Source organism: Kocuria aegyptia (assembly GCF_039530085.1).
GTDB lineage: Bacteria > Actinomycetota > Actinomycetes > Actinomycetales > Micrococcaceae > Kocuria > Kocuria aegyptia.
In genome coordinates, this window is record NZ_BAAAOA010000035.1 from 1 (window position 1) to 56,489 (window position 56,489).

At 73.6% G+C, this 56,489-nt stretch carries 50 protein-coding genes and 1 tRNA gene (1 of these 51 running past the window's edge); 31 read left to right on the plus strand and 20 right to left on the minus strand.

Annotated elements, in window-relative coordinates; all coding sequences use genetic code 11:
- Positions 1–64: 64 nt before the first annotated feature.
- Genes mobA through ABD220_RS13535 form a run of 3 tightly spaced genes read left to right on the plus strand, consistent with a single transcriptional unit; the run spans position 65 to position 2,361 of the window.
- Entirely contained in the window at positions 65–658 is a 594-nt protein-coding gene (mobA, locus tag ABD220_RS13525; RefSeq protein WP_344123388.1) for a molybdenum cofactor guanylyltransferase, read from the plus strand.
- A gap of 39 nt (positions 659–697) precedes the next feature.
- On the plus strand, positions 698–994 hold the full coding sequence (locus ABD220_RS13530; protein WP_344123390.1) for a DUF6457 domain-containing protein: 297 nt from the start codon (positions 698–700) through the stop codon (positions 992–994).
- The gene (locus tag ABD220_RS13535) at positions 994–2,361 is read left to right on the plus strand and encodes a molybdopterin molybdotransferase MoeA (protein ID WP_344123392.1); all 1,368 of its coding nucleotides are present in this window, start codon (positions 994–996) and stop codon (positions 2,359–2,361) included. Before ABD220_RS13530 ends, ABD220_RS13535 begins: the two co-directional genes overlap by 1 nt.
- Positions 2,362–2,455: 94 nt before the next feature.
- Here the strand turns inward: ABD220_RS13535 and ABD220_RS13540 are convergent, their stop codons facing one another.
- On the minus strand, positions 2,456–2,956 hold the full coding sequence (locus tag ABD220_RS13540) for a DUF456 domain-containing protein (RefSeq protein ID WP_344123393.1): 501 nt from the start codon (positions 2,954–2,956) through the stop codon (positions 2,456–2,458).
- Between the two features lie 80 nt (positions 2,957–3,036).
- On the opposite strand from ABD220_RS13540, the gene ABD220_RS13545 reads away from it, so the two are divergent.
- Positions 3,037–3,660 carry a lytic transglycosylase domain-containing protein gene (locus ABD220_RS13545; RefSeq protein ID WP_344123395.1) on the plus strand — a complete coding sequence of 208 codons (624 nt, stop codon included), beginning with the start codon at positions 3,037–3,039 and terminating at the stop codon, positions 3,658–3,660.
- Positions 3,661–3,667: 7 nt separating this feature from the next.
- Here ABD220_RS13545 and ABD220_RS13550 read toward each other — a convergent pair whose 3' ends face one another.
- From ABD220_RS13550 to ABD220_RS13570, 5 genes are all read right to left on the minus strand, one after another.
- On the minus strand, positions 3,668–5,110 hold the full coding sequence (locus tag ABD220_RS13550) for a phytoene desaturase family protein (RefSeq protein ID WP_344123396.1): 1,443 nt from the start codon (positions 5,108–5,110) through the stop codon (positions 3,668–3,670).
- A gap of 8 nt (positions 5,111–5,118) precedes the next feature.
- A complete protein-coding gene (locus ABD220_RS13555; protein WP_344123398.1) occupies positions 5,119–10,041 on the minus strand; it encodes an NAD-glutamate dehydrogenase in 4,923 nt (1,640 codons plus the stop codon).
- Positions 10,042–10,175: 134 nt separating this feature from the next.
- Positions 10,176–10,754 carry a histidine phosphatase family protein gene (locus ABD220_RS13560; RefSeq protein WP_344123400.1) on the minus strand — a complete coding sequence of 193 codons (579 nt, stop codon included), beginning with the start codon at positions 10,752–10,754 and terminating at the stop codon, positions 10,176–10,178.
- 106 nt (positions 10,755–10,860) lie between these two features.
- The gene (locus ABD220_RS13565; RefSeq protein WP_344123401.1) at positions 10,861–11,067 is read right to left on the minus strand and encodes a hypothetical protein; all 207 of its coding nucleotides are present in this window, start codon (positions 11,065–11,067) and stop codon (positions 10,861–10,863) included.
- Positions 11,068–11,252: 185 nt separating this feature from the next.
- Complete coding sequence (locus ABD220_RS13570; RefSeq protein ID WP_344123403.1) at positions 11,253–11,531, minus strand: hypothetical protein; 279 nt, start codon at positions 11,529–11,531, stop codon at positions 11,253–11,255.
- 135 nt (positions 11,532–11,666) lie between these two features.
- Between ABD220_RS13570 and ABD220_RS13575 the strand changes: the two genes are divergently transcribed.
- The gene (locus ABD220_RS13575; protein ID WP_344123405.1) at positions 11,667–13,049 is read left to right on the plus strand and encodes a TIGR01777 family oxidoreductase; all 1,383 of its coding nucleotides are present in this window, start codon (positions 11,667–11,669) and stop codon (positions 13,047–13,049) included.
- Positions 13,050–13,165: 116 nt separating this feature from the next.
- On the opposite strand, the gene ABD220_RS13580 is transcribed toward ABD220_RS13575, so the two are convergent.
- Both ABD220_RS13580 and ABD220_RS13585 read right to left on the minus strand, forming a co-directional pair.
- On the minus strand, positions 13,166–15,412 hold the full coding sequence (locus ABD220_RS13580) for a catalase (protein ID WP_425552563.1): 2,247 nt from the start codon (positions 15,410–15,412) through the stop codon (positions 13,166–13,168).
- Positions 15,413–15,673: 261 nt separating this feature from the next.
- Positions 15,674–16,609 carry a YsnF/AvaK domain-containing protein gene (locus tag ABD220_RS13585; RefSeq protein ID WP_344123407.1) on the minus strand — a complete coding sequence of 312 codons (936 nt, stop codon included), beginning with the start codon at positions 16,607–16,609 and terminating at the stop codon, positions 15,674–15,676.
- Positions 16,610–16,755: 146 nt separating this feature from the next.
- On the opposite strand from ABD220_RS13585, the gene ABD220_RS13590 reads away from it, so the two are divergent.
- From ABD220_RS13590 to ABD220_RS13600, 3 genes are read left to right on the plus strand one after another with little or no spacing between them, the layout of a single operon-like run.
- Complete coding sequence (locus ABD220_RS13590; RefSeq protein WP_344123409.1) at positions 16,756–17,019, plus strand: PLDc N-terminal domain-containing protein; 264 nt, start codon at positions 16,756–16,758, stop codon at positions 17,017–17,019.
- Between the two features lie 42 nt (positions 17,020–17,061).
- Complete coding sequence (locus tag ABD220_RS13595) at positions 17,062–17,760, plus strand: tetratricopeptide repeat protein (RefSeq protein ID WP_344123410.1); 699 nt, start codon at positions 17,062–17,064, stop codon at positions 17,758–17,760.
- The gene (locus tag ABD220_RS13600) at positions 17,757–18,713 is read left to right on the plus strand and encodes an aldo/keto reductase (RefSeq protein WP_344123412.1); all 957 of its coding nucleotides are present in this window, start codon (positions 17,757–17,759) and stop codon (positions 18,711–18,713) included. Before ABD220_RS13595 ends, ABD220_RS13600 begins: the two co-directional genes overlap by 4 nt.
- A gap of 215 nt (positions 18,714–18,928) precedes the next feature.
- Here the strand turns inward: ABD220_RS13600 and ABD220_RS13605 are convergent, their stop codons facing one another.
- Positions 18,929–19,402, minus strand: coding sequence for an acyl-CoA thioesterase (locus tag ABD220_RS13605; protein WP_344123414.1), 474 nt, complete (start codon positions 19,400–19,402; stop codon positions 18,929–18,931).
- Between the two features lie 193 nt (positions 19,403–19,595).
- Here ABD220_RS13605 and ABD220_RS13610 point away from each other — a divergent pair, with 193 nt between their 5' ends.
- Entirely contained in the window at positions 19,596–20,231 is a 636-nt protein-coding gene (locus ABD220_RS13610; RefSeq protein ID WP_344123416.1) for a YdcF family protein, read from the plus strand.
- Between the two features lie 12 nt (positions 20,232–20,243).
- Here ABD220_RS13610 and ABD220_RS13615 read toward each other — a convergent pair whose 3' ends face one another.
- Positions 20,244–20,495 carry a hypothetical protein gene (locus ABD220_RS13615; protein WP_344123417.1) on the minus strand — a complete coding sequence of 84 codons (252 nt, stop codon included), beginning with the start codon at positions 20,493–20,495 and terminating at the stop codon, positions 20,244–20,246.
- 45 nt (positions 20,496–20,540) lie between these two features.
- On the opposite strand from ABD220_RS13615, the gene ABD220_RS13620 reads away from it, so the two are divergent.
- The gene (locus ABD220_RS13620; protein ID WP_344123418.1) at positions 20,541–20,828 is read left to right on the plus strand and encodes a hypothetical protein; all 288 of its coding nucleotides are present in this window, start codon (positions 20,541–20,543) and stop codon (positions 20,826–20,828) included.
- 24 nt (positions 20,829–20,852) lie between these two features.
- Here ABD220_RS13620 and ABD220_RS13625 read toward each other — a convergent pair whose 3' ends face one another.
- The gene (locus tag ABD220_RS13625; protein ID WP_344123419.1) at positions 20,853–21,608 is read right to left on the minus strand and encodes an alpha/beta fold hydrolase; all 756 of its coding nucleotides are present in this window, start codon (positions 21,606–21,608) and stop codon (positions 20,853–20,855) included.
- Positions 21,609–21,788: 180 nt separating this feature from the next.
- On the opposite strand from ABD220_RS13625, the gene ABD220_RS13630 reads away from it, so the two are divergent.
- A complete protein-coding gene (locus ABD220_RS13630; protein ID WP_344123421.1) occupies positions 21,789–22,571 on the plus strand; it encodes a metal-dependent hydrolase in 783 nt (260 codons plus the stop codon).
- Between the two features lie 15 nt (positions 22,572–22,586).
- On the opposite strand, the gene ABD220_RS13635 is transcribed toward ABD220_RS13630, so the two are convergent.
- On the minus strand, positions 22,587–23,444 hold the full coding sequence (locus ABD220_RS13635) for a formate/nitrite transporter family protein (protein WP_344123422.1): 858 nt from the start codon (positions 23,442–23,444) through the stop codon (positions 22,587–22,589).
- A 146-nt stretch (positions 23,445–23,590) separates the two neighbouring features.
- Here ABD220_RS13635 and ABD220_RS13640 point away from each other — a divergent pair.
- Positions 23,591–23,677 (plus strand) — tRNA-Leu (locus ABD220_RS13640).
- Between the two features lie 184 nt (positions 23,678–23,861).
- On the opposite strand, the gene ABD220_RS13645 is transcribed toward ABD220_RS13640, so the two are convergent.
- Positions 23,862–25,049, minus strand: coding sequence for a M14 family zinc carboxypeptidase (locus ABD220_RS13645; RefSeq protein WP_344123423.1), 1,188 nt, complete (start codon positions 25,047–25,049; stop codon positions 23,862–23,864).
- A 339-nt stretch (positions 25,050–25,388) separates the two neighbouring features.
- Between ABD220_RS13645 and serA the strand changes: the two genes are divergently transcribed.
- From serA to ABD220_RS13660, 3 genes are all read left to right on the plus strand, one after another.
- The gene (gene serA, locus ABD220_RS13650; RefSeq protein ID WP_344123425.1) at positions 25,389–26,585 is read left to right on the plus strand and encodes a phosphoglycerate dehydrogenase; all 1,197 of its coding nucleotides are present in this window, start codon (positions 25,389–25,391) and stop codon (positions 26,583–26,585) included.
- 55 nt (positions 26,586–26,640) lie between these two features.
- Positions 26,641–29,613, plus strand: a complete 2,973-nt coding sequence (locus ABD220_RS13655) for a glycosyl hydrolase family 65 domain-containing protein (protein WP_344123427.1) — start codon at positions 26,641–26,643, stop codon at positions 29,611–29,613.
- Positions 29,614–29,770: 157 nt separating this feature from the next.
- A complete protein-coding gene (locus ABD220_RS13660; RefSeq protein ID WP_344123429.1) occupies positions 29,771–30,658 on the plus strand; it encodes an endonuclease/exonuclease/phosphatase family protein in 888 nt (295 codons plus the stop codon).
- Between the two features lie 3 nt (positions 30,659–30,661).
- On the opposite strand, the gene ABD220_RS13665 is transcribed toward ABD220_RS13660, so the two are convergent.
- Positions 30,662–31,894 carry a CapA family protein gene (locus ABD220_RS13665; RefSeq protein ID WP_344123430.1) on the minus strand — a complete coding sequence of 411 codons (1,233 nt, stop codon included), beginning with the start codon at positions 31,892–31,894 and terminating at the stop codon, positions 30,662–30,664.
- Between the two features lie 30 nt (positions 31,895–31,924).
- Positions 31,925–32,650: a DUF1028 domain-containing protein gene (locus ABD220_RS13670; protein WP_344123431.1), complete on the minus strand. Its 726-nt coding sequence runs from the start codon at positions 32,648–32,650 to the stop codon at positions 31,925–31,927.
- 244 nt (positions 32,651–32,894) lie between these two features.
- Here ABD220_RS13670 and ABD220_RS13675 point away from each other — a divergent pair, with 244 nt between their 5' ends.
- From ABD220_RS13675 to ABD220_RS13700, 6 genes are read left to right on the plus strand one after another with little or no spacing between them, the layout of a single operon-like run.
- The gene (locus ABD220_RS13675; protein WP_344123433.1) at positions 32,895–34,433 is read left to right on the plus strand and encodes an ABC transporter substrate-binding protein; all 1,539 of its coding nucleotides are present in this window, start codon (positions 32,895–32,897) and stop codon (positions 34,431–34,433) included.
- Positions 34,430–35,386 carry an ABC transporter permease gene (locus ABD220_RS13680; RefSeq protein WP_344123434.1) on the plus strand — a complete coding sequence of 319 codons (957 nt, stop codon included), beginning with the start codon at positions 34,430–34,432 and terminating at the stop codon, positions 35,384–35,386. Before ABD220_RS13675 ends, ABD220_RS13680 begins: the two co-directional genes overlap by 4 nt.
- Positions 35,383–36,351 carry an ABC transporter permease gene (locus ABD220_RS13685; RefSeq protein WP_344123435.1) on the plus strand — a complete coding sequence of 323 codons (969 nt, stop codon included), beginning with the start codon at positions 35,383–35,385 and terminating at the stop codon, positions 36,349–36,351. Before ABD220_RS13680 ends, ABD220_RS13685 begins: the two co-directional genes overlap by 4 nt.
- The gene (locus tag ABD220_RS13690; RefSeq protein WP_344123437.1) at positions 36,351–37,388 is read left to right on the plus strand and encodes an ABC transporter ATP-binding protein; all 1,038 of its coding nucleotides are present in this window, start codon (positions 36,351–36,353) and stop codon (positions 37,386–37,388) included. The genes ABD220_RS13685 and ABD220_RS13690 overlap by 1 nt, the downstream gene beginning before the upstream one ends.
- Complete coding sequence (locus tag ABD220_RS13695) at positions 37,385–38,497, plus strand: ABC transporter ATP-binding protein (RefSeq protein ID WP_344123439.1); 1,113 nt, start codon at positions 37,385–37,387, stop codon at positions 38,495–38,497. The genes ABD220_RS13690 and ABD220_RS13695 overlap by 4 nt, the downstream gene beginning before the upstream one ends.
- Positions 38,498–38,536: 39 nt before the next feature.
- Positions 38,537–40,183 (plus strand): SLC13 family permease, encoded by a 1,647-nt coding sequence (locus ABD220_RS13700; protein WP_344123441.1) that lies wholly within the window; start codon positions 38,537–38,539, stop codon positions 40,181–40,183.
- 40 nt (positions 40,184–40,223) lie between these two features.
- Here the strand turns inward: ABD220_RS13700 and ABD220_RS13705 are convergent, their stop codons facing one another.
- Both ABD220_RS13705 and ABD220_RS13710 read right to left on the minus strand, forming a co-directional pair.
- The gene (locus tag ABD220_RS13705) at positions 40,224–40,991 is read right to left on the minus strand and encodes an endonuclease/exonuclease/phosphatase family protein (protein ID WP_344123442.1); all 768 of its coding nucleotides are present in this window, start codon (positions 40,989–40,991) and stop codon (positions 40,224–40,226) included.
- Positions 40,992–41,074: 83 nt separating this feature from the next.
- Positions 41,075–41,638 (minus strand): Dps family protein, encoded by a 564-nt coding sequence (locus ABD220_RS13710; RefSeq protein WP_344123444.1) that lies wholly within the window; start codon positions 41,636–41,638, stop codon positions 41,075–41,077.
- 248 nt (positions 41,639–41,886) lie between these two features.
- Here ABD220_RS13710 and ABD220_RS13715 point away from each other — a divergent pair, with 248 nt between their 5' ends.
- The 4 genes from ABD220_RS13715 to ABD220_RS13730 all read left to right on the plus strand — a co-directional run bounded on the left by ABD220_RS13715 (position 41,887) and on the right by ABD220_RS13730 (position 46,600).
- Entirely contained in the window at positions 41,887–42,111 is a 225-nt protein-coding gene (locus tag ABD220_RS13715) for a hypothetical protein (protein ID WP_344123446.1), read from the plus strand.
- 37 nt (positions 42,112–42,148) lie between these two features.
- On the plus strand, positions 42,149–42,697 hold the full coding sequence (locus ABD220_RS13720; RefSeq protein ID WP_344123448.1) for a hypothetical protein: 549 nt from the start codon (positions 42,149–42,151) through the stop codon (positions 42,695–42,697).
- 73 nt (positions 42,698–42,770) lie between these two features.
- On the plus strand, positions 42,771–44,807 hold the full coding sequence (locus tag ABD220_RS13725; protein ID WP_344123450.1) for an oxidoreductase: 2,037 nt from the start codon (positions 42,771–42,773) through the stop codon (positions 44,805–44,807).
- 164 nt (positions 44,808–44,971) lie between these two features.
- Positions 44,972–46,600 carry an amidohydrolase gene (locus ABD220_RS13730; protein ID WP_344123452.1) on the plus strand — a complete coding sequence of 543 codons (1,629 nt, stop codon included), beginning with the start codon at positions 44,972–44,974 and terminating at the stop codon, positions 46,598–46,600.
- 105 nt (positions 46,601–46,705) lie between these two features.
- On the opposite strand, the gene rraA is transcribed toward ABD220_RS13730, so the two are convergent.
- From rraA to ABD220_RS13745, 3 genes are read right to left on the minus strand one after another with little or no spacing between them, the layout of a single operon-like run.
- Positions 46,706–47,185: a ribonuclease E activity regulator RraA gene (gene rraA / locus ABD220_RS13735; RefSeq protein ID WP_344123454.1), complete on the minus strand. Its 480-nt coding sequence runs from the start codon at positions 47,183–47,185 to the stop codon at positions 46,706–46,708.
- Positions 47,186–47,226: 41 nt separating this feature from the next.
- Entirely contained in the window at positions 47,227–48,789 is a 1,563-nt protein-coding gene (locus ABD220_RS13740) for an MDR family MFS transporter (RefSeq protein WP_344123455.1), read from the minus strand.
- A 4-nt stretch (positions 48,790–48,793) separates the two neighbouring features.
- Complete coding sequence (locus tag ABD220_RS13745) at positions 48,794–49,495, minus strand: PepSY domain-containing protein (RefSeq protein ID WP_344123457.1); 702 nt, start codon at positions 49,493–49,495, stop codon at positions 48,794–48,796.
- 159 nt (positions 49,496–49,654) lie between these two features.
- Here ABD220_RS13745 and ABD220_RS13750 point away from each other — a divergent pair, with 159 nt between their 5' ends.
- The 6 genes in view from ABD220_RS13750 to ABD220_RS13775 are tightly spaced (at most 3 nt apart) and all read left to right on the plus strand, a layout consistent with a single transcriptional unit that may run on beyond the window.
- Positions 49,655–50,425, plus strand: a complete 771-nt coding sequence (locus tag ABD220_RS13750) for an FHA domain-containing protein (protein WP_344123459.1) — start codon at positions 49,655–49,657, stop codon at positions 50,423–50,425.
- Positions 50,426–50,923 carry an FHA domain-containing protein FhaB/FipA gene (locus ABD220_RS13755; RefSeq protein ID WP_344123461.1) on the plus strand — a complete coding sequence of 166 codons (498 nt, stop codon included), beginning with the start codon at positions 50,426–50,428 and terminating at the stop codon, positions 50,921–50,923. It abuts the gene before it with no gap.
- A 3-nt stretch (positions 50,924–50,926) separates the two neighbouring features.
- Positions 50,927–52,405, plus strand: a complete 1,479-nt coding sequence (locus ABD220_RS13760; protein WP_344123463.1) for a PP2C family protein-serine/threonine phosphatase — start codon at positions 50,927–50,929, stop codon at positions 52,403–52,405.
- Positions 52,402–54,177: an FtsW/RodA/SpoVE family cell cycle protein gene (locus ABD220_RS13765; protein ID WP_344123464.1), complete on the plus strand. Its 1,776-nt coding sequence runs from the start codon at positions 52,402–52,404 to the stop codon at positions 54,175–54,177. The genes ABD220_RS13760 and ABD220_RS13765 overlap by 4 nt, the downstream gene beginning before the upstream one ends.
- Positions 54,174–55,619: a peptidoglycan D,D-transpeptidase FtsI family protein gene (locus tag ABD220_RS13770; RefSeq protein WP_344123466.1), complete on the plus strand. Its 1,446-nt coding sequence runs from the start codon at positions 54,174–54,176 to the stop codon at positions 55,617–55,619. The genes ABD220_RS13765 and ABD220_RS13770 overlap by 4 nt, the downstream gene beginning before the upstream one ends.
- Positions 55,616–56,489, plus strand: the beginning of a protein-coding gene (locus ABD220_RS13775; protein ID WP_344123467.1) for a protein kinase domain-containing protein. The gene runs 875 nt beyond the window's last position; 874 of the gene's 1,749 nt are visible here — the first part of the coding sequence; the start codon lies at positions 55,616–55,618; the stop codon falls past the right edge of the window. Before ABD220_RS13770 ends, ABD220_RS13775 begins: the two co-directional genes overlap by 4 nt.

The window sequence follows — 56,489 nt, forward strand, 5'->3', positions numbered from 1 at the left end:
GACACCCCGGTCCCGGCCGGGGCGGTCCTCGACGTCCTGCCACCCTTCTCCGGCGGATGACCCGGTGAGCGCCCCGGGTCCGGACCCGGCCTTCCACGCCGTGGTCCTGGCGGGCGGCCGCTCCGCCCGCCTGGGCGGCCGGCCCAAGGCCCGGTTGCGGCAGGAGGGACGCACCCTCCTGGAGCTCACCCTGGACGCGGTCCGGGAGGCTGCGGGCGTCGTCGTCGTCGGCCCCCCGGACCCTGCCGTTCCCGAGGGCGTGCTGCGCACCCGCGAGGACCCGCCGTTCTCCGGGCCGGCCGCGGGCATCGCCGCCGGACTGCGCGCCCTCGACGGCGTGCCCGGCGCGGACTGGACCCTGACACTGGCGTGCGACATGCCCGGTGTGGCCGGTGCCGTGCCCCTCCTCCTGGAGGCCGCCCGGACCGGCCCGGACGCCGCCGGCTACATCTCCGTCCCGCCCGGCGGCCGCCGCCAGCCCCTCGCCGCCCTCTACCGCAGCGACGTGCTGCGCCGGGCGTTCGCGGGTCAGGACGCCGCCGACCGCTCCGTGTTCTCCTTCGTGCGCGATCTCCCGCTCCGGGACGTCACCGTGCCCGAGGAGGCCACCGCGGACGTCGATACGTGGGACGATGTGCACAGGCACCACCTGACCTGACCACGAGCGGGCGGCCCCACCGCCCGGGAGGAGCAGCGCATGCCCAAGGACCTGAGCCCGTCCGAGAACGAGATCCTGGAGCGGTGGGTCGAGGCCGTGCGCGGAGCCCTGGACGTGCCCGACGCCGACCTCCCCCTGGACGCCGTGCTGGGCCTCACCGGCAGGATCGCCCACGGCACCGTGCGCCCGGCCGTCCCGCCCACCGCCTACCTGCTCGGCTACCACGTGGGCCGCGCCGTGGCCGCGGGCGAGGACGAGCACAGCGTCCTGGACCGTGCCCTGCAGACCGTCGGCGGCCTCGTCCCCGCCGTCCGCCGAACCCCCGAGGAGAACTGATGTCCGGACTGCCCCTGCCCCACGACACCAACAGCCCCTACACGCACGCGCTGCCCGTCATCGAGGACGACAGCGGCGCGCCCGAGAGCGCTGCCGAAGAGGTCGAGGCCGTCCACGACGCCGAGTGGCACCAGGCCCGGCAGTTCTCCTACGAGATCGCCACCGCGCTGCCCAGCCACTGGCTGCCGCTGCAGGAGGCGCTCGGCGAGGTCCTGGCCGAGGACGTGACCGCCCCGATCCCGGTCCCCCACTACGCCTCCTCCGCCATGGACGGCTACGCCGTGGCCGGCCCCCAGCCGTGGACGGTGGTCGTTCCCGAGCCCGTGGAGACGGACCCCCGCAAGATGCTGACCATCCCGCCGAAGGAGCTCTACCGCCCGGTGCTCAACCTGGAGCCGGGCGAGGCCACCCGCATCGTCACCGGCGGACTCGTCCCGGCCGGGGCCCGGGCCGTGCTGCGCGACGAGTACGCGCAGCTGTCCGCGGAGGGGACCGTGCTCACCATCGCCGCCCACGCCCCCTCGGCCGAGGACATCCCCTACGGGCAGAACATCCGCCGCACCGGCGAGGAGGTCGCGGCCGGGGACGTCATCCTGCACGCCGAGTGCCTGCTCAATCCCGCCCACATCGCCTTCGCCGCCGTCAGCGGCCACGACATGCTCCCGGTCCGCCGCCGGCCGCGGGTGACCATCCTGCTCACGGGCAGCGAGGTGGTGGAGGACGGGATCCCCGAGCCCGGCCAGGTCCGGGACGCCTTCGGCCCGCAGCTGCCCACGTTCGTGGAGATGCTGGGCGGGTCCGTGGACCAGCTCCGGCGCGTCGAGGACACCGCCAAGGCGATGCTCTCGGCCCTGACCGAGGCGCCCTCCGGCATGGGCTCGGTCCTCGACGCCCGCACCGAGGTGGTCATCACCACCGGTGGGACCGGGCACTCCGACGCCGACCACGTCCGCTCGGCGCTCCAGGAGCTCGGGGCGGTCTTCTTGCTCGACGGCCTCGCCCAGCGCCCGGGCCACCCGACGTTCCTGGCACGGCTGCCCGAGGACGGGCCCTTCGTGGTCGGCCTGCCCGGCAACCCGCTGGCCGCGATGACCAGCGTCTTCACGGTGGCCCAGCCCCTGCTCGCCAGGCTGCACGGCGACCGGCCCCCGGCCACGCGCACCCTGCCCGCGGCCGAGGAGCTGCCGGGCCAGAAGGTCACCGCCCTGGTGCCCGGCTACCTCCGGGACGGGACGGTCCACCCCCGGGACCGGGTCGGCGCGAACATGCTGCGCGGGCTCGCCCACGCGGACGTCATCATCGTCGTCCCGCCGGGCGGTGTGGCCGCCGGCCAGGACGTCGAGGTGGTCCCCCTGCCCTGGCGCTGACGCACCGCGGGACCCCGCGGGCCCGGACACCCGAGCTGCGGTGTCCGGGCCCTGACCGTGCGGGGAGCGGTCCCGGCACGGGCAGGACCCAGGCTCAGGCCGTGGTGAAGAGGACCAGCGCGCCCAGCACGAACACCGTGGCGGCGGCGAGCGCGCACGCGAACTCCACGACGATCCCCAGGCCCGCCGCCTTGAGACCTGCCCAGCTGGAGTCCAGCGCCGCCCGCAGGTCGCGCTGGCGTGCGGTCTCGCTCAGGAGCAGACCCACGAAGAACCCCACGAAGATCCCGACCACCGGGATCAGGAACAGCCCCACCACGGCGCCGGCCGCGGCGTAGAGGAGGGACCGGTTGGGGATCTGCCGGCGCTTGAGCCGGGTCCCGGTGAGCACGGCGCTCGCGGCCATCCCGGTGATCGCCAGCGCGGAGCCGACAGCCAGCACGACCCAGCCCTCGACGGCCTGGACCGTGAACGCCCAGACGAGCAGGCCGACCACGACGAGGAACGAGCCCGGCAGCACCGGCACGATGACGCCGAGGCACCCGACGACGAGCAGGACGGCGGCGACGAGGGTCGCGATGATCTCGGCAGTCACGCCCTCATCGTAGGGGCTGGGGCGGCTGTCCCCCCAAGAGGCCGCAGACCGGGCGCGCGGGTCCTCCTAGCCTGGAACAAATGGCCACCACCGTCCTGGACCCCGCGCGTCCCGGCACCGAAGGTGCCGGGACCGGGGAACCTGCCCCGCGCGGTTCCCCGTGGTTCCTGCTGGCCTCGGTGGTGCTGCTCCTGATCGGCACCGGCGGGCTCTTCCACGCCAACACGCACGAGTGCTGCGGGCCGCCCTCCGGCGAGGAGCCGAGCCGCGCCGTCCCCGTCCCGGAGCCGTGGGGCGACGACGTCCTGGCCGCCGCCGAGCTCTCCGGGCTCCCGCCCGAGATCGTGGCCGCCCAGCTGGACGTCGAGAGCCGGTGGGACCCGCGGGCCGTCAGCCCGGCCGGGGCGCAGGGCCTCGCCCAGTTCATGCCCGACACGTGGAAGCGCTACGGCCGGGGCGACCCCTTCGACCCGCGGGCCGCGATCCGCGCCCAGGGCGTCTACCTCAAGGACCTGCGCCGCATGGTGCGGAGGCTGGCGCCCGCCTCGGCCCAGGAGGAGATCGAGCTGGTGCTCGCCGCCTACAACGCCGGGCCCACGGCGGTCCTGCGGCACGGCGGGATCCCCCCGTTCGCGGAGACCCGCGGCTACGTGGCGCAGATCCGCGAGCTCGCGGCCACGAAGTACGCCGGGATCGGCCCCTGAGCCCTCGTCAGCCGGTGCGCCGCCGGCTCCGCGCGAGGCCCCGCAGCGCCCTGCGGGCCGCGTGGTACCCGGACATGCCGTGCACCCCGCCGCCCGGCGGCGTCGACGAGGAGCACAGCCAGACCCCCGGCACGCCGGTCGCGTAGGGATCGGCCTGCACCGCCGGCCGGAACACCTGCTGCAGCCCGTCCAGGGAGCCGCCGCCGATGTCCCCGCCCACGAGGTTCGCGTTCCACGCCTCCAGCCGGGCCGGCGAGGTGTCCACGCGCTCGCGGATCCGGTCCCGGACCCCGGGGGCGAACCGCTCGAGCTGCTGGAGCACGCGCTCCCCCGCCCGCGCGTCGTCGCAGCCGTGCGGGACGTGGGCGTAGCTCCACAGCACCTGCTGCCCGGCGGGCGCCCGGGACGGGTCGGCGGCCCCCTGCTGGGCCACGAGCACGAACGGGCGCTCCGGCAGCCGACCCGCACGGGCCTGGGACTCCGCGGCCCCGATCTCGGCGAGCGTCCCGCCCACGTGCACGGTCCCGGCCTCCGCCACCCGCGGGTCCCGCCACGGCACGGGGCCGTCCAGCAGCAGGTCCACCTTGTAGGAGGCCGTGCCGTAGCGCCACCGGGCGAGCGCCCGCCGGTACCGGTCCGGCAGCTCGAGCCCGCTCAGGCCCAGCACCTGCCGGGGCGTGAGGTCCAGGAGGACGACGTCGGCGGGCCCGACCTGGGCGAGGTCCGTCACCAGGGAGTGGACGAGCACCCGCCCGCCGTGCTCGTGGAGGTCAGCCACCAGGGCGTCGACGACGGCCTGGGACCCGCCGCGCGCGACCGGCCACCCCGTGGCGTGGGCGGCGGCGCCGAACAGCGTGCCGAAGGCGGAGGTCAGCACGTGCCGCGGGGGCAGCACCGCGTGGGCGGCGGACCCGGCGAAGAGCCCCCGGGCCTGCTCGCTGCGGAACAGCGCGCGCGCCGTGGCCGCGGCGGGCCACGGCGCGCGCAGGCCGAAGGAGGCCAGGGCCAGCGGGTGCGCGGGCACGCGCACGAGCGGGGCCAGCACCGACTCGACCGTCTCCTCCCAGCGCTCCACCACGCCGCGGTGCAGCAGGGACCACGCCCGGCCGTCCGCGCCCAGCCCCGCCGCCGTGCGCTCGAGCGAGCGGTGCAGCAGGCCCGGCGGGCCGTCGTCGAGCGGGTGCGCGGCGACGACCGGTGGGTGCAGCCACTCCAGGCCGTGCCGGTGCAGGCCCAGCTGCGTGAACAGCGGGCTGGCCGCGCCGAAGGGGTGGACGGCGGAGCCGAGGTCGACCACCGTGCCGGGGCCGAGCACGGCCGCGGAGCGGGCCGCGCCCCCGGCCTCGCCCGCCGCCTCGTGGACCGTGACGTCGAGCCCCGCGCGGGCCAGCACCACGGCCGCGGCGAGCCCGTTGGGCCCCGCGCCGACGACCGCGGCCGTTCCCTGCACGAGCAGGCCTACTCGAGCAGCGCGCTGCGCATGGTCCGCAGGGCCACGGACAGGGCCGCCAGCTCGGTGGCGGGCTCGTCCGTGTCCTCGGCCTCGATCTTCTCCAGCACCTCCCGCAGCCGGCTCAGCCGGGTCTCGTTGCAGGACTCCCAGGCCTCCACCTTCTCCCGCGCGTCCTGCCCGGGCGCATCGAGCGCCTGATCGGCGAGCGCCACGAGGGTCGCGTACACGTCCTCCCGCATGGACATCCGCGCCAGGTTCTCCCAGCGCGTGGTCTGCGGCAGGCCCGTGATGCGCGTGAGCAGGCTGTCGATCCGGTAGCGGTCGTAGAGCCGGAAGTAGACCTTGGCGATGGTCTTGATCTGCTCCTCGTCGAGGCTGCCGTCCGCGGCGACCGCCTCCCCGGAGGCGTGGGCGAGGCGGGCGACGTCGAGCAGCGCGAACGCGTCCAGCAACTGCGACCACTCCGTGGCCAGCGGCCCCGGCACGCCCTGCCGCCCGGCCGCCGCCGCGTCCGAGTCGACCCGTTGCCGGGACTTCTCCCCCAGCAGCCGGTCCTCGAGGAACCGGATGTCCACCGTGGGCTTGTAGCGGTCGATGACCTCGGCGACCGGGTTGGCGGTCTCCTGCCGGTGGATGAGCCAGCGCACCACGCGGTCCAGCAGGCGGCGCATGTCCAGGAACATCCGGTCCCACATCTCGGTGGGCACGTCCGCGGGCAGCTCCCGGTGCTGGTGGGCGTAGCGGTCGATCTCGTAGATCTGCACGGCGGCCACGAAGGCCCGGGCCACCTCCACGGGCCCGCACCCGGTCTCCTCCATCACGCGGTAGACGAAGGGGATCCCGCCGTAGTTGACCATCTGGTTGGCCACCACCGTGCCGATGATCTCGGCGCGCAGCGGGTGGGTGCCGACGAGCTCGCCGAAGCGCCGGGTGATCTGCTCCGGGAAGTAGGCCTCCAGCACCTCGTCGAACCACGGGTCCTCGGCGAGGCCGCCCTCGATCAGGGCCGCCGAGAGCTGGATCTTGGCGTAGGCCGCCAGCACGGACAGCTCCGGGGACGTGAGCCCGTGACCTGTGCGGACCCGCTCGCGCAGCTGCTCGTCGGAGGGCAGGAACTCGATCTCCCGGTCGAGGTCGGCCTCCTCCTCGAGCCAGTGCATGAACCGGAGGTAGGCCTCGTTGAGGTCCCGCACCCGGGCCCGCTCCGTGGTCAGCAGCACGTTCTGCGCCACGTTCGTCTCCAGCACGAGCCCGGCGACCTCGTCGGTCATGGCCTCGATGAAGCCGGCGCGCTCCTGCGCGGAGAGCTCCCCCGCCACGACCATGCGGTCCACGAGGATCTTGATGTTCACCTCCCGGTCGGAGGACTCCACACCGCCGGAGTTGTCGATCGCGTCGGTGTTGATCAGCACCCCGTTCAGGGCGGCCTCCACGCGGCCGAGCTGGGTGCAGCCCAGGTTGCCGCCCTCGCCGACGACCTTGGCCCGCAGGTCCTGGCCGTCGACGCGGATCGCGTCGTTGGCCTTGTCCCCCACGTCCGTGGAGGACTCCTGCGCCGACTTCACGTACGTGCCGATGCCGCCGTTGTACAGCAGGTCGGCGGGCGCGGCCAGGATCGCCCGCATCAGCTCGATCGGGGAGAGCTCCTCGACGCCGTCGTCGAGGTCGAGGGCCTCGCGGACCTGCGGGGAGATCGGCACGGACTTCGCGGTGCGCGAGTACACCCCGCCGCCCGCGGAGAGCTTCTCCGGGTCGTAGTCCTGCCAGGAGGAGCGGGGGAGGCCGAACAGCCGCTCGCGCTCGGCGTAGGAGACGGCCGGGTCCGGGTCCGGGTCGAGGAAGATGTCGCGGTGGTCGAACGCGGCCAGCAGCCGGATGTGCTCGGACAGCAGCATGCCGTTGCCGAACACGTCGCCGGACATGTCCCCCACGCCCACCACGGTGAAGTCCTCCGTCTGGGTGTCGACACCCAGCTCGAAGAAGTGCCGCTTCACGGACTCCCACGCCCCGCGGGCGGTGATGCCCATGGCCTTGTGGTCGTAGCCCACCGAGCCGCCCGAGGCGAACGCGTCCCCGAGCCAGAACCCGTACTCCGCGGAGATCGCGTTGGCGGTGTCCGAGAAGGACGCCGTCCCCTTGTCCGCGGCCACCACCAGGTAGGAGTCCTGGCCGTCCCGGCGCACCACGTTCTCGGGGTGCACGACGACGTCCTGGCCGGATTCGTCCCGGACGAGGTTGTCGGTGATGTCCAGCAGCGAGGCGATGAACAGCTTGTACGCCTCCCGGCCCTCCGCCACCCAGGCGTCGCGGTCCACGGCCGGCTCGGGCAGCTGCTTCGGGTAGAACCCGCCCTTCGCCCCGTTGGGCACGATCACCGAGTTCTTCACCATCTGCGCCTTCACCAGGCCCAGGACCTCGGTGCGGAAGTCCTCGCGGCGGTCCGACCAGCGCAGTCCGCCGCGGGCCACGGGACCGAAGCGCAGGTGCGTGCCCTCGACCCGGGGGGACCACACCCAGATCTCGAACATGGGGTGCGGCAGCGGGGCCGAGCTGATCCGCCGGGGGTCCAGCTTGAACGCCATGGTGGGGCGGTGCCGGTACACGTTGGTGCGCAGGGTCGCGGCCATGATCTCGGCCAGCGCGCGCAGCAGCTTGTCGGCGTCCAGGGTGGGCACCTCGTCCAGGGCCTCGGTGAGCCGGCCCTGGGCGGCGTCGCGCTGGGAGCCGCGCACGGCGTCGTCGAGGGCCGGGTTGAAGCTCGCGTCGAAGAACTCGACCAGCGCCCGCGTGACCCGCGGGAACCCCAGGAGCGTGTCCGCGATGTAGTCGAACGAGTTGGGGTGGCCCAGCTGCAGGAGGTACCGGACGTAGGAGCGCAGCACGGCCACGGTCCGCCACGTCAGGCGCTCGGTCAGCACCAGCCGGTTCAGGGAGTCCGACTCGGAGCGGTGGGACAGCACCGCGCACAGGGTGTCCTCGATGAGGTCCTCGGTCTTGGCGTCCTCCGGGCCCGTCGCGTCCACGCCCTCCGGCAGCCGCACCCCGAAGTCGTAGAGCTGGAAGTGGCGGCCGTCGGCGGGGGTGACCTCGTACGGCTTCTGGTCCAGGACCGTCAGGCCGAGATTCTGCAGGATCGGCAGCAGCTCGGTCAGGGACATGGACCGGGTGAGGTAGATGTTCAGCCGCACGCCCCCGGGGTCGGCGACCACGCGCACCTCCGCGGGCAGGTCCGGGTCCCGCCCCCACAGCTCCTCGCAGCGCTGGAGGTCCTCGACCGCCTCCTCGATCTCGTAGTCGGCCCGGTAGGCGTCCGGGAACGCCTCCGCCCAGTTCTCGGCGTGGACCCGTGCCAGCTCCTCCGGGAACTCCCGGTGGATCGCGCGCGCCAGTGCCTCGCCCCAGGACCGCACCGCGGCCCGCAGCCGCGACTCGAGGCCCGCGCGGTCGAAGGACTGCACCTGGCCCGTGTACGGCAGCCGGATGCGGAAGAACAGGCGGGCGAGGGTCGAGGACGAGAGCCGGGCGTCGAAGTCGATGGACTCGGCGTCGAAGCTGCGCTTCAGCTCCGCCTCGATCCGCCCGCGCACCGAGGTGTTGTACCGGTCGCGGGGGAGGTAGACGACGGCGGACATGAACCGCCCGAAGTGGTCCTGGCGCAGGAACAGCCGGGTCTGCCGCCGCTCGTCCAAACCCATGACGCCGCGCATGATGTCGTAGAGCTCGTCGGCGGTCATGTGGAACAGCTCGTCGCGCGGGTAGTCCTCGATGTTGCCCATGAGGTCCCGGGCCGAGTGCGAGTCCTCGAGGAAGCCGAAGCGCTGGGCGACCTCGGCCAGCTTGTCCTTGATCAGCGGCGTCTCGCGGGCGGGCGTGTTGTAGGCGCGGCGGGTGAAGAGCCCCAGCACGAGGTACTCGCCCACGATCCGGCCCGCGTCGTCGTACTTCGCGACGCCGATGTAGTCGAGGTACTCGCGGCGGTGGATCGACGAGCGGCGGTTGGCCTTCGTGATGAACAGCGTGCCGGCCTCGCGCGCGTGCTCCCGGCCCAGCCCGGTCAGGAGCTGCCGGTGCGGCTTGCGGTCGTGCTCCACGAGCAGGCCCAGGCCGGTCCCGGGGCGGCTGACCAGGGAGAGCCCCTCGCCGGAGTCCTCGAGGTCGTACTCCTTGAAGCCCATGAGGATGAAGTTGCCCCGGACCAGCCAGCGCAGGAACTCCTGGGACGGTCCGACCATCGGCGGGTGCCCGCCCTGGGGCAGGTCCAGCTGTCGCAGCCGGTCGAGCTCGTCCGCGAGCCGTCCGACGCGCTCCTTGAGCTCCACCTGGTCGTCGTCGACCCGCTGGACGTCCTGCAGCAGGCTCGAGAGCCGGTCCACGAGCTCCTGGGCGGTCTCGTCCGAGATCTGCCGGGCGAGCTCCACGGAGATCCAGGACTCCACGACGTGCGTGGTGCTGCCGTCCGAGCGGAAGCCGGCCAGGCTGGGCAGCGCGGTGGTGTCGCCGCTGGAGGTGGCCGAGAAGTCCGGCACCTGCTGGAGCTCGCGCAGCTCGTGGGTCTCCGCGTCCCGGGCGGCGACGAGCACGGGGTGAATGAGCAGGCGGGCACCGCCCCACTTGGCGGCGATCTCCGCGGACACGGTGCTCACGAGGTAGGGGACGTCCTCGGTGACCACGAAGACCACGGAGGTCGAGTCCTCCTGGCGCACGCCCACGGCGATCTCCCGCGGCGCGCGGACCCGGCCCACCTCGTGGTGGTGGTCGGCCCGCTCCCGCAGCTGGTCCTCGGTGCGCGCGAGCAGGTCCTCCTGCGGGACGTGGCGGTAGTACTCGTTGACCCACGCCCGGTCCCCGGACCACTCGGGGGCCCGGGGGATCACCCGGAGCGCCTGGGTCCGGTCCTCGTCGGGGATCGTGTACTGGTCAGAGGCCACAGCCGCATCACGCCTTCGTCGCCGTGGGCGGCCGGGAGCGCGTGCTGTGCGCCACCGTCGCCGCCGCAGGGGGTGGACGGCACCTCGTGGGACCGTCCCTGATGACCTCAGCTTATTGAACGAAGCGGGGGCTGTCAGGGTGCGGTGGACTCCGACACGTCATCTCGCAGACACGCGGCGTCGAGGGCATCCGTGCGCACGGGGACCACCTCGCAGTTGCGGATCCTGGGATGGGCCTCCCCGTTGAGCTCGGAGACCGTCAGGCGGATGAGCGAGCCGTGCGCCACGACCAGCACGCTGCGCCCGGGGTGGGCGTCGCGGATCCGGCGCAGGGCCGTCAGGCCGCGGCGGGCGACCGCCTCCGCCGGCTCTCCGGCGGAGAGGATCCGTTCCCGCGCGGGCCCCTCCAGCCCGCCCAGGCGAGAGCCCTCGTGCGGGCCGAAGCTGCGCTCCACGAGCTCGTCGTAGGTCGCCGCGAGCTCGAGGCCCAGGGTCTCGCCGATGATCCGGGCGGTCTCCACCGCCCGGTCCAGCGGCGAGGAGACCAGCACGTCCCAGGAACGGGCCTCGGCGTGCAGGTGCCGGGCGACCGCCCGGGCCTGCTCCCGCCCGGCGTCGTTGAGGGGGACGTCCGTGGCGCCCTGGAGCCTCTCCTCGAGGTTCCAGTCGGTCTGGCCGTGGCGGATGAGCACGATGCGTCCGGGGGTGTTCACGTCCTCCACTCTGGGCGACGGCCCGCCCGGGGGCAAGCGGAGCGGAGCCCCGGCCCCCGCGGGGCCCGGGCTCCGCTGCGTCGCACGAGCCGCTGCTGCCGGTCGTCTACTGCTGGTCGTCCGGCCGCGGCGCGCGCTCGCGCTCCTCGACGGCGGAGCGGACCTCCGGGCTGTCGGTGTCGTCGACCCACGGGTCGGTCTGCCGGTGCTCCTCCACGTGGTCGGGCTGGATGCCGGCCACCTCGCCGGCGACCTCGTGCTTCATCTGGTCGTCCAGCTCCGCGCTGTGCTTGGTGTTGCCTCGCTCGGCCATGTCGATCTCCTTGCTGCGTCGGGATCCTGCTGGTGTTCGGCACTGCTGGTGTTCGGCACTGCTGGTGTTCGGCACTGCTGGTGTTCGGCACTGCTGGTGTTCGGCACTGCTGGTGTTCGGCACTGCTGGTGTTCGGCACTGCTGGAACGGGTCCTGCCGGCCGCGGGGCGGCCGGCAGGACCCGTTCAGTCCGGCTCTCCCTCGACCAGACCCCGCTGGGCCCGGTCGGCGGCCTCGGACGCCCCCTCGGGCAGCGGGTCGGTGGCCGGGGGTACCTGCCCCGGCGCCCAGTCCTGGAGACCGGCGGACACCCGTTCCTGCTCGGCGGCCGCGGCGAGGGCGTCGTCGTCGATCCGTTCCGGCACTCCCGCGTGCCCCTGGTAGATGCGAGCGGGCAGGGCGTCCCCCTCTGGCTCGATGACGTCGTCGAGGCCCGGTGCCTCGTCGTTGTCCGGGGTGGTCATGGCAGCCTCCTTCGCGAAAACGTGCGTCCACCGTAGCGAACCGGGCGGGCTCGCGGAAGAGCGCGGGCGGGGACACGGACGGCCCGCGGCCCGGGGTCCTGGACGAACCGGGGCATTGCGGGTTGAGTGGCACGCATGACCACCTTCACGTTCAGCTCCCGCGTGCCCCACTCCGTCCAGGACGTCTTCGCCTGGCACACCCGCCCGGGGGCGCTCACCCGGCTGACGCCCGCGTGGACGGGCTCCGTCGTGGAGGAGTCCTCGCCCCCGCTGCGGGACGGGACGCGCTCCCGGCTCCGGGTCGCCGTGCCGGGCTCCTACGGGCTGGCCTCGGTGCCCTGGACCGCCGAGCACCACGGCTTCGTCCCGCGCCGGGAGTTCCGGGACCGGATGGTGAAAGGGCCGCTCGCCTTGTGGGAGCACCAGCACCGGTTCGACGACGACGGCAACGGCGGCACCGTGGTCACCGACACGGTGGAGTACGCGGCGCTGCCGGGCAGCAGGGCGTTCGGGGACCGGCTGATGAGCCCGGCGCTGGGACGCCAGTTCGAGGCCCGCTCGCGGCGGCTGGCCGCCGACCTCGACCTCCACAGCCGCTACCCCGGCCGGCCCCTGACCGTCGCCGTCACGGGGGCCTCGGGCACCATCGGCGCCCAGCTGACCGCGCTGCTGAGCACCGGCGGCCACACGGTCCGGCGCCTCGTGCGCCGCGAGGCGCGCACCCCCCTCGAGATCTCATGGGACCCGGCTGCCGGGGAGCTCGACCCCGCCGCGCTGCGAGGCGTGGACGTGGTCGTGAACCTGGCCGGGCGCAGCATCGGCGGGCGGCTCACGGACTCGGCGAAGCAGCAGATCCACGACTCGCGGGTGCTCGGCACCCGGCTGCTCGTCCGGGCCCTGACCGCGCTCGGCGACGAGGCCCCCTCCGCGCTGGTCAACGGTTCCGCGATCGGGTACTACGGGGCGGACACGCACGGGGAGACCGTCACGGAGAAGTCCCCGCCCGGCGACGACTTCCTCGCCGGGGTCTGCACGGCGTGGGAGCGGGCAGCCCAGGAGGCCGAGGCCATCGGCACCCGCGTGGTCACGGTGCGCACCGGGGTGGTGCAGAGCCCGGCCGGCGGTGCCCTCAAGGCCCAGCTGCCCCTGTTCCTCGCGGGGCTGGGCGGGCGGCTCGGCTCCGGGGACCAGTGGCTGAGCTGGATCTCGCTGGACGACGCGGTGGGCCTGTTCGCCCACGCGGTGCTCTCCCCCGGCCTGCACGGGCCCGTCAACGCCGTGGCCCCGATGCCCGTGACGGGCCGCGACTACGCCCGCACCCTCGGCAAGGTCCTCGGGCGGCCGGCCCTGCTGCCCACCCCGGGGTTCGGCCCGAAGCTCGTGCTCGGCTCCGAGGGCGCCGAGCTGATGGCGCTCGCGGACCAGCGGGTCTCCGCGGACCGGGCCATCGACCGCGGCTACCGGTTCCGCCATCCCGACCTCGGCTCGGCGCTGCGGGAGGAGCTCGGGCGCTTCTGACCCGCCCCGGCCGCCCGCCACTCCCCACCACCACCGAGGTCACCGCGTCCGCCCGAGACCGCCGCAGATCTGCGCTGGGCTCGGGCGGACGCGGTGACTTCGCGGGAGGGGCCGGGTCAGAGCCGGCCGGAGACCGGGAACCGCTCCCAGGCGCGGTGGCTCTTCATGAGCGTGACCACCTGCTCGACCACGGCGGCGGCCTCCTTGCCGGAGACCACCCCGGGCGCGCCCTCGGGCAGGCCCGCCGCGGCGAGCACCCGGCCCTTGGCACCCCACGCGCCGATGGCCTTGGCCTGGCGGAACACCTCACCGAGCAGCAGGTGCACGCGTGGGTCCACGTCGCCGGCGGTGACGGCTCCGGCCTTCGCGTCGAGGCCCTGCCGGGCGTCCGGGGCCGGCGGCACGGCACCGGCCACGAGCACCGAGTCGAACTCGACCGAGCGTGCCGTCAGGTAGGTCCGGTGGGCCACGACCTTCCCACCGCGCCCGACCGGCCCGCCGTGCGGGGCGATGACCAGCGGGACCATCCCGGCGCCGTCGATCGCGGCGAGCACGGCCACGAGGTCCTTCTCGTCGGGGTCCGGGCCCACCACGATGCCCACCTGGCGGCCGTCGAGGGGCCACTGCCCGCCGACCTGGGACAGGGCCGGGCTCGGTTTGATCCTCCCGTGCTTGACGGTCGGCTTCGGCGCCGGCAGGCCCAGTCCCTGGGCGACGACGGCGCACAGCTTCTCGTCGATGTTGGCGAGGGCCTGCAGCTGGCGCTCCTTGACCGACTGCTCCCAGCACTTGCCGAGCTCGAAGGTGTAGGCCTGCGCGATGTGCTCCTTCTCGACGTCGCTCATCGACAGCCAGAACAGGCGGGGCTGGCTGTAGTGGTCCTCGAAGGTCACGGGGTTCCCGCGCTCCTTGACCGACTCGGCCACCGGGGCCGGGTGGTCGATGAAGGGCCGGGCCGGCTCGTCGGCGGGGAAGGGGTTGTTCCCGTCCAGCGTGTTCGGGTGGTAGGGGGCCACCCCGGTGTGCACGGCGGTCTGGTGCATCCCGTCCCGGAGCATGTCGTTGACCGGGGCGTGGGGACGGTTGATCGGCAGCTGGGTCCAGTTGGGCCCGCCCAGCCGGCTGAGCTGGGTGTCGAGGTAGGAGAAGAGCCGGCCCTGCAGCAGCGGGTCGTTGGTGACGTCGATGCCCCGGACCAGGTTGTTGGGGTTGAAGGCGACCTGTTCGGTCTCGGCGAAGTAGTTCGACGGATTGCGGTCGAGCGTCATCAGCCCGACCGGCTCGACGGGCGCGAGCTCCTCCGGGACGATCTTCGTGGGGTCGAGCAGGTCGATGCCCTCGAACATCTGCTCCTCGTTGTCCTCGAAGACCTGCACCCCGAGCTCCCACTGGGGGTGGGCGCCGGCCTCGATGGCGTCCGCGAGGTCCCGGCGGTGCACGTCGGGGTCCATGCCCATCGCGATCTGCGCCTCCTCCCACAGCACCGAGTGCACGCCGAGCTTCGGCTTCCAGTGGAACTTCACGAGCACGCTGCGCCCGGCGTCGTCGACGAGCCGGAACGTGTGGACGCCGAAGCCCTCCATGGTGCGGTAGGACCGGGGGATGCCGCGGTCCGACATGTTCCAGATCGTGTGGTGCTGCGCCTCGGTGTGCAGGGAGACGAAGTCCCAGAAGGTGTCGTGGGCGGACTGCGCCTGCGGGATCTCCCGGTCCGGGTGCGGCTTGGCCGCGTGGACGACGTCCGGGAACTTGATGGCGTCCTGGACGAAGAACACGGGGATGTTGTTGCCCACCAGGTCCCAGGTGCCCTCGGAGGTGTAGAACTTCGTGGCGAAGCCGCGGGTGTCCCGGGCCAGGTCGGCGGAGCCGCGCGAGCCGAGCACGGTGGAGAAGCGCACGAAGACCGGGGTCTCGACGTCTTTCTGGAACACCGCGGCGGAAGAGATCCTGCTCGCGGTGCCGTAGGAGCGGAACACGCCGTGGGCGCCGGCGCCGCGGGCGTGCACCACGCGCTCCGGGATGCGCTCGTGGTCGAAGTGGCTGATCTTCTCCCGGAAGTGGTGATCCTGCAGGAGCACGGGCCCGCGCCGGCCCGCCTTCAGGGAGTGGTCGGTGTCGCCGCGCCGGGAGCCGTGGGCGGTGGTCAGGTGCTCCCCGCCCTGGGCGTCGAGGGGCGGGTCGATCCCGGTGTGCCGGCCCGTGGGGCTCACGGGCTCGGGGGCGCCCTGGTCCGGCTTGGGCGGCAGCGGCGGGCGGGGGTCGGTGGGCTCCGCGAGCGGGGCCGTCTCGCTGCCGGGGACACCGGGAGCCATGGAGGCCTGCCCCTCGGCCTTCTGCCTCATCCTGTTCAGCCTCTTGCGCATGGTGGACCTCCCGGTCGTCGAAATGTGGTCGGCACCGGCCGCCCCCGGCCCGCACGGACCGGAACGACCAGCTCACTGACCATTGATCCACTCCCGCGAGGCGGGGCACAAGTCCCGGGCCGCGCCTCCGCGCTCGGTGAACAGGAGGGAGCGGACCGGGGCCCTCCCGACAGCGCGGCGGACCCCCTCGTCCGTGGGGTCGAGGGGGTCCGCGAGGATCGGGCGGTCAGGGACGGTCGACGGGGCCCACCGGGGACGGCCTCAGTCCTCCTCGACGTCGATCCGCTCCTGGCGCACGGTCTCCTCGACCACCTCGGTGCGCTCCGTGCGGCGCACGACCAGGCGCACCCGCTCGTAGGGCACGCGCACCGTCTGCACCACGGGCACCTCCCGGTAGAGGATCACCTCGTCCTCCCCCACCGGCAGTTCCCGGCCGGCGAGGAACGCCTCCCGCTCCTCCTCGGAGACGGGAGTGCGGACCTCCTCGACGTCCTCGGACGCCAGGGTCTGCTCCGCGCGCACCGGCTCCTCCACCACGTACTTGCGCAGCCGGGTCCGTCCGGACTCGACCCGCTCCGTCCCGACCTGCAACCGCTCCTCGTGCCGGACCACGGAGGGGCTCTCCCCCGGGTGCCCACCGGGCACGGGCCCGGCGCCCCCGAGGTCGCCGGCCTCGTCCCCCGCGACGTGGCGCCCGGCGCCGCCCTCCGCCGTGTTCCTGCCGGTGGCACCCGGACCGTTGCTGTCCCGGCCGGTCGCCTCCTGGTCGAAGGCCTGCCCGCCGGTGCCGGACGGCTCGTCACGCCGGTCGGCACGCCGGTCGTCACCGAGGCTCTCGCGGCCGTGGCCGGCCGTGGCGTCCGCCCCGGTCAGCGACTCGCCGGTCCTGCGCACGTCCGAGCCGTCGTCGCGCCCGGAGTCGTCGCCGTGACGCACGGCGTCGTCGTCCCCGGCGTCGATGTTGTAGGCGGGGGCCCCGCCGCGCGGATCGCGCGTGTCCGTGACGCCCGAGGTCGCGGAGCCGCCGATGTCGCCGTCCTCCCGCCCGTAGGCGTTGTGGTCCCAGAGCTCGGTCGCCGAGCTGGGCGGGTGGCGCTCCACCCCGGTGTCGTCCGCGTCCCGCCCGCCGGCGCGCCCGGCGGCGGACTGCTCGGGTGCGGATTCCTGGTCGTACGGACGGTCGTCGGAGGTGGACATCGTGGGCTCTCCTCGGGGTTGCAGTCGACATGCACATTTTATCAGCGTGCTGAGCGGTGGCGCAGCCCACACTACGGGGGACCGGGCGCCGGCGCGCCGCGGCCCCCGCCCTTGTCCGCCTGCCGCCGCGGTGCAAGGATCGATGCATGAGCACCTGGACCGTCCTCGCGGCCGGCGGCGCCGAGTCCGTGCGGACGGGCGCGTGGGAGAGCGGTGCGACGGTGGCCGGAGCGGTCGTCGTCGTGCTGATGGCCACCGCCTCGCTCTCCCTGCTGCGCAGCCCGGCCCTGGATCCCGTGCTGCGCCTGCTTTGGCTGCTCGTGATCCTCGCGTTCCCCGTCGCCGGCGCGGGACTGTGGTTCGCGCTGGGCCGCCGGGCCCCGCGCCCGCAGGACCCGCATCCCGCCTAGCTGCCTGTTCTCCAGCAGGACCCGGCCGAGAAAGGAATCCGCATGAGCTACACACAGGACGGGCACGGGTTCTTCACCCGGGCCCTCGACGCCGAGGACCGCGGACGGCTCGACGAGGCCGAGACCGCCTACCAGCAGGCCATCGTCCTCTTCGAGGAGGAGGGCGACTCCCTCCAGGAGCAGGCCGCCTGCCACTACAACCTGGGCCACCTCTACCTCGGGATGAACCGCCCCGGCCGGGCCGTCACCGCCTACGAGAACGCCCTCGGGCTCTTCTGCCGCATCCCCGGCAGCGGGAAGCACAGGGCCCGCACCCACCTGATCCTGGGCAGCCTGCTGCTCGAGCTGGATCGCGCCCACGACGCCGAGGAGCACCTCCTCGACGCCCTGGGGCAGTACCTCGACGCCCCGCACGAGGCGCAGGACCAGGCGCAGTGCCACGTCAACCTGGGACGGGTGTACGAACGGGGCGAACGCCACACCCAGGCGATCACCGCCTACAACCGGGCGCTGGACTTCTACCAGGAGACCGAGGCCACGACCACGGACCAGGCGGAGTGCTTCACGGCCCTGGGCCGGCTCTACGAGCACGCGGGGCGGATGAAGGAGTCCGGCGCCGCCTACGCGGCGGCCGCCCGCCTGCGCTGGGCCGCCGAGCAGCAGCGCGTGGAGCAGCAGAGCACGGAGCAGCAGAGCCCCGCCCGGGACGCGGGCGTGCCCGATGGAGAGGACCGACCTTGAGCTCGCGCCTGATCTACGGCTGCATGACCATCGGCGGGTCCTGGGACGACGCCCCGCCGAGCACCGCGACCGTGGACCGCGCCCGGGCAGCGGTGCACGCCGCGCTGGACGCGGGCATCACCGACTTCGACCACGCGGACATCTACGCCCACGGGAAGTCCGAGGCGGTCTTCGGCGAGCTCCTCGCGGAGGACCCGGTCCTGGGGCGGAGGGTGACCCTGCAGACCAAGTGCGGGGTGCGCCTGCCGGGCAACACCGCCGCGCCCGGCGTGCCCACCCACTACCGGCTGGACCGGGACACGATCCGGAGCAGTCTCGAGGGATCCCTGCGCCGGCTCCGCGTGGACTCGGTGGAGCGGTTCGTGCTGCACCGGCCGGACCCGCTGGCCGACCCCCGGGAGGTCGCGGAGACCCTGGACGAGCTGCGCAAGGAGGGGCTGATCCGTTCCGTGGGCCTGTCCAACATGTCGACCCGCCAGGTGTCCCGCTACCAGCAGGTGCTCACCGCTCCCGTCACCGCGGTGCAGCTCGAGCTGAGCCTGCGGCACCGGAGCTTCGTGGAGCAGCAGATCCTGGCCAACCACCCGGAGGGCGCGGAGCACTCGTTCCCCGAGGGGCTCCTGGAGTACTGCGCGGCCGACGGCATCGAGGTGCAGGCGTGGGGCGCCCTGGCCCGCGGCCTGTACACCGGGGCGCCGATCCCGCCGGAGGACCAGCACGCCGCGGCCACCGCCGGGACGGTCCACCGGATCGCGGCGGCGCACGGCGTCGCCGGCGAGGCGGTGGTCCTCGCGTGGCTCATGAGGCACCCCGGCGGCATCCGCCCGGTGCTGGGGACCACCGACCCGGAGCGGATCGCCGCGTGCGCGGGGGCGGAGGAGCTCGCGTCCCGGCTGGGCCACGAGGACTGGTACGCCCTGCTCACCGCGGCCCGCGGCCAGGCCGTCCCCTGAGCCGGCGACGGCCGCTCCGCCGGTGAGCCGCGCGCCCGGCCCCCCGGCCGCCCCCTGGAGGGCGGGCACCACCGGGCCGAGGAGAACGTGCAGGTGTGGGTACGGGGGACCCGTGCGGGCGGTCCTCGACGACGCGGTCCCGGACCGCTCCTCCGGCGAGGTCGCCGCGTTCGGCGCGGACGACGAGCTCGACGCCGGGGCACCGGGCGGCCGGGTCAGCGGAAGACGCGAGCGCCCCCGTGCGGGGCGAGGAGCTCCTGCTGCTCCGCCGAGATGCGCAGCACCGTCCCCGTGGCGGGCACGAAGAACGCGAGCTGGGTCTCGGCTCGCACGCACGCCCGGCGTGAGATCGCGTCGGTGATCTCGAAGCCCAGCGTCAGCGCCCCGCCGCGGGCGGAGACCACCCACACCCGGACCTCCACCGGCGTGTTGCGGTACTCGAGGGGCCGGAGGTACTTGATCCGGTTCTCGGTGATCAACGCCTGGGTGCCCTCAGGCAGCGCGGAGAAGAAGGGGATCAGCGGGGGCTCCACTTGGTCGCCGGTGCCCACGGGCACGCCCAGGGCCGCGATCCGCGCCTCCTCGAGCAGCCGAACGACCTCCACGTTGTTCACGTGCCCGTACGGGTCCATGTCGCCCCAGCGCATGGGCACCCGGCACAGCACGCCGGACTCGTCTGTCACCGTCATGCGGTCCGTCCTCCTCGGTCGTCGAACTGCCGTGCGCACAGCACGCCCGCGCCGCACGGGCGTGCTACATCGTAGGCCCGGGCCGCCCCGCCCCGGCTGCCCCGTCCCGTCACACGCGGCGCGCCCGCCGTGGCGGGTGCGACAATGTCGGCTGACCCGGACCCCGTCCGCACGACCGGCGAGGAGCCGCCCGATGCCCCGAAGTGCCCGCAGCACCCGCCGCTCCACGCGGCCGGCCTGGGTCCTCGTCCCGGCGCTCGCGCTGTGTCTGGTCTGGCTGATCGCCGGCTGGGCGGTGTTCCAGCACCCCCGGACCGACGCGCCGACGCGCTCGGACGCGCTCCTCGTGCTCGGCCCTCCCGACCGGACCCGCATGGCCGAGGCGCTGCGGCTCATGGACGCCGGGACGGCGCCCGTGCTGGTCGTGGCGAACCCCGGCACCCACGACCTCGGCGACGCCTCCGGCAGGGTGTACTACGCGCGGGCCGCGCAGACCTGCGCGGAGGGCGGCGACCAGGACTACGAGGTGATCTGCTTCCGCCCCGACCCCTCGACCACCCAGGGCGAGGCCATGGAGCTGCGCGCGCTGAGCGAGCAGCGGGGGTGGGACCACGTCAGCGTGCTCACGTACCGCCAGCACGTCGCCCGGGCCCGCCTGCTGCTGGGACGCTGCTACGCCGGGGAGCTGGACATGCTCTCCTTCGACTACCCGGCCGTGCCGCGGGGGCACCTGCGGGAGTTCCTCTACCAGTCCGGCGGCTTCGTGAAGGCCTGGCTCACCCCGGGTTGCGACCAGCAGCTGCCCTGGCAGCCCAAGTCCGTGGACTGACCGGACGGGACCTCAGCCGCCGCGGTCGGCGAGGTCGCGGATCCACTCGACGGACCGGCGGTCGCCCTCGGAGGCGGCCGTGTGGGCGTCGTCGCGCCCGGACAGGACGTCCCCCGCGGAGGGCCGGGGCGCGCCCGGCCGGTGCGGGCCGCCGGAGGCGGCGATGCCGGCGACCCACGCGTCGGTCTCCACGCCGCGGTGCGCGTCCGCTGCCATGCGGGCCCGGGCGGCGGCGACGGTGATGGGGTCCACGGGGTCGGCCATGGGACCAGTCTTCTCCCCTCGCGGCCCGGAGGGAAGACTGGGACCATGACCGACCTGCAGTGCCCGTCCACCGCCGTGCTCCTCGACGGCGCCGTCCCTCCCCCGCCGTGGACCGCACGCCTGCGCGTGGCCGAGCGGTTCACGGCCCGCGGCGCCGCCGAGCTGGTCTCGCTCGTCGAGGACTCCGCCGACCTGTTCCGCGGGGAGACCTTCGTGGTCGCCGCCCCCGCCGGTGACATCGAGGAGGCGCTGCGGCGGCGGGGCGTGGGCGGGCGGGCGCCCGTCGTCGTCGAGGTGGACTCCGCGGGGTGGCGGGCCGTGCCCGCGCCCTGACGCCCCGCTCCCCCGACGAGCTGCTCAGGCAGAGCGCTCGAGCTCGTCGGCCACCCAGCCGTGGACGATGCCCGCGAAGGTGTGCGGGTCGGTGAGCACGCCCATGTGCGCGGTGTCCGTGACGATCCGGCTGACGTGGCGCTCCTGCGGGTCGAGGGCGTCGATCGCGGGGTCGTCGTCGCCCTGGACGAGCAGCACCGGCAGCTCGGAGTGCGCCCGCAGCAGCGGCGTGCGGTCGGGCCGGTCCCGCATGGCCTCCAGGGCACGGACCACCGCGTCCTCCGGCCAGTCCCTGGCCTGCCGGAGCGCGGCCTCGACGTCCTCCTCGCGGGCGTCCTCCCGGAAGGTCCGCGGCATCTGCCGGCGCGCGTAGGCCGCGGCGCCGTGCTCCCGCACGGCGGAGATCCCCCTGTCCCGGCCGGCACGGGCCGACGCGTCGTCGGCCTCGGTGGTGCTGTAGGCCAGGACGGCGTGGCTGATCCGGTCGGCGTGGCGCTCCAGGGCGGCCGCCAGCACGTAGCCGCCCAGCGAGTGCCCCACCCACACGCAGCGCTCGATCCCCTCCGCGTCGAGCACCTCGCACACCCGGTCCGCGTACGCCGCGAGGTCCGCGGCGCCGTCCGGACGATCGCCGCCGACCCCCGGCAGGTCCACGGAGAGGACGTCGTGGAAGGTCTCGAGCAGCGGCCGAGCCCGGTCCCACAGCCGCTGGGTGCACAGCAGTCCCGGGAGCAGCAGCAGGGTGGGCGAGCCCGCACCGGAGCGGGTGGATCGGAGCACGGCGCTGTCCTTTCCGTCGGCAGGTCCTGGCGCTCAGCCTACGGATCGGGCGGCCGCGGTGTCACCGGGGCCGCCCACCGCGGCCGGCGGCGCTGTGCTGTCCGGCCCGGACCCTAGTGTTTCCGCTGGTGGGACCGACCGGTCCACCGCAACCGGGCATCCGAGGAGGACATCACCGTCATGATGGGACCGAGCCATGCGGCCTGCGGGGCGGCCGCGTGGGTGGCACTGACCGCCGACTACCAGCTGCACCTGCAGAATCTCACCGTCCCGATCGGCTGGGGGGTCCTGGACGTCGGCGACAGCGGTGTCCTCACCGGCGCGCTCGTCACCGCCGGGGCGGCGCTGCTCCCGGACCTCGACCACCCGGACGGGACCGTGGCCCGGTCCCTGCGCCCGCTGTCCACGTGGTTGGCCCGCGGGGTCTGCCGGGTCTCCGGCGGGCACCGGCGCGGCACCCACTCCGTGCTGGGCGTGGCGGTCTTCACCGGTCTGGCGGCCGCGGCCCAGAAGATCGGGATCCCGGTCGAAGGCCTGGGCTGGGTGTGGCCGCTCGCCGCGGTGATGTCCGTGCTCCTCATCGCCTTCGCGGTGCAGGTGCTGGCCTTCGTCCCGGACCGGGTCGCGAAGCTCAACTGGGTCGTGGGGATCGGGCTGGGCGTCGTCGTGGGCCTGCACCCGCCCGCCCACGAGTGGTGGTTCCCCGCGGCCGTGGCCACAGGAGTGGTCGCCCACCTCGCCGGGGACCTGGTGACCACGCGCGGGATCCACCTGCTCTATCCGCTGCGGATGCCGCTGCCCCTGCCCCGGGCGGTGTACAAGAACCGGTCCTTCCTCACGGTGCCGCTGATCGGCAACGCCGGCTCGGCCACGGAGATCGCGCTGCTCGCCCCGATCACCCTTTTCGCGCTGACGGGCCTGTGGGGGGCGTTCGCCCTGTCCACCGGGCTCGTGGTCGCCTGAGCCGTCCGGCGCTCCTCAGATCGCCCGGTGCTCCTCCGCCTGTCTGCGCCCCTGCTTCGCCCGTTCCTCCTGGATGAGCTCCAAGGTGCGGAACAGGCGGGGGATGGTGATGATCACCAGTCCGCCCACCATGTTCAGCGGAATGACCCACAGCGCCCACACCGCCCACTCGGCATAGGAGATCGGCGCGCCCATGTGCATGGCCGCGAAGAGCACGATGGAGTTCAGCGCGCCGTGCAGCATGCCCGTGCCCACGACCAGGAACCCGCTGATCAGGGAGATGAACCCGGTCACCACGTCGTTCTGCGTGCCCTGGGCCATCCGGGTGGTCAGGGTGATGGTGCTCCCGGCCAGCAGGGCCAGGCCGGCGGTCTCCAGGCTCAGGCCACCCTCCAGGTACCCCTGGGCCGTCTCCAGCAGCGTGCCCGCCAGCTCGGGGAAGGACACGGCGATCAGCCAGGTGAAGAGCCAGCCCCCCGCGAGGTTGGTCACCAGGGTGGCCGACCACAGCCGGACGAGCTGCCACCAGGTCCCGTGCTTGGCGACGACGGCCTGGATGGGCACGAGGAAGTCCTCGGTGAAGAGCTCCGAGTGCGCCAGCCGCAGCGCGAAGAGCCCGATGCCGAACGCCATGCCGGCCAGCAGGTCGGAGTCGGTCGCCTCCTTGACGGCGAGCATCGCCATGATGCCCAGTCCGACGTCGATGCCGCCGAACAGGCCGGTGATGAGCAACGCGCGCCAGGTCCTGCTGAGCCGTTCCGCGCCCTCCGTGAGCGTGCTGTGGAATGCCTCGGCGAGCTCGTCCTCCACCGGTTCGTCGCGCTCGCCGAGCTCCCGCCGCTTGTCCGCGAGTTCCTGCCGGTCGGGTTCCATGGGTGCTCCCCTGCTCGCCGTCGCATCCCCGCGCCGGGGATGCGGCAAGCTTACTGACGACCGCAGCGGCCACGATTGGCCAATGCGGGAATGTGTGGGTAGGATTGTCGTCGTTGCCCGCAGCGGTCCGCCGCTGCGATCCACGAGCGCGAGTGGCGGAATAGGCAGACGCGCACGGTTCAGGTCCGTGTGCCCGAGAGGGCGTGGGGGTTCAACTCCCCCCTCGCGCACCACGCAGGCGAAGCGGGACATCCGACGGATGTCCCGCTTCGCCTTTTTCGTTCCCCCGGATCGCCGGCCGGGACCACGCAGGCGGTCCGGCGATGGGCAGGGCTGCTGGTGCTGCCGGGCCCGGACCGGGCGGACCACCGCCGGCGCCCCGCCGAGGGCGCCGGCGGCCCGGGGCTCGGCCCGGGTTCAGCCGGCCGGAACGATGCCGGCGTAGTCGGTCTGGTAGCCGGTGACCGGCGCGTGCGGGATCTCGTCCCAGCGCTCCGGGTCCTCCTGCTGGACATCGCCCGTGGCCAGGCCGAGCAGCAGCGCCTTGAGGGCGAGCACGTTCTGCTGCACGCTCTTGCCGCGGGCCTTCTGGCCGAGACTGCCGTCCGAGGAGTTGCCCGAGGTCTCGAAGAACACGACCGGGTGGGAGTGGCCCTCGGGGTTGAGCCCGTCGTGGTCGAGGCCGAGCATCATCGCCGAGACGACGCCGCCCTTGATGTCGATCTCGTAGCTGCCGCCGACCTGGTAGCGGTCGATGTTGATGGAGCCGTACTTCGAGAGCTCGTCGTAGACGTGCACGTTCATCTGCCGGGTGAGCCGGTCGTAGGCCCCGTCCTGGAGCCCCGGCAGGGTCGGCCCGCCGGGGGCGAGCGAGATGCCGAGGGAGAGGGTGACGTCGTCCCCGGTCCCGTGCTGCTGCTTCAGGCCCTGGTGGTGGATGTCGACGCCCCAGTCCGGGTCGACGGTCGTCCAGTACTCGTAGAAGGCCCGGGACTCGTCGGCGGCGAAGCCCTCGGCCGTCCAGTCGCGGTTGAGGTCGATCCGCTGCGGCGTGCCGCCCTCCGGGGCGCCGGAGACCTGGTCCCACAGCACGGTGTGCCGGATGTTGGCCTCGGCGCCGTCCGGGTTGTACATCGGGATGACGTGGAAGGTGAACTTCTCGCGCAGCAGCTCGTACTCGGCCGAGCCGTTGCTGCCGAGGTCCTTGAGCAGGCTCAGCAGGGCGTCGGTGCCGTAGGGCTCGTTGCCGTGGATCCGTCCCTGGAGCCACACGTGCTCCGGTCCGGTGCCGACGGTCGCGACCCACAGGTCCCGGCCCTGCTCGGAGGTGCTCACCGCCATGCCGGCCTCGGCGAGGGTGAAGGCGTCCACACCGTGGCGGCTGGTCCGCTCGAGCTGCTGCAGCTCCCGCACCACGTCGTCGGGGGTCAGCAGGCTCGAGGTGCTGGTCCTCCCCTCGGTCGAGGGGAAGTTGGCGTCGGCGGCCGCCGGGGCCGCGGCGCCGAGGGGAAGGGCGACGGCGAGCGCGACCGCCGCCGCCGTGCGGCGCCGGCGCGGGCGGTCCGAGGAGCGTGCGGTCGCGGGGGCGCGGAGCTGAGGGATCACGTGCTGGTCCTCCTGGGGGTGAGGGGTGCTGCCGGCGCGCCCCTGAGGGGACCGCACCGGAAGGGGGGTGCTCGTGATGCTAATCACGATAGCACACGTCCGTCACCGAGCGGACCGCAACCGTGGAAGTACTGCTCGGTAGCACGGCATCGGCGGCCGGATCGTCCACGCCCCCCGCGCCGGGCGGGTGCGCCGCGCTCCCGTCCCGCCGCCGGCCGCGGCGGCGGCAGGACGGGAGGCCGCTCGGATCCACCCGCGTGCGGTGATCAGGGCCACATCCGCTGCGCACGCCCACCCGACGTCGTCGTTGCCCGCCCCGGAGCCATAGACTGGACCACTGTGAAAGCACTTCTGCTGGAGAACGTCCACCCCGAGGCCGAGCGCATCCTGTCCGAGAAGGGCATCGAGGTCGAGACCCGCAAGGGCGCCCTCGACACGGGAGAGCTCATCGAGGCGCTCGAGGGTGTCGAGCTGCTCGGCATCCGGTCGAAGACCCACGTGACCCGCGAGGTGTTCGAGGCCCACCCGCAGCTGCTGTCCGTGGGCGCCTTCTGCATCGGCACGAACCAGATCGACCTCGCGGCCGCCACCGAGCACGCCGTGACGTGCTTCAACGCCCCCTACTCCAACACCCGGTCCGTGGTGGAGCTCGCGATCGCCGAGATCATCTCGATGGCCCGGCACCTCACCGACAAGAACAAGGCCATGCACGAGGGCGTGTGGGACAAGTCCGCCAAGGGCGCCCACGAGGTCCGCGGCCGCACCCTCGGCATCGTGGGCTACGGCAACATCGGGTCCCAGCTGTCCGTGCTCGCGGAGACCCTCGGCATGCGGGTCTACTACTACGACGTCGTGGACCGCCTGCCCCTCGGCAACGCCCAGCGCTGCGACACGCTGGAGGAGCTGCTGGAGCGGGTCGAGACCGTCTCCCTGCACGTGGACGGCCGCGCCGGCAACAACAACCTCTTCGGCCGGGAGCAGTTCGAGCGGATGCGCCCCCGGTCCCTGTTCCTGAACCTGTGCCGCGGCATGGTGGTCGACTACAACGCGCTGCGGGACGCCCTGGTCAGCGGGCACATCGCCGGCGCCTCGGTGGACGTCTTCCCCAACGAGCCGAAGGTGGTCGGGGACCCGTTCAGCTCGGTGCTGCAGGGCCTGCCCAACGTGATCCTCACCCCGCACATCGGCGGCTCCACCCAGGAGGCCCAGGTGGACATCGGGCGGTTCGTGGCCGGGAAGCTCTCGGCCTTCGTGACCGCGGGCTCCACGACCCTGTCGGTGAACATGCCGCAGGTCCAGCTGGACACCGCCGTCAACGGCACCCGCATCCTGCACCTGCACCGCAACGTCCCCGGCGTCCTGGCGACCGTCAACAGCGTCCTCGGCGACCACGGCATCAACATCGACCGCCAGCAGCTGTCCACCCGTGGGGACACCGGCTACCTCGTCACGGACGCCGGCAACGGCGTGACGCGGGAGGTCATAGAGCAGATCCTGGGGCTGCCCGAGACCATCCGCCTCAGCACGATCAACTGACGTCCCGCCCTGCCCGCCTCCAGCACCTGACGGAGGCAGGTGGCACAATGACCGCATGAGCGGCGTCGAGGCGGAACCGGTCGTTCCCGGCAGGACCAGCTTCGGGGCCGTCCTCCTGGCCCTGGACCCCTCTGTCGAGGAGAAGCACTCCGTGCTCACGGAGCCGGGCGAGCAGCCCGTGTCCGATGCCGGGGCGCAGGCCCTCTTCGCCCGCCTGCGGGCCGAGGGCGTCCTCACGGCGGTGGTCACGGCCCGCCAGGAGCTGCCCTCGGAGTTCCTGGCCGACGTCGTCGTGGCCGCCGACCCGCCGGACGACGACCCGGCCGGACCCGTGTCCCGGCGTCCCCACCGGCATCCTCCGTCCGTGTCCCTGCGGCTCGCCTCCCGTCAGCTGGGGGTCGACCCCGAGCACGTCGTCGTCGTCACCGACAGCCACCGCCTGGTGCGGACCGCCGTGACCGAGGGGTTCGGCCTCGTCGTCGGCCTCGGCGACGCGGACCGCCGCGGACCGCTGCTCGCCGCGGGCGCCCATTTCGTCGTCGACGACCTCGAGGCCCTCGACCTGCCGCTGGCCCCCGTCTCCGGCACCGCCGCGTGGGGCGGCGGATCGGGCGGGGACAGCCCGTGGAACCTGACCTACACGTCCTTCGACGCCCCGCAGGAGGGCCTGCGCGAGTCCCTGTGCACTCTGGGGAACGGGTACATGGCGACCCGCGGCGCCGCGAGCGAGTCCCGGGCCCAGGGCCCGCACTACCCGGGGACCTACCTGGCGGGTGTCTACAACCGCCTGCGCACGGACGTCGACGGGCTCACCGTCGAGGACGAGCACATGGTCAACGCCCCCGACTGGACGATGCTGCAGTACCGCGTCGGCAACGGGTACTGGTACCTGCCGACCGAGGAGAACGCCCTCGACTACCTGCAGGACCTGGACGTGCGCACCGGCGTGCTGACCCGCAGCCTCCGTTTCCGGGACGACGTCGGCCGGACCACCCGGGTCACCACCCGCCGGTTCGTCTCCAAGGACCAGCGTCATCTCGCGGGCCAGGAGACCGTGTTCGAGGCCGAGGACTGGTCCGGGACCCTCACCGTCCGGAGCCTGGTGGACGCGGACGTCGCGAACCGCAACGTCCGCGAGTACGCGTCGCTGTCCGACCGCCACCTGGGCGCGACCACGGTGGAGGACCTGGGGCCCGGTACGGTCCTGCTGGACACCGTGACGTGCCAGTCCCAGATCCACATCGCGGTGGCGATGCGCACCCGGGTGCTGGAGGACAACCGCGTGCGACGCTCCGGATCGATGCTCCCCGTCACGCCGGCCCCCGGGGTGACGGGCCACGAGATGCACATCGGGATGCAGGCCGGCGAGGCCGTGCGGGTCGAGAAGATCGTCGCCCTCACCACCTCCCGGGACCGGGCGATCTCGACGCCGGCGCTCGCGGCGGGCGGCGCCCTGGCCCGGGCCGGGACCTTCGAGGAGCTGCTGAGCCGGCACGTGGCGGCGTGGCAGGCCCTGTGGTCCGCGTTCGCCGTCGCGACGGGCACAGGGGGGCAGGTGGGGCTCGCCGTGAACCTCAACACCTTCCACGTCCTGCAGTCGGTGGCCGCGGCGGGACCTGACCTGGACGCGGGCGTGCCCGCCCGCGGACTGCACGGCGAGGGCTACCGCGGCCACGTCTTCTGGGACGAGATGTTCGTCTACCCCATGCTCACCCTCCGCCGGCCCGAGTGGACGCGGTCGATGCTCGCCTACCGCTACCGGCGCCTCGAGCAGGCCCGGGCCGCCGCGCGGGAGGCCGGGCACGCCGGGGCGATGTTCCCCTGGCAGAGCGGCAGCGACGGCCGTGAGGAGACGCCCACGGTGCTGTTCAACCCCCGGTCCGGGAAGTGGATCCCGGACAACTCCCGGCTGCAGCACCACGTGGGCCTCGCGATCGCCCACTCGGTGTGGCAGTACTTCCAGTCCACGGCGGACACCCGTTTCCTCGTGGAGGAGGGGGCGGAGCTCATGGTGGAGATCGCCCGGTTCTTCGCGGGCCTGGCCGTCCACGACCCGCGGGACGACCGCTACGACATCTCGGGCGTCATGGGACCGGACGAGTTCCACGACGGCTGTCCCGGCGCCCCGGGGTCCGGCCTGCGCAACAACGCCTACACCAACGTCATGACCGCGTGGCTGCTCAACCGCGCCCTGGAGCTGATCGACCGCCTCGGCAAGGACTACGGGGGCCCCCTGTGGCAGCGGCTGGACCTGCGCGAGGACGAGCTGACGAGCTGGAAGCGGATCCGCACCCGGCTGCGGGTCCCCTTCCTCGCCGACGGCGTGCTCGCCCAGTTCGAGGGCTACGGCGATCTCCCGGAGTTCTGCTGGGAGGAGTACCAGGGGCGCTACGGCCGCATCGGCCGGCTGGACCTCATCCTCGACGCCGAAGGACTGTCCACGAACGACTACCGGCTCTCCAAGCAGGCCGACGTCCTGATGCTGCTGTACCTGTTCTCCGACCGGGAGCTGCGCGAGCTGCTGGGGCAGATGGGCTACGCCTTCCCGCCGGAGGCGGTCCAGGCCACCGTGGCCTTCTACCGCACCCGCTCCACCCACGGGTCCACGCTGTCCAACGTGGTGCACGCGTGGGTCGAGTCGCGCCTCGACCGCCGCGGCTCCTGGTCCTTCCTCACCCGCGCCCTGAGCAGCGACCTCCTCGACGCCCAGGGGGACACCACCCGCGAGGGCATCCACCTCGGTGCCATGGCCGGTTCCGTGGACATCCTCACCCGCTGCTACACGGGCCTGGAGATCCGGGAGGACATGCTGTGGTTCCGTCCGGCGATCCCGCCGCAGGTGCCCGAGGTGACCTTCTCGATCCACTACCGGGACCAGCCGATCCAGGTGGAGCTCACCCCCGCGGCGCTGCGTCTCTACCTCGGCCCCGGCCCCGCCCGTCCCGTGCGGGTGTGGGTGGACGGCGCGGTCCACGAGCTCCGCGCCGGGCAGATCCGGCACTTCCCCGTGGCGGTGCCCGATGCCTGAGCCGTGCGACGCCGGCCACGGGGCCGCGGTCCCCGTGGCGGACGCCACGAGTTCACCGGATGGCCACCGGGGCTTCCACCCCGGTGACCCCGTGGACGGTCCGCCCGGTCCACCATGGGACCACGACGCCCCCGCACCTCCCCACCCTGGAGCAGTGATGTCACCGGACACCGTTCTTCTCGACCGTTCCGCGGCCCCCGGCGTCGCCGACCCCGCGGTGCCGCTCATCGGGCCCGCCACGGGCCGGTCCCTGCACGTGATGACCTACAACATCCGCTTCCACCACAGCGGCACGCGGACCGGGGACCCGGACCACTGGCCCGACCGCGCGCCCCGGCTCGTGCGGCTGCTGCAGCTCGAGCAGCCCACGCTCCTGGGGGTGCAGGAGGCCCTCCACCACCAGCTGCCGGCGGTGGAGCAGGCGCTGCCGGCCGGCTACCGGATGGTCGGCTACGGCCGCGCCGGGGGCAGCAAGGGCGAGTACTCCCCGATCTTCTACGACGCCCGGCGCCTGGAGCTGCTCGAGTGGGACCAGTTCTGGCTCTCCGGCACCCCGGAGCTCATCGGCTCCACCACGTGGGGCAACGACGTCCCGCGCATCGTGACCTGGGGCCGTTTCCTGGACCGCGGCACCGGCACCGACCTCGTGCTCGCCAACACCCACTTCGACCACGACTCCGAGGACGCCCGGGGACTCAGCGCGGAGGCCCTGGTCGAGCTCGTGCACAGCTTCCACCCGCACACCCCCACCGTGGTCACCGGGGACTTCAACGCGGACGCGGGCGACTCCGAGGCCTACGAGACGCTCGTGGGCTCCGGGCTGCTCGCCGACACCTGGACGGCCGCCGAGGAACGGCTCACCCCCGCGTGGGGCACCTTCCCGGACTACGGCGAGGCCGTCGAGGGCGAGGAGCGCATCGACTGGGTGCTCGCCGGTCCCGGCGTCCGGGTGCGCCGCGCCGCGATCAACACCGCCCGCTTCGCCGGGGGCCACCCCAGCGACCACGCCCCGGTGCAGGCGCTCGTCAGCCTGGACCGGGACTGAGCGCTACGGTCCGTCGGGGCCCTGCGGTGCTGCGGGAGCCGGGCTGAGCGGTCGCCAGGGGCGGGCGCCGTCGGCCTCCGCGCCCATCGACCCCACGGTCCGCGCGGTGCGGGCCAGGGACGCCGCGTCCTCCTCCGGGGAGCGGCAGACGTCCTGGGCCGGCAGCGCGCACCACCGGATCGGGTCGAGGGTGAGGATGTGCGGGGTCCACACCGGGTCGCCCGCGGCCCACTCCCCGTCCTCGCGCGCGAAGGACATGCTGACCGTCAGGCCCTCGTTGTTGACGGGCACCCGGGTGGCGTGCTCCGAGAGGCTGTTGCCCAGGCCGTGGACGATCCAGGTGTCCCCGTGCTTCTCGATCGGCAGCACCGAGTGCGTGTGGTGGCCGTAGACGAGGTCGAACTCCCCGCTGTCCGCGAGCGCGTGCGTGACCTCGCGCTGCTGCCGGTCGGGGGCCGAGGAGTACTCCTGCCCGGCGTGCACCGCGGCCAGCACGATCTCCGCCCCCGCTTCCCGGGCCCGGCGCGCCTTGCGGACCATCTCCGGCACGTCCAGCAGGTCCACGCGCCACGCGGCGTCCGGGACGTTGCCGTTGAGCCCGTAGGTCCCGGTCACCAGCCCCACGCGCACGCCGTCCGCGTCCAGGACCAGTGGTTCCCGCGCCTCCTCCGCGGTGCGGTAGGTGCCGGTGGTGGCGATCCCGGCGTCCGCCAGGACGTCGAGGGTCCGCTCGAGGCCCTGCGGTCCGGCGTCCACGGCGTGGTTCGTGGCCGTGGTGCACGCGTCGTAGCCGATCTCCGCGAGCGCCGGGGCGATCTGTGGCGGCACCTCGAACGAGGGGTACCCGGAGAAGGGGCCCTCGGGCGCCGCGAGCGGGGTCTCCATGTCGCAGATCGCGAGGTCGGCGCTCTCGGTGAACGGGCGCAGCCCCTCCACGAGCGGGCCGAAGTCCAGCTCCCCGTCCCCGTCCGCCTCGGCCTGCGCCCACAGCCCCGGGTGGAGCAGGACGTCACCGGTGACCACGACCTCCAGCCGGTCGGGAGCCGGGTCCGGCCTCGTGGCAGGGGCCGATGACCGGGCCGACGACGCCGCCCCGGCCCCGTCCGGAGCGGTCCCCGGGGGCGCGGACGGCTCCGGGGCGCAGCCGGCGAGGGCCGTCGCAGCCACCAGGAGGACCGCGGTCAGGCCGGCGGCGGCGCCGTGGCGCACCGGCGGGGAGACACGACGAGAGGTCATGGACCGAGGGTAGGCCACCCCGGCGGCCGGTCAGGACAGGACCGTCGACCAGAGCTTCTCGTCCTCGGGGCGGTGCGGGACCCGGATGCTGGGCATCACCTCGGCCGGCGCCGGGTGGGCCCTGCCCTTCAGCGCGAGCATCTCCGCCAGGTCGTCCAACGGGGCGGGCGAGTTGTCGGCGCGCAGGTCGACGTCGAGCAGCACGGGGTACTGGAAGCCGGCGAGCGTGTCGGCCACGAGCACCGCGGCGCTCTGCTGCCCCCGGCTGTCCCCGCCGGCGTCCTGGCCCGCGCGCAGACAGGCCAGCAGCGCCTCCGCCATCCCGGTGCTGGTCGGCCCGGGCCCTGCGAGCGCCTCGTCCATCGCCGCGCGCATCGCCTCGACGACCTCCGGGCCGGCCAGGTAGTTGCCGATGACCACGAAGTCGGTCCCGGCCACGCCTCCGGCCCAGGGCGTGCACAGGCTGCCGGTGAGGTGCGCACCGGGCCCCGCCACGGGCAGGACCGCCACCTGGCGCAGCGCCAGATCGGGGTCGGCGTCGGTCAGGGCGGCGATCGCCTCCTCGGCCGTGCCCCCGTGGTGCAGGGTGCGGAGCATCTCGTAGCGCAGCCGCCGGTTGGTCCACGCCTGGGAGGCCACGACCCCGGCGGTGGGCACGAGGGCCGGAACGGCGTTGCCCACGGCGAGCGAGCAGCTCGCCGTGGCGGCCCCGAGCAGGCGGGAGTCCGCGCTGCGGGCGATCACGGTGTAGGTCACAAGCACCTCCTGGCCGTCATGTCCGTGACGACCGGCTCGTTGTCGATGGCTGTCCGGCGCGGCGCGGGGGGCGCCGCCGTCCCCCGCGCCGCGCCGGACACGCGGTGGTGATGGTGGCGGTCCGCCCCGGTGCATAGGGTGGGACGACACCCACGTCCGGGTGCGCACCGGCAGGGCGGCCGGGCGGGGCGCCTGCCGGAACCGCCCGGGCGGACGGCTCATTCCTACCACCGGGAGGCGGCGGATGGCACGCGGAGCACGGATCGTCGCCCTGGGGAGCGCCGTGTGCCTCGCCCTGGGCGCCTGCTCGACCGGCGAGGGCGTGGACCTGTCGGGGGCGGGTGACATCGACACCGACGGCTACCTGGAGGTGGCGATCGCCGGGGAGCCCGACCAGCTCGACCCCCACAACACGAGCGCCTACTTCTCCTTCCAGATCCTCGAGAACGTCTACGACACCCTGGTGGAGCCCGACGAGAACCTCGAGATGCAGCCCGCCCTCGCCGAGTCCTGGGAGGTCAGCGAGGACCAGCTGTCCTGGACGTTCCGCCTGCGGCAGGGCGTCACGTTCCACGACGGCTCCGAGTTCACGGCCGAGGACGTCGTGTACTCCTACGACCGGATCATCGACGAGCAGCTGGCCAACGCCTACCGCCTGGCCGCCGTCGAGGACGTGGTGGCGGTCGACGAGCACATCGTGCGCATCGACGTGTCCCAGCCGACGCCCGCCCTGCTCGCCGCGATCGGCGGGTACAAGGGCATGGCCATCGTCGAGCGGCAGAACGTGGAGAGCGGCGACGTCCAGCTCGACCCGGTGGGCACCGGCCCGTTCGAGGTGGTGGGCAACTCCGCGAGCACGGCCGTGACGCTGCGGGCCAACGACGCCTACTGGGGCGAGGGCCCCCACGTCCCGGGGGTCGTCTACCGGTTCATCTCGGAGGGCACCACGGCGCTCGCGGACCTCACGGCGGGCGAGGTGCACTGGACCGACTCCATCCCGCCGCAGCGGGTGAACTCGCTGCGGCAGAACCCCGACGTCGAGGTCGCCGGGGTCCCCTCGACGGACTACTGGTACGTGGCCATGAACCAGGCGCGCCCGCCCTTCGACTCCCTCGACGCGCGCCTGGCCGTGGCGCAGGCCATCGACCGGGAGGCGATCGCCCAGGTCACGTGGTACGGCAACGCGACCCTGAACCAGACGGCGGTCCCCGAGACGTCCGTGTGGCACCACGAGTACGCGCCCTTCGAGCAGGACCCGGAGCGCGCCCGGGAGCTCGCGGAGGGCTCCGGGCTGACCGGGGAGACCGTCGAGCTCATGGTCACCAACGAGTACCCCGAGACCGTCACGGCCGCCCAGGTGATCGCCGCGAACCTCGCCGACATCGGGGTCGCCACCGACATCCGGACCCTCGACTTCGCCACCTGGCTCGACGAGCAGGCCCAGGGCAACTTCGACATGCTCCTGCTGGGCTGGCTCGGCAACGTGGACATCAACGACTACTACTACAACCAGCACCACTCCGAGGGCTCGAACAACGCCCAGGGCTACAGCAACCCCGAGGTCGACCGGCTCCTGGACGCGGGGCGCACCGAGACCGACCAGGACGCCCGCAAGGAGCTCTACGCCCGGGCGGCGGAGCAGATCGTGGACGACGCCAGCTACGTCTACCTGTACAACCCCGACGTGGTGCAGGCGTGGACCCCCGACCTGCAGGGCTACGAGGCCCGCCCGGACCGCGCCGTCCGGTTCAAGGACGTCCGGCTCGAGGAGGACACCGAATGAGCAGCCCGCTGCTGAGATTTCTGGTCAAGCGCCTGCTGCACACCGTGGTGGTGCTCTTCGGCGTGCTGGTCGTGGTCTTCGCCCTCCTCCAGCTCGTTCCCGGGGACCCCGTGCGGGTGGCCCTCGGCACCCGCTTCACCCAGGAGTCCTACGACGCCCTGCGGGAGGCCTCCGGGCTGGACCGGCCCCTGCTCGTGCAGTTCTTCGCGTACATCGGCAACGCCCTCACGGGCAACCTGGGCGTGAGCTTCCGCAGCGGTGAGCCGGTGACCCTGATCCTGCTGGACCGGCTGCCCGCCACAGTGTCCCTCGGCCTCGCCGGCATCACGATCGCGCTGCTCATCGCGTTCCCGCTCGGCACCTGGGCCGGCCTGCGCCGCGGCTCCGCGGCGGACGGCGGGATCCGCGCCGTGAGCCAGTTCGGCGTCTCGGTCCCCGACTTCTGGCTCGGCCTGCTCCTGATCATCGTCTTCTCGACGATGCTGGGGCTGCTGCCGCCCTCCGGGTACGTGCCGTTCACGGAGGACCCGGGGGGCTGGCTCCAGCGGGTGATCCTCCCCGGACTCGCCGTGGGCGTGGTCTCCGGGTCGATCATGACCCGGTACGTGCGCTCCGCGGTGCTCGACGTCGTCGGCTCCAACTACGTGCGCACCGCCCGCTCCAAGGGCCTGCCCCGCCGCACGGTGGTCGGCCGGCATGTGATGCGCAACGCGCTCGTGCCGATCCTCACGGTGGCCGGCGTCCAGGCCGCCACGATGCTCGGCGGTCTCATCGTGATCGAGGTGGTCTTCGCGTGGCCGGGGCTGGGCCGGCTGGTCTTCGACGCCGTCGCGGCCCGCGACTACCCGGTGGTCCAGGGCACCGTGCTGCTGATCGCCCTCATCTTCCTGCTGATCAACCTGCTGGTGGACATCCTGTACGCCGTCGTCGACCCGAGGATCCGTGTGTCATGAGCAGCTCCGAGACGCCCTCGCCCGACCGCCGCGCCCCGGGCGCCGGGGACGGCCGCACCGGGCCCGCCCCCCGGCCCGCCGCGCCGGCGGAGACCCCGGAGGAGGCCGGCCGCACCGGCACCCTGCGGATGCTGGTCTCGAACAAGGTCACGGCGGCCGGGCTGGCCATCCTCGTCCTCGTGCTCCTGCTGGCCGTGCTCGGACGCTGGATCGCGCCCTACGGAGCGAACGACATCGACGTGGTCAACGCCCTGCAGCCCCCCTCGGGGGCGCACCTGTTCGGCACCGACGAGCTGGGCCGGGACGTGTTCTCCCGCGTGGTGCTCTCCGCCCGGATCTCGCTGATGGTGGGACTGGTGGCGGTGGGCATCGCCCTGGTGGTCGGGGTGGCCCTGGGGCTCGTGGCCGGCTTCTTCGGCGGCTGGCTCGACACGGTCGTCATGCGCAGCGCGGACGTGCTCTTCGCGTTCCCCATCCTGCTGCTGGCCATGGCCATCGTCGCCGTCCTGGGCCCGGGGCTGACCACCGCGATGATCGCGATCGGGGTGGTCTACACCCCCATCTTCGCCCGCATCACCCGGGCCTCCACGCTGGCGGTGCGCGAGGAGCTCTACGTCAAGGCCTCCCAGGCCATCGGGGCGTCCGACGGGCTCATCCTGCGCCGCCACGTGCTGCCGAACATCATGGGGCCCATCACCGTCCAGACCTCCCTCTCGCTGGCCTTCGCGATCCTCTCCGAGGCCGCGCTGTCCTTCCTGGGCCTGGGCGTCCAACCGCCCGAGCCCTCCTGGGGGCGGATGCTCTACGACGCCCAGGCCTTCATCTACGACGCCTGGTGGATGAGCGTGTTCCCGGGCCTGGCCATCTTCTGCACCGTGCTGGCGTTCAACCTCGTGGGCGACGGCATGCGCGACGTCCTCGACCCGCGCCAGCGGACCGCCGACGAGATCCGGAGGAGCGCCTGATGCGCACGACCGAGCCCCGCCGCCCCACCGCCCCGGCGCCCGCCGACCGGGACGTGCTGCTCGACGTGCGGGACCTCTCCGTCCGGATCGGCCCCGCGGAGATCGTCAACGGCGTGTCCTTCGCCGTCCCCCGGGGCGGGACCCTGGGCATCGTGGGCGAGTCCGGGTCCGGCAAGTCCATGACGGTGCTCGCGGCCACCGGCCTGATCGACTCCCCGCCCGCCCGCGTGGACGGACAGTCCCTGCTGGACGGCCAGGACATCGTGACGATGAGCCCCCGCCAGCTGCGCGGCGTCCACGGCCGGCGGGTCGGCTTCGTCTTCCAGGACCCCTCCACGTCGCTGAACCCGGTGCTGACCGTCGAGCAGCAGCTCACGGAGGCACCGCGCTTCCACCTGGGCCTCACCCGCCGCGACGCCCGGCGCCGGGCGCTCGAGCTGCTCGAGGCCGTCGGCATCCCCGATCCGCCGTCCCGCCTCTCCTCCTACCCCCACCAGCTCTCGGGCGGGATGAAGCAGCGCGTGATGATCGCCGTGGCCCTGGCCTGCGACCCCGAGCTGCTCGTGGCGGACGAGCCCACCACCGCGCTCGACGTCACGACGCAGGCCCAGATCCTGGAGCGGGTCAAGGAGCTGCAGGCCTCCCGCGGCATGAGCGTGATCTGGATCAGCCACGACCTCGGCGTGGTCTCCGGGATCGCGGACCGGGTGGCCGTGCTCTACGGCGGGCAGATCGTGGAGTCCGCGCCCCTCGAGGAGCTCTTCACCGACCCCCGCCACCCCTACACCCGGGGGCTCATGGCCTCCCGGCCGCAGACGGCCCGCGGCAAGGGCGAGCTCGCCGTCATCCCCGGCAGCCCGCCGGACCCGAAGCACCTGCCCCGGGGCTGCCTGTTCTGGGACCGCTGCCCCGTCCGCGGCGACCCCCGCTGCGAGACCGAGCGACCGCCGGAGACCCCGGTGGGGCCGGACCACGTGGTCCGCACCTTCTACGGCGGGGACGCGGACGGCACCGACCGGCGAGGAGGCCCCCGATGACCGACGACCACCGGCCGCTGCTGAGCGTGCGGGACCTGCAGGTCCGCTTCCCCGTCAGCACCGACCGCGGCAAGGGCGTGGTGCAGGCCGTGGCCGGGATCGACTTCGACATCCACCGGGGGCAGACGGTGTCCCTGGTCGGCGAGTCCGGCTCCGGCAAGTCCACTGTGGCCAACGCGCTGATGCACCTGGTGGAGCCCAGCGCGGGGACCGTGCTGCTCGACGGCAAGGACATCACCTCGGTCCGGGGCCGGGAGCTCAAGGCCCTGCGCCGGCGGATCGCCATGGTCTTCCAGGACCCCTTCGCGTCCCTGGACCCCCGCCAGCACGTCTCCGGCGCTGTGGCGGAGCCCCTCGAGGTGCACGGCCTCGGCGGGGACAGGGACGGGCGCCGCCGCCGGGTGGCGGAGCTGTTCGAGCTCGTGGGCCTCTCCGGCCGCTTCCTCGACCGGTATCCGCACGAGCTCTCGGGCGGGCAGCGCCAGCGGGTGTCCATCGCCCGGGCGCTCGCCGGCGAACCCGACCTCGTCATCCTCGACGAGGCGACCGCCTCCCTGGACGTCTCCGTCCAGGCGCAGATCATGAACCTGCTCAACCGGCTGCAGGGCGAGCTGGGGCTCACGTACCTGTTCATCGCCCACGACCTCGCGGTCGTGGAGCACATGAGCGACCACGTGCTCGTGATGTACCTCGGCCGGCTCATGGAGGACGGGGGCGTGCGGGACGTCTTCGACGCCCCCGCCCACCCGTACACCAAGGCGCTGCTCGCCTCCGCCCCGTCCGCCGACCCCGTGGCGGAGCGCCGCCGCCGCACCGCCCCGCTCGAGGGCGAGGTGCCCTCCCCCCTGGACCCGCCGTCCGGCTGCGTCTTCCGCACGAGGTGCCCGTGGGCGGCTGACGAGTGCGCGCGGACGGTGCCCGAGCCCGTTCCCCCGCCGGGCGCCCCGGGCGCCCCCCCGGAGGCCGGCCGCACCGCGCCGGAGCACGTGGCCGCGTGCATCCGGCTGCCGGCGGTCCAGGCGTCCACGCGCGGGGCCGCCCCCTCGGCCGGGGGGCGCGCGGGCCCTGCGCGGCCCGCCCCGTGGGCCGGCGCCCCCTCCGATCCCTGACCGAGAGCACGACCGTCACCGACCAGACCTGGAGCCGCCATGAGCAACCGACCGCCCGTCCCCGGAACAACCCAGGAGGAGCGCCGCCCCCGGCCGCACGACATCGAGGAGGCCGACCTGCGCTCGCCCGGGGAGCAGGCGCCCCCGGAGCACGCCAAGACGCACCGCATCAAGTGGGCCGGGCTGGCCGTGGGCCTGGTCCTGGCCCTGCTGGTCTACGTCGCCATGCCCGCCGACGTGGGCCACCCCGCCAGGCTCACCGCCGCCACCGCCGTGCTGATGGGCGCGTGGTGGATGACCGAGGCCATCCCCATCCCGGCCACCGCCCTGCTCCCGCTGATCGTCTTCCCCGTGCTCGGGGAGGACGTCGCCGTGGACGACGTCGGCGCCTCCTACGGCAGCAACATCATCTTCCTGTTCATGGGCGGGTTCCTGCTGGCGCTGGCGATGCAGCGCTGGAACCTGCACCGCAGGATCGCCCTGCGCACCGTGCGCGTGATGGGGACCAAGCCGGCCCAGATGGTGGCCGGCTTCATGCTGGCCACCGCGTTCCTCAGCATGTGGGTGTCCAACACGGCCACCGCCGTGATGATGCTGCCCATCGGCGTGTCCGTGCTGCTGCTCCTGCCCAAGCTGCTCGAGGACTCCGGTGCGTCCCCCGCCGGCGCGGGCGGCGGGGCTCTGGAGGACTCCGGCCTGGAGGGGGCCGACCCGCAGAGCGCGGAGGTGAAGGAGGCCGTCATCGCCTCCAACTTCGGCACGGCGCTCATGCTCGGCATCGCCTACGCCGCCTCGATCGGGTCCCTCAGCACGATCATCGGCACCCCGCCGAACACCCTGATGGTGGGCTACCTCCAGGAGGCGCACGGCATCGACGTCGGCTTCGGCCAGTGGATGCTCGTGGGCGTGCCGCTGTCCGCCGTCATGCTCGTCATCGCCTGGTTCCTGCTCACCAAGGTCCTGTTCAAGCCGGAGATCGACGAGATCCCCGGCGGCAGGAGGCTCGTCAACGAGGAGCTGGACAAGCTCGGCGCCATGTCCACCGGCGAGAAGCTGGTGCTGGCGATCTTCGCCCTGGCAGCCCTGAGCTGGGTCTTCGTCCCCATCGTCTTCGACTCCCCGCCCATCAGCGACGCCGGGATCGCCATGGTGGTGGGGCTGCTGCTGTTCCTGCTCCCGGCCGGGGCCCAGCGTGGAGTGCGGCTGCTGGACTGGGACTCCGCGGTGAAGCTGCCGTGGGGGGTGCTGCTGCTCTTCGGCGGCGGGCTGGCCTTGTCCTCGCAGTTCACCTCCTCCGGTCTGACGGACTGGATCGGGGAGGGCGCCGCGGCGCTGGGCACCGTGCCGGTGGTCCTGGTCGTGGCGATCTTCGCCGCCGGCATCCTCTTCCTCACGGAGCTGACCAGCAACACCGCCACGGCCGCCACGTTCCTGCCGGTCTCCGGGGGCGTGGCCCTCGGCCTGGGCCTGGACCCCATGCTGCTGGCCATCCCGGTGGCCCTCGCGGCCACGTGCGCGTTCATGCTGCCGGTGGCCACCCCGCCCAACGCCATCGCCTTCGGCTCCGGCTACGTGACCATCGGGCAGATGATCAAGGGCGGGCTGTGGCTGAACCTCGTCGGGATCGCGCTGATCACCCTCCTGACCATGACCTTGGGCGTCTGGGTGTTCTCCATCGTGTACTGACCGGTCCGCACCCACCGGTCGGCACCCGGCGGCCCCGTCCTCAGGAGGTGGGGCCGCCGTCGTGCTCGAGCTCGGCCAGCACGGGGAAGTGGTCCGAGGCCCAGACGCCGCGCGGGCGCTCGGCCAGGACGCGGGAGCCGAGCACGCGGACCCGGCCGCCGTACAGGATCCAGTCCAGGCGCGGCGTCCCGGCACGGGGGTCCCGGTACCTGGGGAAGGTCCCGGCGGCGTCCGCGGGCAGGGTGTCCCGCAGCCCACCCGCCAGCGCGGCGTCCCAGGTGCGGGACCGGCCGGCGGCCGCGTTCATGTCCCCCAGGAGCAGCAGGGGCCCGTCCCAGCTGTGCAGCAGGCCCTGCAGCGCGGCCAGCTGGCGCAGCCGGCCGCGCTCCGGCCACGGGTCGAGGTGGGTGGCCACCGCGCGCCAGCGTACTCCCGTGCGCCGGTCCGTGAGGTCGGCCAGCACCAGGGTGCGGGGGAAGAGGTCGCCCGGCCACTTCGATCCCGGCAGCTCCGGCTGCGGGGACAGCCACCGCTGCCGCCAGTGCTCGATCCCGAAGCGGGCGGTGTCCACGCCCAGCAGGCACCGCTCGCCGCCGCCGTCGGCGTCCCGGCCCCCGCCCAGGAGGACGTGGTCCGGTCCCAGCCCCTGCCGCAGGGGGTGCAGCTGCTGCGGAAGGACCTCCTGGAGAGCGACCAGCTCCGGCCGGTGGGCCCGGAGCACGGCCTGCACCGCGGGCGCCCGGGTGAACCACGCGTCGGGTGCCATCCGGCGGTACTTCTCCATGGGGCGCCGGATGTTGAAGGTCATGGCCGTGAACGCGCCCCGGCCCCGCGGACCAGGGGGGTCGGCGGGGCCGGGGCGGACGTGGGCTGCCACGGTCGCTGGAGGGGCTACTGGGCGGCGGACTCCGCCGCGCCCTGCTCCGTGCGGGCGCCGCCGTGCCGGAGGTCGCCGCCGCTGTTCTCCAGGTGGGCGCGCATGAACCACTGGAAGAGCTCGAGCTCCTTGACCTGGCCGATGAGCATGTCCTCGGTGACGGGGTCGAGCTCGCCGACCTTCTGGATCGCGTCGCGGTGGTCCTCGATCACGCCGTTGTAGACGACGTCGAGGGCGGCGAGGTGCTCCACGCCGGTGGCCCGGTGGACCGAGTAGTCGTCCCAGGTGCGGGCCCGGACGAGGTCGCCGGGCAGGCCGGACGGGCCCACGCCCATGGTGGCCATGCGCTCGGCGAGCTCGTCGACGAAGCCGCGCACGAGCTCGATCTGCGGGTCCAGCATCTCGTGGACCGAGATGAAGTTGGGGCCCACCACGTTCCAGTGGGCGTGCTTGAGCGTGAGCTGGAGGTCGTTGAGCGCGTGCAGACGCTGCTGGAGCGTCTGGGCGACCTCGTGGCCGTTCTCGGTGGACAGACCGGGCACGGTGTAGGGGGCGGTGCGCTGGTTCGGCGTGGCCATGGGTTCGTCTCCATGTTTCCGGCCGCCGCCGGGCGGCGGCCTAGCTCGACAACTGCGGGCGGCCCGCAGGAGCGGGCCTCTGCCGACCACTATGGCACGGCCCCCACCTACTGTCAGCAGCCTGTCCATTCGCTGTCCGCGATATCCGCCGGCGGTGTTGCGCCCGCCACCCCGCCGGCGACCGCGTCAGCCGCCGGGTGCCTCCCGGGCCCTTGCCAGGACCCGGAGCCACTGGTTGGCTGGGCACCATGGACACGATCCCCGGCTCCGGCGACCAGCTCCCCGACGACCCGCACCTGGCCGATGACATCGGCATTCCCGACACCCCGGCACGGGATCTGGAGACGGCCCCGGACCCGCTGGGCCAGACCAACGCCGGCCAGCGCGTGCCGAGCGCCGGGGACGCCGACGACCCCGCCGACCCGGACTTCGGGCCCGGGGACGGCGGCCCCGGGCCCACGGCCGGGGACTGACCCGGCGCGACGGGGCGCCGCCGCTACCCTGGGTCCCATGAGCACACGCGGCACCAGCACGGCCGGCATCGCCCGGGCCACCGGCATCCCCTGGGAGACCTGGACGGCGCGGCTCGACGAGCTCGGCGCCCGGACAATGGGCCACGCCGAGCTCGCCCGCCGCGTGGCGGAGCAGCTCGAGGGCGTCGTCGAGAATCCCGAGTGGTGGTCGCAGTCCGTCGCGGTGGCCTACGAGCAGCACACGGGAGCCCGCCGGCCCGGGCAGGCCGGGGACGGCAGCTTCGGGGCGAGCGCGAGCCGCACGGTGGCCGGCACCCCGGACGAGGCGCTCGCCCGGTGGACCGCGCTCATGGCGGGCCGCACGGAGGTCGGCGGCGTCCCGTTCCAGCATCCGCCCACCACCGCGGCCACCGAGAAGTGGCGCTACTGGCGCGTGCGCCTGGCCGACGGGACCAGGGTCTCCGCGAACATCGGCGACAAGGGGAGCGGCCGCGCCACGGTGGCCCTCGCGCACACCGGGCTGGCCTCCGCCGAGGACGTCGCGCGGTGGCGCTCGGCCTGGAAGGACCTGCTGGCCGCGCTCTGAGCCCACCCCGCGCTTGTGAGGCGGCTCACTCCTCGCCTACGGTGACCCAAGTACCTGAGACGAGGAGTATCACATGACCGTGCCCTATCCGCGCCTGCTCGCGCCCCTGGACCTGGGCTTCACCACCCTGCCCAACCGGGTGCTCATGGGGTCGATGCACACCGGTCTCGAGGAGCTGCCCGGAGGGTTCGAGCGGCTGGCGGCGTTCTACGCGGAGCGGGTGCGAGGCGGGGTGGGACTCATCGTCACGGGCGGCACCGGGCCGAGCCCCGAGGGCGCCACGCACGTCGGCGGCGCCGTGCTCCGCACCCCGGAGGAGGTGGCCCGGCACCGGACGGTCACGGAGGCCGTGCACGCCGAGGGCGGCCGGATCGCCCTGCAGATCCTGCACGCCGGCCGCTACGCCAGGACGGCCGACGCCGTGGCCCCGAGCCCGCTGCGCGCCCCGATCAGCCCGGTGGTGCCGCACGAGCTCACGGCGGAGGAGGTCGAGCGGACCATCGAGGACTTCGCCCGCACCGCGGCGCTCGCCCGGGAGGCCGGCTACGACGGCGTGGAGATCATGGGCTCCGAGGGCTACCTCATCAACGAGTTCGTCGCCGAGGAGACCAACCACCGCACCGACCGGTGGGGCGGGGCCTACGACAACCGGATGCGCCTGCCCGTGGAGATCGTCCGCCGCGTCCGCGAGCGCACCGGGCCGGACTTCGTCCTGATCTACCGGCTCTCCGTGCTGGACCTGGTCCCGGGCGGCTCCACGCTCGAGGAGGTCGTGGCGCTGGCCCGGGCGGTCGAGGCCGCCGGCGCCACCCTGCTCAACACCGGCATCGGCTGGCACGAGGCGCGCATCCCCACGATCGCCACGGTCGTCCCCCGCGGCGGCTTCTCGTGGGTGACGCGCCGGCTCAAGGGCGAGGTCGGGATCCCGCTGATCGCCGTCAACCGGATCAGCACCCCGGAGACCGCGGAGCGGATCCTGGCGGACGGGGACGCCGACATGGTGTCCCTGGCCCGGCCCCTGCTCGCGGACCCGGACTTCGTGGCCAAGGCCGCGCGCGGCCGGGCGGACACCATCAACACGTGCATTGCGTGCAACCAGGCGTGCCTGGACCACACCTTCGCCGGCCGGACCGCGTCCTGCCTGGTCAATCCGCGGGCCGGGCACGAGACGCTGCTGCGGCTGGGCCCCACCCGCCGGGCCGAGCGGATCGGCGTGGTGGGCGCGGGCCCCGCCGGGCTGGCCTTCGCCGTCAACGCCGCGGAGGCCGGCCACGCCGTCACCCTCTTCGAGGCGGAGGACCGGATCGGCGGGCAGTTCCTGATGGCGCTGCGCATCCCCGGCAAGGAGGAGTACGCCGAGACGCTGCGCTACTACGGCGTGCGGCTCGCCGAGCTGGGCGTGGACGTGCGGCTCGGGACGGCGGCCGGGCCCGAGCACCTGTGCGGCTTCGACCGGCTCGTGCTCGCCACGGGCGTGGAACCGCGCGTGCCCGCGATCGAGGGCGTGGAGCACCCGTCGGTGGTGGGCTACCGGGACGTCCTGCAGCACGGGGCGCCCGTGGGCCGCCGGGTCGCGGTCCTCGGCGCCGGGGGCATCGGCTTCGACGTCGCCGAGTTCCTCCTGCACTCCTCGGGCACGGACTTCTACCGGGCGTGGGGCGTGGACACGACCCTGTCCACCCGGGGCGGGTTGGCCGTGCCCCGGCCCGAGCGCCCGGCACGGGAGGTGTGGCTGCTGCAGCGCTCCCCCGGCAAGCCGGGAGCCGGTCTGGGCCGCACCACCGGCTGGATCCACCGGGCCTCGCTCCGGGCCGGTGGCGTCCGCGCGCTGAGCGGGGTGACGTACCGGCGGATCGACGACGACGGACTGCACCTCACCGCGCCGGGACCCGACGGCGCGGAGCCGGTCGAGCAGGTGCTGCCGGTCGACACCGTGGTGCTGTGCACGGGCCAGGAGCCGCTGCGGAGGCTGCACGACGAGCTGCTGGGGAACGGGCACGACACCGGCGCCGTGCCGGTGCACCTCATCGGCGGGGCCGACGTGGCGGCCGAGCTGGACGCCAAGCGGGCGATCCGGCAGGCCACGGAGCTCGTCGCCGCCCTGGGCTGAGCCGCCCCGCCCCGGCGCCCCCTCCGGCCGCGCACCCACCGGTTCCGTCCGGGGACCTGCGCACCTCTCCCGGCGGCTCGGTCGGAACGGGTGAGTTCGGCACCGGGCCGTGCGGGCCCGGGCGCCGGGTGCCACGATGGGGGCACGCCGCGGAAAGGATCCCCATGCAGCTCGATCTCCTGCTCGTCAACGCCACGGTCCTGACCATGGAGCCGGGCCGCCCGGCGGCGACGAGCCTGGGCGTGCACGGCGGGCGGATCGTGGTCCTCGACGACCCGGACGTGCCGGCGGCCGAGACCGTGGACCTGGGCGGGGCCACCGTGCTGCCCGGGTTCGTGGACGCGCACTGCCACACCGCGTGGTTCGGGCTGGGGCTGGCGGAGGTGGACCTCTCCGGCTGCACGTCCCTGGACGAGCTCTACGCGGCGCTGGAGCGCGGGATGGCCGCGAAGCCGCGGGACGAGGAGTGGCTCATGGCCACGGGGTTCCTCCCGGCCACCGTGGGCGGATCGCTGCCCGACATCGACGTCCTAGACCGCATCACCGGCCGCACGCCGCTGTTCGTCCGGCACACGTCCGGCCACGCGGCGGTGGTGAACTCCGAGGCGCTGCGCCGGGCGGAGATCCTCACCCCGGGGACCCCGGACCCGGTGGGCGGACGCGTCGTGCGCGACGACACCGGCCGCGCCACGGGCCTGGTCGAGGAGACCGCCCAGGCCGTGGTGCAGGAGCTGTTCCGCCCCTACCCGGTGGACCGGCTCGTGGCGGCGCTCGACCGCGCCACCGCCCGCTACGCCGCCGAGGGCATCACCACGTTCGCCGAGGCCGGGGTGGGCGCCGGCTGGATCGGGCACAACCCCTCCGAGCTGCTGGCCTACCAGCAGGCCAGGGACGCCGGCGCCCTGCACGCCCGGGCCCAGGTGATGCCGGTGCTGGACGTCCTGCACAGGATCGACGGGCTCGGGGACGGCACCGTGCGCGGTCTCGACCTCGGGCTGCGCACCGGCTTCGGCGACGACGAGCTGAGCCTCGGACCGGTCAAGGTGTTCGTGGACGGCTCGCTGCTCGGCGAGACCGCCGCGGTGACCGAGGCCTTCTGCGGCGGCCACTCCACGGGCTACTTCCAGGAGAACCCCGGGCAGATGGCCGAGGCGATCCACGCGGCCTACCGGGCGGGCTGGTCGGTGGCCGCCCACGCGATCGGGGATCGGGCGATCGACTTCGCGATCGACGTGATCACCCGGTGCCAGGACGAGCACGGCCGCCACCGGGTGCCCAACCGGATCGAGCACGCGAGCATCACCCGCCCGGACCAGCTGCCGCGGCTCGCGGCCGCGGGGATCGTCGTGACCCCGCAGATCGGCTTCCTGCGCCCCATGGCCGTCCAGTTCCGCCGGCTCCTGGGGCCCGAGCGCACGGACTGGACCTACCGGGGCCGCAGCTTCCTGGAGGCCGGGGTGCGGATCGCGGGCAGCTCCGACCGCCCGGTCGCCGACGGCGACGTGCTGCGCTCGGTCCAGGCCTGGACCGACCGTCTCGACGGGGACGGACGGCGGTTCGGTCCCGCCGGGGAGCGGCTTGACGTGCTGGAGGCCCTGGCCGCCTACACGTCCGAGGCCGCGAAGGCGCTGGGGATGTTCGACCGGATCGGCTCGCTCGCCCCCGGCAAGCTCGCGGACCTGGTGGTGCTGGAGGAGAACCCCCTGGAGGTGCACCGGCGGGGCGGGTCGGTGGAGCACATCGGCGTCCGCGCGACCTACCGCGGCGGCCGGCTCACCCATCGCACCGGCTGAGCGGGCAGCCGGCTGCCCCGGAACCGACGCCGCGGCCGTCACCTCGCGCGCCCCGGGCGCCGTTCCACCGGCCGGGCCGCACGTGCCGATGCACCGACAGGCCGTTCAGCCCTCGACCAGGATCCCGTCCTCGTCGGCCCACACCGTCCGCCCCGGGCGGAAGGTCACGCCCTCGATGACCACCGGCACGTCCTGGTCACCGACACCGTCCTTGGCGGACTTGCGCGGGTTGGAGCCCAGGGCCTTCACCCCGAGGGGCAGCCCGGCCAGGGCGACCCGGTCCCGCACGGGGCCGTTGACGATGACCCCGGCCCACCCGTTGCGCACCGCGGACTCCGCGATCATGTCCCCCAGGAGCGCGGTGCCCATCGAGCCGTGGCCGTCCACCACGAGGACGGCGCCCTCCCCCGGGGAGCCGAGCACGGCCTTGACCAGGCCGTTGTCCTGGAAGCAGCGGACCGTGCGCACCGGCCCGGTGAACGCGGCCGCCCCGCCCAGGTCGAGGAACTGGCGCGGGCAGGACATCAGCTGCTCCCCGCGCTCGTCGTAGAGGTCGGCGGTGGTGAACGGGCGCGGATCGGTCATGAGCTGCTCCTGATGCATCCGGTGGCGGTTCCGGCACCAGCCTAGCCACCGGACCCGCCGCGATCGGCCCCGGCGGGCTCCGTGGGCGGCCCCGGCGCCTCCTCGCGCGCGGCGGACACGGTGGTGCCCAGCGGGATCTCGTCGATGAGCAGGGACAGCACCAGGCACCCGGCCGCCACGGGCAGGCCCCACAGGAAGATCGGCGGCAGCGACTGCGCGAAGGCCTGTGCGACGGCCTCCTGGACCGGGGCGGGCAGGCCCGCGAGCACCTGGGGACTCAGGGCGTTGACGTCGAGGGAGGTCACGGCGCGGCCCGCGAGCGCGTCGTCGAGCCGGGCGACGAAGACGGAGCCGAACACGGCGATCCCGAAGGACGCCCCGATCTGGCGGAAGTAGTTCGACGACGACGTCGCGACCCCCACCTCCCCGGGCGGCACCGCGTTCTGCACGATCAGGATGAGATTCTGCATGAGGCAGCCGATGCCGAGACCGGTGACGGCCATTCCCACCGCCGTCAGGACGTACGGGGTGGTCTCGTCGAGCAGCGAGAGCAGCACGAGCCCTGCGGCCATCACGATCGAACCCAGCACGGGCCAGTGCTTGTAGCGTCCCGTCCGCGCGATGCGGCGGCCCGTGCCGATCGTGCCGACGAGCATCCCGACCGTCACGGGGATCATCATCAGCCCCGCCCCGGTGGCCGACGCGCCGTCGACCATCTGCAGGTAGGTGGGCAGGTAGGTGATCGTCGCGAACATGATCACGCCCATCCCGACGGCCGCCGCGGTGGACACCACGAAGTTGCGCACGCGGAACAGGTGCAGCGGGATGATCGGTTCCGGAGCGCGGCGCTCGACCAGCACGAACAGGGCCCCGAGCACCAGGGTCGCCCCGGCGAGGCCGAGGATCCGCGGGCTCGACCACGCGTAGGCCGTGCCCGCCCAGGTGGTGAGGAGCACGAAGGCCACGCTGCCCAGCGCCAGCAGCGCCGCCCCGAGCACGTCGAGCCGCACGCGTGCCCGGGGGACGTGCGGCAGGTGCAGGAAGCGGGGGATGAACAGGAGCGTCACCAGCCCCAGGGGCAGGTTGATGTAGAACACCCACCGCCAGCTCACGAGGTCGGTGAGGAACCCGCCGATCAGCGGCCCGCTCACCGAGGCCAGGCCGAAGGCCGCCCCGATCACCCCCATGTACCGGCCGCGCTCGCGGGCCGGCACGAGGTCCGCGATGATCGCCTGCGCCCCGATCAGGAGCCCGCCGCCGCCCAGTCCCTGCAGGGCGCGCAGGACGATGAGCTGGGTCATGTCCTGGGCTGCGCCCGAGAGCGCGGACCCGAGCAGGAAGACCACGACGGCCACCAGGAAGATCCGCTTGCGCCCGTACAGGTCGCCCAGCTTCCCGTAGACCGGCAGGCCCACGGTGGCGGCGAGCACGTACGCCGTGACCACCCAGGAGATCCGGTCGAGCCCGTCGAGGTCCCCGACGATCGAGGGCAGCGCCGTGGCCACGATCGTCTGGTCCAGGGCGGCCAGCAGGACCGCCATGAGCAGGCCCAGGAACGTCAGCAGGAGCTGGCGGCGCTCCGTGCGGCCGGGGTCCGCCGTCACCGGGTCAGCGGTCGACCTTGACGACGGAGCCGTTGTCCACGTTGACGTACACGTCCACCGACGTGCCCTCGTCGTCATCGATGTCGATCTCCCACACGGTGGTGCCGTCCTCCGTGTCGAGCTGGGCGCCGTCGAGCGTGCCGTCCACCTCGTCCAAGGCCGTCCGGACGGCGTCCTCCACCGGGACCTGGACCTGAGCGATCCGTTCGCGGTCCTCCTGGTCCAGCTGGTCGTCGCCCTCCTGCGGGGTGACCTCGGAGCCGTCCTGGGAGACGTCGACCTCCTTCTCCCGGTCACCGACGGCGAGCTTGACCTCCCAGCCACCGTCGTCGTCCTTGCGGTCGATCTCGAACACCTGACCCCCCGCCACCTCCTCCTCGGCGGCGACGACCGCGCCCGCCACGGCGGCGGCCTCACTCCCCGCGCCCGGCGAGGAGGTCGAGGTGGCGGTGCCCGACGGCGACGCGCTCTCGTCGGGCGTGGCCGTGCCCGAAGGGGTCGCGGAGGCACTCTCGTCGCCGGTCGGCGTGGCCGAGGCGGTCGCGCCGTCGGTGCCGGTGGGCTCGGCGGGGGCGCTCGTCCCGGCTCCGCCCGTGGTCTCGTCGCCGCCCCCACCACCGGCGCCGCCGTCACCGCATCCGGCCAGGAGGAGCGCCGAGAGCGTGAGAGCGGTCAGGGACAGGGTCTTTTGATCAGCGTGCTTCATACCTGAATTCTTCCCCCGGCGCGGCGTCCTGGCAAGGGTCCCCCGCCGCGCCTGCCCCCCGCCCACGCGGCTCTCAGGCGTCGCGTCTACTATCCTGGAGAACGCCTGACCCGGGACCGGGTGCATGCGCACCGTGATCGACGCCTGGAAGGAGGCGGCATGGGATTCCTCGAGAGCCTCGAGAAGAGCATCGAGAAGGCCGTCCGCGCCACCTTCTCCACCGGCTCCCGGAAGCGGGTGGAGGCGGTCGAGATCGCCAGCGCCCTGCGGCGGGAGCTCGACCAGGAGGCGTTCACGATCTCCGCCGGCCGCACCATGGCCCCCAACGTCTTCGTGGTGGAGTTCTCGGACGAGGACTTCCCCCGCGCCCAGGACTGGGGCACGCCGCTGGCGGAGGAGCTGTGCGACGTCGTCATCAAGCACGCCCGCAGCCAGGCCTACACCCTGCAGGGGGCCGTGAAGGTGTCCTTCACCCGCAACCCGGAGGTGGAGGCCGGCGAGTTCCGCGTCCACTCCTCGGCGCAGCGCACCGCGGAGTCGCCCAACACCCCCGCCACGCCGAGCGGACAGCGGATCGCCCGCGGCCACCGCCGGGAGGAGGACGAGCCGACGCGGTCCGTGCCCGCACAGCACTGGATCCCCGTGCTCGACGTCGATGGCGCGCGGTTCTCCATCAACGCGGACTCGATCGTGCTGGGCCGCTCCGCCGAGGCGGACATCACCGTGGAGGACACCGGGGTCTCCCGCAAGCACCTCGAGATCCGGCGGCAGGGCGAGCACTTCGTGGCCGTGGACCTCGGCTCGACCAACGGTTCCTACGTGGACGGGGAGCGGGTGATCGGCCGCACGGAGCTGGTCAACGGTTCCGTGATCACCATGGGTCGGACCAGGATCACGTTCCGCCTCCTGACCCCGAAGGGGAACCGCTGAATGTCCGAACTCACCGTCACGCTGCTCCGGTTCGGCTTCCTCGCCCTGCTCTGGATCTTCATCTTCAGCATCGTCGCCAGCCAGGGCCGTGACCTGGCGGTCGGCGGGAAGCTCCCGGCGGCCCTCACCCGGTCCCGCGCCGAACGCCGGGACGCCGCGGAGGACACGGCGCCTCCCGCTGCGGGTCCCACCACCGGACAGCGCTCCCGTCCCCGGACCCTGGTCGTCCTCGACGGCCCGCTCCGCGGCCGCAGCTACCCCCTCGGTAACGCCCCCGTGCTGCTGGGCCGCTCCCCCGAGGCCACCGTGCCCCTCGGCGACGACTACTCCTCCGGCCGCCACGCCCGGCTGTTCCCGCAGGGCTCGCGCTGGTTCCTCGAGGACCTCGGTTCCACCAACGGCACCTTCGTCGGTCAGCAGCGCCTCTCCCGGGCCGTGCCGCTCGACCCCGGGACCCCGTTCCGGGTGGGCAAGACCGTCCTGGAACTGAGGGCCTGACGCATGCCGATCGCCTTCCGCTACGCCGCGCGGTCCGACGTGGGCCGGGTCCGCTCGAAGAACGACGACTCCGCCTACGCGGGCCGCCACCTCGCCGTGGTCGCCGACGGCATGGGCGGGCACGTGGGCGGGGACGTCGCGTCGGCCTCCGCGGTCATGGACCTCACCGGCCTGGACCGGCCCGACCACCACGGCGACGGCGCCACCGTGCTCGCGGACGAGATCCAGAACGCCAACCAGAACCTCGCCAGGCTGGTCCTGGGCAACCCCCGCCTGGGCGGCATGGGCACCACCGTCACGGCCCTGCTGGCGGACCAGGACGAGCTCGTCGTGGCCCACATCGGGGACTCCCGCGCGTACCGGCTCCGGGACGGCGAGTTCCGCCAGGTCACCAAGGACCACACCTTCGTCCAGCGGCTCATCGACGAGGGCCGGCTGCGCCCGGACGAGGCCGAGTCCCACCCGCACAAGAACGTGCTGATGCGCGTGCTCGGGGACGTCGACGCCTCCCCCGAGATCGACGTGGAGACCCTCCGCCCGGAGCGCGGCGAGCGCTGGCTGCTGTGCTCCGACGGGCTCAACGCCGTGGTCAGCCCGGAGACCATCGAGTCCGTGCTGGGCTCCACCGACGACCTCAACCAGATCGTGGACACGCTCGTGGAACTGACCCTGGACCGCGGGGCCCCCGACAACGTGACCGTGGTGGTCGTCCAGGTCTTCGAGACCGACGACACCGCCCCCGTGCCGCAGGCCGGCGAGGCGCGCGGCGCGGTCCCCGACCCGGAGTTCGCCCGCACCTCGGACGAGATCACCGGGGACGCCGGGACGCAGGGCCCCGCCGAGTCCTCGGCCGCCGCGCTGCGCCGCGACCTCGCCGCGCGCCCCCATCTGCTGGTGGGCGCCGCCGCCAACGCCACCCAGACCGGGCGCATCCCCACCGTGAGCGACAGCGTCCTCGAGCGCCGCGCGACCCTCCTGCAGACCTCCGCCCCCGACACCCTGGCGGATCCGCGGGACGTCGAGTCGGCGCTGCACCGGGCGGACGCCACCGTCCCGTCCTCGCGCCGGCGCCGGCACCGGCGTGCCGTGCTCGTGCTCGCACTGGCGACGGCCGGGCTGCTGCTGGTGGCCGGGGGCTGGCTGACGAGCAACTGGATCAGCTCCCAGTACTACGTCGGCGAGCAGCAGGGCAACGTGGCGATCTACAACGGCGTCTCGCAGTCGCTCGGGCCCGTGAGCCTCAGCGATCTCGAGCGCGCCACGGACCTGCGGGTCGACGACCTCCCGGGCTTCGCCCAGGCACGGGTGCGCAACGCCATCCCCGCGGGCAGCCTCGAGGAGGCGGAGCGGATCGTGCGCGAGCTGCGCGAGTCCGTGGCCGAGGAGACCCCCGGTCCCGCGCCGCGCCCGACCGGCACCGTCCAGCGGGCCACCGCCTCCCCCACCGCTTCGCCCACCGCCTCACCCGGTGGTGCCGGATGACCGCCCCCGCCGGGAGCCTCCCCCAGGAGGAGCAGCTCGAGCCGCGCCAGAAGCCGCGGCGGCTCACCGAGCTGTTCCTGCTCGTCCTCGCCGTGGGCATCGGCGTGGGCGCGAACATCCTCGTGGACCCCGACCAGCTGGGTTCGGGGGACCCGCACATCCTCGTCTCCGGGCTGGTCCTGGGCATCGGCGCGCTGGTCCTGCACGTGGTGCTGCGGCTGCGGGCCAAGTACGCGGACCCCTACGTCCTGCCGATCGTGGTGGCCCTCAACGGCCTGGGCATCGCCATGATCCACCGGATCGACCTCACCACGAATCAGACGGCCGCGGGCTCGCAGGTGGTGTGGACGGCCTTCGCCATGACCGCCGCCGGCCTGGTGCTCTGGTTCCTCAAGGACCACCGGGTGCTGCGGCGGATCACCTACATCTGCCTGGTGCTCAGCGGGCTGCTGCTGCTCCTGCCCCTCCTGCCCGGTCTCGGTCTGGAGCTCAACGGCGCCCGGATCTGGATCTCGGTGGGCGGGCGCACCTTCCAGCCCGGAGAGGTCGCCAAGATCACCCTGGCCGTCTTCTTCGCGGGCTACCTCTCGACCAACCGGGACCTGATCCTGCTGGCCGGCAAGAAGATCGGCCCGGTGCGCCTGCCGCGGTTCCGGGACATGGCGCCGATGTTCGCGGCGTGGATCATCGCGATCGGCGTGCTGGTGTTCCAGCGCGACCTCGGCTCCGCGATCCTGTTCTTCGGCCTGTTCGTGGCCATGATCTACCTCGCCACCAGCCGGCTGAGCTGGATCGTCATCGGGCTGCTGCTCGTGGCCGTCGGCGGGTTCTTCGCGAGCCAGGCCTTCGGCCACGTCGCGGCGCGGCTGGACTCCTGGCTCAACGCGTTCGACCCGGAGGTCTACAACCGGGCCCCGGGCGGCTCGGGGCAGATCGTCCAGGGCCTGTTCGGGCTCTCCTCGGGCGGGCTCTTCGGGCAGGGGCTCGGGCAGGGCAGGCCGGACCTCGTCTCCTACGCCAACTCGGACATGATCATGACCGCGTTCGGCGAGGAACTGGGGCTGATCGGCCTGAGTGCCGTGCTCGTGCTGTTCTTCCTGTTCGTCACCCGCGGCTTCCGCGCCGCGCTGGGCACCCGTGACTCCTTCGGCAAGCTGCTGGCGGCAGGGCTGTCCGCGGTCATCGTCCTGCAGCTGTTCGTGGTGGTGGGCGGGGTCACCCGCCTCATCCCTCTGACCGGGCTGACCACCCCGTTCATGTCCGCCGGCGGCTCCTCGCTGCTGTCCAACTGGATCATCGCGGCGATCGTCCTGGCGATCTCCCACACGGCCCGCAGGCCCGTGGTCACCGGTCCGGCCACCGAGGCGGATCTCGCCGAGGTCGCCGCCTACGAGGCCACGCTGCGGGAGGCGGCGCGGCGCGACGCGCAGGAGCGCGCCGAGCGCCTGGAGCGCCGCCGGGACCGCGGCCCCCGGAACGAGCCGGACGCGCACGAGCCGGACGGGCACGAGCCGGACGGGGCGCGGTCGGACCGTGAGGACCACGCCGCGGGGCAGCGGGGCGCTCGCCCCGACACCGCCCGCGGTCCCGCGGTGCCCGCCGACACCGCCGCCACCGAGCCGATCGCCGCCACGGGTCCGGGCGGTCACCGGGATGCCGGGGACGCGGACCAGCACGACGGCACCCCCACCGAGGCGATGTCCCGCCTCACCGACAAGGACCGCAGGGGCCCCGGCGGGTCCCGGAGCGCCGAGAACGGAGGAGCACCGTGAACCGGGCGATCCGACACACCTGGGTGGCCGGCGTGGCGATCTTCACCGTGCTGCTCCTCGCGCTGACCTACGTGCAGTTCGTCGCGGCGCGCAGTCTCGAGGCGCACCCGTGGAACAACCGCAGCCTCTACGACCAGTTCGGCGCCGACCGCGGGGCGATCCTCGTGGACGGCGACCCGAAGGCGTCCTCCGTGCCCTCGGAGGACGACTTCGAGTACCAGCGCGTCTACACGGACCCGCTGACGTACGGGCACCTGACGGGCTACTTCTCCCTCGTCTACGGCGCCACCGGACTCGAGGCCGCCCTCGGCGAGGAACTCTCCGGCGGCTCCGACGAACAGTTCTACGACCGCGTGGTCTCGATGTTCTCCGGGAACCAGCCCACGGGCGCGTCGGTCGAGCTCACCATCGACCCGGTGCTCCAGCAGACCGCCGCCGAGCTGCTCGAGGGCCGGAAGGGCTCGATCGTGGCGCTCGACCCGGAGACGGGCGCGATCCTCGCCATGGTCTCGAGCCCCGGCTACGACCCCAACGAGCTGGCCTCGCACGACTCCGGCTCGGTGATCGCCGCCGCGGAACGCCTCAACGCCGACCCCGAGGAGCCCCTCGTCAACCGCGCCGTCGCCGGTGACCTCTACGCCCCCGCCTCGACGTTCAAGATCATCGACACCGTGGCCGCCCTCGAGTCCGGGGAGTACACCACGGAGACCCTGATCCCGAATCCTCAGGAGCTGCCCCTGCCCGCCACCGACGTGACCCTGCCCAACTACGTGGGCGGCGGGTGCACGGCCCGCACGGAGGCGGACCTGGAGTTCGCGCTCGAGCAGTCCTGCAACACGCCGTTCGCCTCGATCGCCCTGGACCTCGGGGCGGACGCGATCCGGGAGACGGCCCGCAACTTCGGCTACGGCGAGCCCCTCTCGGTGCCGCTCAAGGTGACCCCGTCGATCTTTCCCGAGGAGCTCAACGACGCCCAGCTCGCGCTGTCCTCGATCGGCCAGTACGACGTGCGCACCACGCCCCTGCAGGTGGCCATGATGAGCGCCACGATCGCCAACAACGGCGTGCAGATGAAGCCCCAGCTCGTGCGCACCGTGCGCTCCGCCGACCTGTCCGTGATCCGGGAGCTCAATCCGGAGCAGCTGCGCCGCTCCACGAGCGCGGACGTCGCCCGGACCGTCTCGGACCTCATGGTCGAGGTCGTCGAGGACGGCATCGCCCGCGGGGCGGCCGTCCCCGGCGTCGAGGTGGCGGGGAAGACGGGCACCGCCGAGATCGGCTCGGACGAGGGCCTCAACGACGCCTGGTTCACGGGCTTCGCGCCGGCCGACGACCCCCAGGTGGCCCTCGCCGTCGTCTTCGAGGACGTGGACGTGGCGACGGGCGCCTCGCTGACCAGTCCGGGTGCCAAGCGACTCTTCGAGGCGGTGTTGAACAAGTGAGACCATCGTCGAGCACCGTCCTGGGCGGCCGCTACGCACTGACCGATCGGATCGCGATCGGCGGCATGGGAGAGGTGTGGAAGGCCAAGGACCGGGTCCTGGGCCGGATCGTGGCCGTGAAGATCCTCAAGGAGGAGTACAACGGGGACCCGAACTTCCTGCAGCGCTTCCGGGCGGAGGCGCGGCACACCGCGCTGCTGAACCACCCCGGTGTCGCCAACGTCTTCGACTACGGCGAGGAGGAGGGTTCCGCCTTCCTGGTGATGGAGCTGGTCCCGGGCGAGCCGCTGTCCAACATCATCGAGCGGCAGAAGACGCTCGAGCCGGACACCGTGCTCAACTACATCGGGCAGACGGCCCGGGCGCTGGCGGCCGCGCACGCCCAGGGCCTGGTGCACCGCGACGTCAAGCCGGGCAACCTCATCATCACCCCGGACAACCGGGTGAAGGTCACCGACTTCGGGATCGCCCGCCTGGCGGACCAGGTGCCCCTCACGGCCACCGGTCAGGTCATGGGCACCGCCCAGTACCTCGCCCCGGAGCAGGCCACGGGGCAGACCGCCACGGGGTCCTCGGACATCTACTCGCTGGGCATCATCGGCTACGAGTGCCTGGCCGGGCGCCGCCCGTTCACCGGGGAGTCGCAGATCGCGATCGCCCTCGCGCAGGTCAACGATCCGCCGCCCCCGCTGAAGGACAGCGTGCCCGAGACCGTGCGGGCGCTGCTGATGTCGATGCTGGCGAAGGACCCCAAGGACCGCCCGGCCACGGCCGGCGCGCTGGCCACCGCCGTGGACGCGATCCGCCGCGGTGACGAGGACGCGGCGGTCGCGGCCGTGCCCGGGATGCGCCCGTTCCTCGACCTGCCCG

Bases quoted from the DNA above. Each gene is read 5' to 3' on its own strand.
- ABD220_RS13620 (WP_344123418.1), top strand. From the start codon at position 20,541: ATGACCGACCTGCAGTGCCCGTCCACCGCCGTGCTCCTCGACGGCGCC.
- ABD220_RS13580 (WP_425552563.1), bottom strand. From the start codon at position 15,412: ATGCGCAAGAGGCTGAACAGGATGAGGCAGAAGGCCGAGGGGCAGGCC.
- ABD220_RS13570 (WP_344123403.1), bottom strand. From the start codon at position 11,531: ATGACCACCCCGGACAACGACGAGGCACCGGGCCTCGACGACGTCATC.
- ABD220_RS13595 (WP_344123410.1), top strand. From the start codon at position 17,062: ATGAGCTACACACAGGACGGGCACGGGTTCTTCACCCGGGCCCTCGAC.
- ABD220_RS13630 (WP_344123421.1), top strand. From the start codon at position 21,789: ATGATGGGACCGAGCCATGCGGCCTGCGGGGCGGCCGCGTGGGTGGCA.
- ABD220_RS13590 (WP_344123409.1), top strand. From the start codon at position 16,756: ATGAGCACCTGGACCGTCCTCGCGGCCGGCGGCGCCGAGTCCGTGCGG.
- ABD220_RS13750 (WP_344123459.1), top strand. From the start codon at position 49,655: ATGGGATTCCTCGAGAGCCTCGAGAAGAGCATCGAGAAGGCCGTCCGC.
- ABD220_RS13615 (WP_344123417.1), bottom strand. From the start codon at position 20,495: ATGGCCGACCCCGTGGACCCCATCACCGTCGCCGCCGCCCGGGCCCGC.
- ABD220_RS13765 (WP_344123464.1), top strand. From the start codon at position 52,402: ATGACCGCCCCCGCCGGGAGCCTCCCCCAGGAGGAGCAGCTCGAGCCG.
- ABD220_RS13685 (WP_344123435.1), top strand. From the start codon at position 35,383: ATGAGCAGCTCCGAGACGCCCTCGCCCGACCGCCGCGCCCCGGGCGCC.
- ABD220_RS13610 (WP_344123416.1), top strand. From the start codon at position 19,596: ATGCCCCGAAGTGCCCGCAGCACCCGCCGCTCCACGCGGCCGGCCTGG.
- ABD220_RS13680 (WP_344123434.1), top strand. From the start codon at position 34,430: ATGAGCAGCCCGCTGCTGAGATTTCTGGTCAAGCGCCTGCTGCACACC.
- ABD220_RS13710 (WP_344123444.1), bottom strand. From the start codon at position 41,638: ATGGCCACGCCGAACCAGCGCACCGCCCCCTACACCGTGCCCGGTCTG.
- ABD220_RS13565 (WP_344123401.1), bottom strand. From the start codon at position 11,067: ATGGCCGAGCGAGGCAACACCAAGCACAGCGCGGAGCTGGACGACCAG.
- ABD220_RS13605 (WP_344123414.1), bottom strand. From the start codon at position 19,402: ATGACGGTGACAGACGAGTCCGGCGTGCTGTGCCGGGTGCCCATGCGC.
- ABD220_RS13690 (WP_344123437.1), top strand. From the start codon at position 36,351: ATGCGCACGACCGAGCCCCGCCGCCCCACCGCCCCGGCGCCCGCCGAC.
- ABD220_RS13720 (WP_344123448.1), top strand. From the start codon at position 42,149: ATGAGCACACGCGGCACCAGCACGGCCGGCATCGCCCGGGCCACCGGC.
- ABD220_RS13535 (WP_344123392.1), top strand. From the start codon at position 994: ATGTCCGGACTGCCCCTGCCCCACGACACCAACAGCCCCTACACGCAC.
- ABD220_RS13660 (WP_344123429.1), top strand. From the start codon at position 29,771: ATGTCACCGGACACCGTTCTTCTCGACCGTTCCGCGGCCCCCGGCGTC.
- ABD220_RS13760 (WP_344123463.1), top strand. From the start codon at position 50,927: ATGCCGATCGCCTTCCGCTACGCCGCGCGGTCCGACGTGGGCCGGGTC.
- ABD220_RS13730 (WP_344123452.1), top strand. From the start codon at position 44,972: ATGCAGCTCGATCTCCTGCTCGTCAACGCCACGGTCCTGACCATGGAG.
- ABD220_RS13745 (WP_344123457.1), bottom strand. From the start codon at position 49,495: ATGAAGCACGCTGATCAAAAGACCCTGTCCCTGACCGCTCTCACGCTC.
- ABD220_RS13700 (WP_344123441.1), top strand. From the start codon at position 38,537: ATGAGCAACCGACCGCCCGTCCCCGGAACAACCCAGGAGGAGCGCCGC.
- ABD220_RS13725 (WP_344123450.1), top strand. From the start codon at position 42,771: ATGACCGTGCCCTATCCGCGCCTGCTCGCGCCCCTGGACCTGGGCTTC.
- ABD220_RS13665 (WP_344123430.1), bottom strand. From the start codon at position 31,894: ATGACCTCTCGTCGTGTCTCCCCGCCGGTGCGCCACGGCGCCGCCGCC.
- rraA (WP_344123454.1), bottom strand. From the start codon at position 47,185: ATGACCGATCCGCGCCCGTTCACCACCGCCGACCTCTACGACGAGCGC.
- ABD220_RS13675 (WP_344123433.1), top strand. From the start codon at position 32,895: ATGGCACGCGGAGCACGGATCGTCGCCCTGGGGAGCGCCGTGTGCCTC.
- ABD220_RS13575 (WP_344123405.1), top strand. From the start codon at position 11,667: ATGACCACCTTCACGTTCAGCTCCCGCGTGCCCCACTCCGTCCAGGAC.
- ABD220_RS13585 (WP_344123407.1), bottom strand. From the start codon at position 16,609: ATGTCCACCTCCGACGACCGTCCGTACGACCAGGAATCCGCACCCGAG.
- ABD220_RS13635 (WP_344123422.1), bottom strand. From the start codon at position 23,444: ATGGAACCCGACCGGCAGGAACTCGCGGACAAGCGGCGGGAGCTCGGC.
- ABD220_RS13715 (WP_344123446.1), top strand. From the start codon at position 41,887: ATGGACACGATCCCCGGCTCCGGCGACCAGCTCCCCGACGACCCGCAC.
- ABD220_RS13755 (WP_344123461.1), top strand. From the start codon at position 50,426: ATGTCCGAACTCACCGTCACGCTGCTCCGGTTCGGCTTCCTCGCCCTG.
- ABD220_RS13530 (WP_344123390.1), top strand. From the start codon at position 698: ATGCCCAAGGACCTGAGCCCGTCCGAGAACGAGATCCTGGAGCGGTGG.
- ABD220_RS13655 (WP_344123427.1), top strand. From the start codon at position 26,641: ATGAGCGGCGTCGAGGCGGAACCGGTCGTTCCCGGCAGGACCAGCTTC.
- ABD220_RS13705 (WP_344123442.1), bottom strand. From the start codon at position 40,991: ATGACCTTCAACATCCGGCGCCCCATGGAGAAGTACCGCCGGATGGCA.
- ABD220_RS13695 (WP_344123439.1), top strand. From the start codon at position 37,385: ATGACCGACGACCACCGGCCGCTGCTGAGCGTGCGGGACCTGCAGGTC.
- ABD220_RS13545 (WP_344123395.1), top strand. From the start codon at position 3,037: ATGGCCACCACCGTCCTGGACCCCGCGCGTCCCGGCACCGAAGGTGCC.